This is a genomic window from Streptomyces sp. NPDC052101 (assembly GCF_040680235.1).
Lineage (GTDB): Bacteria > Actinomycetota > Actinomycetes > Streptomycetales > Streptomycetaceae > Streptomyces.
Map to the genome: position 1 here is coordinate 1 of NZ_JBFAWH010000046.1, position 42270 is coordinate 42270.

Sequence of the window (42270 nt, forward strand, 5' to 3'; positions counted from 1 at the left end):
GCACCGGATCCCACGTGGACTGGTTCACGAACTGCTGCAGGTTCTGCTCGTTGCCGTCCGGCAGCCGCGAAGCCATCGCCTGGATCGACTTACGACGACCGTCCAGCATCAGCCCCCGCAGGTAGCAGTCGCCCTTGGCCCGCTGGTCCTTCCGCTGCACCGAGGCGAACACATCGTCCACGAATAACGCCAACGTCGCCCGGAACCGGTCCACTTGAAGTACGTCCACGCACCCAACATGCTCCTCAACAGGCCCGACGTGAAGACCTAACGGAGTCCTACTAGGGCCTTGGAGCGCGGCACAGGACGGTGCCCGACTGGGGCGTCAGTTCGGGGAAGGGCCCAGCCGGTCCCAGGGTGAAGGTGATCCGGGGTCCTGGGGCAGGCGCTTGGCGCCGGCGTTGCCGTCAGGGTGCTGGTTGATCCAGGACAGGCCGCCGAGGTCGAGTTGGTGGCGGGCGCGGGTCACAGCGACGTAGGCGAGGCGGGCCTCCGCATCGTCGATGTCGCCGGGCAGCGGGTCGCCGTTCTCGTCGCACTCTTCCTGGTCGACGGGTTCGGTGAAGTCCTCGCCGATGCGGACGGAGGCCCATTCACGGCCCTTGGCCTTGTGGGCGGTGGAGACGACGATCTCGGCACCCTGCTCGACGGCGAGCCTGTCCACCGCGCTGAGGATGACGTCGACGCCGTGTTCGTCGACGAGATCGACCAGCGGCAGGAGATCCCGTCCCGAGGGGTCGTACTCGGCGTACTCCTGCAGTTCGCCCCAGGACTCGAAGAGGATCAGTTCGGGGTGGGTGCTGCGTTTGCCGGCCTTCAGGTCGCGGGCAGCCCTCGCGAGGGCCCGCAGCGACTCTCCGCCGCCGACCAGGGCGACCCGGCGGCCTTCGTCGAGCAGGCGCATGACTTCGAGCATCGCGCCGACGTTGGAGCGGCACAGGATCGCGTCCGGCTGCTCGACGCGTTCCAGACGGGTGTTGATCGCGGCCGTGCCCGCCAGGCGGATCGGGGCGTCCACGATGCCCAGCCACCGGTTGGCCTCCTCAGCGAGTGCGGGGCCGAAGCGGAACGACTGGGACAGCGCGCGTTCGGTGCCCTCGAAGCCGCTCATCACGTCCCGCGCTCCGCGCCAGCCGTAGATCGCCTGGGCGGAGTCGCCGACCATCACCAACTGGGCATGGCTCCGCTGGTCATTGAAGACCTTCTCGACCACGGGGTTGGTGTCCTGGGCCTCGTCCAAGAGCAGGAAGTCCGCGTCGATGCGCGGCTGGGTGAGGGCCCAGTGCTTGAGGTAGTGGTCGTGGTCAAAGCGCACGACACCTTCCTCGGGGTTCTGCAGGTCCTTCCATGCCTGGTTCGCGTACGGCAGGACGAGGTCGACGAGCTGGGCGTGGAGGTGTTCGGCCTCGATGCCGCGCAGACGCGGGACGTGGTGGCGCTGGATGGCGGGATCCGCGGACTGGCAGAAGCGGGTGACGGTCCGCAGCACGGTGTAGGACAGGGCCTTGTTGGTGACGTTGCGCTCGCCGATCCGCACGCGCATGTTGATGCTGACGCCCAAGGCCGCGCCGGTCTTCCACCCCGGGACGCGGGGCGCGTCCATCCGGCTCTTGAAGCGGTGCCCGACCGCGGCGTACGCGAGCGCGTGCATCGTCTTGCACAGCGTGTTGCCGGGGAACTTGCGGGAAGCCTCGGTGGCGATGGCCTTGTTGAAGGCGATGTACCGGCCCCGCCTGCCGGTGCTGGCGGCGATCATCGACAGGGTTGTCGTCTTGCCGGTTCCGGCACCGGCCTGCAGGACCAGGTGATCCCCGCGCCGGAAGGTGTCGATCGCGCCGCTCTGCTCGGCGGTGGGTGCGGGCATGATGCTCCTCAAAAGGACGAGTGCGGCTTCGTAGCGCAATCGCAAGGTGGCACACAGAGACATCCGGTGTCCGCTGATCACCGGATCCGCGCCCACTGCGCGGGGGCGGACCGGACAGCAACCTGGTTCGCGCCGCTGGCCGGCGACCAGCCCTCGCGCTGGCTGCGCTCGAAGGACACAGCCTGGGGCGGGTGTACGCACCCGGCAGCCGATGCATCTGAGAGGAAGTCAAGAGTCGTCAGGGCGCTGCGGGCGGGGGCGGAGCGGTCTGGGTCTGGTATTCGATGTGGTGCGCGTCCAGCAGTGCGGTGATGTTGCCGTGCTTGGAGTAGGGATAGGTCAGCGCCAGCAGCTGTCGAGCGCGGGTGATGGCGACGTAGCAGACGCGCAGCAGTTGGCCGCCCGCTCCTGGGAAGGCCGGCCCCGCCACGGCGGCCGCCGCGGTGGCGGCCCCGCAGCCGACCGCACCCGCGGTGCCGACACCGCGCCCCGCCCCGCCCCGTCAAACGGCTACCCCCGCGCCCTCGAAGCGCACCGTCAGGCCACGCCGCCGTCCCAGGTGGACCCGGCCGTCGCGGAAGCGGTGGAGCAGCAGACCACCGCGATGCGGGAGCTGTCCCGCCGCGCGTCCCCCGAGCCCGACAGCGTCCGGGACGATGCGCCAGGGGTCGCATATCTCTCGAGGCGTCGGACGATCTCGCGTCGGGTCTTGCCCTCCTTGATGCGGCGCGCGGGGTAGCCCTGGTGGGCGGGTCAGGACGGACGGTTCGGTGCGGCGCGGTTGTCACGGTGCCTTCGTGGCCACGCAGTGCTTCTTGATGAGGTCGTAGGAGCGCACGCGGGCGTCGATGTCGTAGACAGGTGTGGTCAGCATGAGTTCGTCTGCTCCGGTATCGGCGGCCAGTTGCGCGAGCCGTCGTACGACGGCCTCGGGCGTCCCGCACGCCTGCTGTGCGCGGAATGCGGCAAGCGCCTGGCGTTCCTCCGCCGTGAAGGGATGGGCGGCGGCATCCGCGGGCGTGGGGAAGGGAATCTCGCTCAGCCCTTTGAGCAGTCCGGCCTTGACGACGTCCATGGGCCCGGCTCGCCATGCCGCTTCCTGCTCCGTCTCAGCGCATATCGCCTCCACGCACACCACGACCCGGGGCTGCTCGCACCAGCGGGACGGGATGAACGCCGCACGGTAGCGCTCCAGCACCGTGAAGGTGTTGTCGGGCCGGATGTGGTGTGCGACGGCGATCGGCAGGCCGAGTCGCGCGGCGAGGGCGGCACCTGCGGTACTGGAGCACAGCAGCCATGGCTCCGGCAGCGGGACGAGTGCCACTTCGTCGACCAGAAAGGACAGGATCGCAGCGACGTCGTCGTGGTACTGCGCGTCCGTCGCCGGTCCGGCTCCGCGGCGCAATTCCCGCGCGGTGGCCTCGTCGAAGGTGCCAGGGCCTCGGCCGATACCCAGGTCGATGCGGTCCGGGTGCAACGCGGCCAGTGTTCCGAACTGCTCCGCCAGTGTGATGGGCGCATGGTTGGGCGCCAGTACTCCGCCCGACCCGAGCCGGATGGCTGAGGTCGAGGCCGCCGCATGAGCGATCAGCACCACGGGTGGGAACGCGCCGATCGCGGGCGAATGGTGGTGCTCGGCGTACCAGATCCGGTGATACCCCAGTAGTTCGAGCCTGCGAGCGAAGGTGGCGGTGTCACGCAGGGTCTCCACGCCACGGGTCCCTGATTCGACCACCGCGACTTCCAGCGCTGAAATCGGCACATCGATCATGCCGTCAGCATAGGGATCAGTGTGCGCCTCAGGTGCGGTGGCCCCCACCGACACAATGCTCGGGCCGGTGGGTGAGGTCTGTGCGCCAGTTGCCTCCGGTCCGCCATCGCCATACTGGTCGACCGTATCAGTCGCTACGTCCGCCTCGTCCCACTGCCCGACAGGCACGGCGCCGAAGCCGTCCGTGGACCACCTGTGATCACCGAAGCCACCAGCCAAGCAGAGGCGTCGCGGGGCGTGCCGAGAACGGAGGCGACAGGGCGAGGGACCCCCGCCTCGCTCCGACACGCTAGTAGGAACTGGTCCGGTAGCGGCTGCGAAATTCTGCCAGCAGCTCATCGGCCACTTCGGCCCCGGAATTCACCGCGGCGTGGGCATCACGGAAGTAGTTTTCGTAGCCGGCAGGGGTGTACAGGCACAGGGCGCGTACCGGGGTCGAGCCCGCATTGCGGAAGCCATACGGGGTGCCGCGGGTCGCGGCGAGCAGGTGCCCGGAGCCGACCGCTACCTCGCCGTCCCCGGTCTGGAGGGTCAACTCCCCTTCGAGGACGTGGAAGTACTCGTCGTGTCCATCGTGGACGTGCGGCCTGGCGCCGACTACTCCGGGGCCAGACCGAATTCCTCGAAGGCGAAGCGTCCGCCCGTGTGCTTGCCGTTGAGCCGGAAGAAGTGAGCGACACCGGCAACCTCTATGAGTTCACCGTCCTGAGGGCGTCGCAGCAGGGGACGAGCGGGATTCCGGGACTGGTCGTCGGTCATGAGGGCATTGTGGCCCAGGCACTGTCTGCTCAGCCGGCGGTCCGGCGGTGGATGGGGTCATCGGGCGGGTACCGACCTTCCTCCTTTGCTCTGTTCATGGCAGAGTCCGGACTGCTCGTGCTCGCCGTCACTGCGCCCCGGCAACGGCTGGTGACCAGTGGCGTGCCGCTCGACTCCTCCGCAGTCGCCACTCCGACACTCCTGCAGCACCCGTGTTCCGCCCAACTCGTAAGTGGTGCCATGCCCCAGCAGCAAGCGCAGCCGAGACGGGCGGCACCAGCGGCTCGAAGCGGTGATGGAGCAAGGATTACTGGTGCCAGGTGTGTTTGAGCATGGTGAGCACATCGGATTTGGCACCGGGGGCGCCCCAACGAGGTCGGGCGGCGTGAAAGGCAGTGGGGTGCACGGGCTCGACCGGGTATCCGGCTTCGAGCAAGCGGTCGACAACCAGCCCACAGGAACGTTCGATGATGACGGGCAGTTCAGCCGGGGCGCCGTGGCTGGACAGTCGGGCCGAGGCGGCCGAAAAGTCGTCTTCGCTAGGTGGTGGCGAGACCCGGCTGCCGGTTCCTCATTGTTCGGCTCTCGGTGGGGCATGTCCTTGACACCGGTCTGGGGCCTCGGCGTGTCGGGGGCGGCCAAACTCAAACTGGCCCGTCGAGTGCGGCACGGCAACGAGGCTGTCCCCCAACACTCACCAAGGAGTCACGACCCATGGATTGGGCCGCAGCATCGATACTTCCCCAATGAGGCATCGGACGATGTCGCGTCGGTTCTTGTCCTAGATGCTGCGGCGTTCGTAATAGTCCTGGGTGCGCGGCTGACACGCAGGCGAGTCTGCACGATCCGGTGCAGGGCGGCGTTGGCCTGCCGGTCGCCGCCACGATTGAGGCGGCGGTATTCCCGACTGCCCGAGGAACGCTCGACAGGACTAAAGCGTGCTGGTTGTCATGGGACGCACCTCCTATGAGGCGTCTCTCTGGAATCGGATGAGTCCCGGTTCCCTCGATCTATTCGCTCGTGACGAGCAGGGCGAGCAGCCCAGCGGCGATTGGCTGTCTCACTATTGGCATGGACTGACCTGCCGGAACAGCCCGCGAACCACGATGCTCCGCCTCGTCCCGAAGATCACGCTCACCAGTAGTGGCGTCGGCCGGCCATGGCGTGGCCCATGGATCCCATGATCCACAAGATGGCGCCGACCACGGTCAGGATGATGCCAATGGTCCACAGGATCGATATGCCCGTGACGAATCCGATGACGAGCAGGATGATGCCCAGGGCGATCATGGCTGCCTCCTCCTTGTAGCAAGGGCTTCCGCCGCCCGTGTCCCCCCAGGTAGCGCCGCCAACCCTCGATAGCGGTACAGGCGAAGTGGGCAGTTCAGCGGCCGCCTGATCGGGCACGACTGGGCGCCCGTGGTCAGTGGTCACCTTCGGGTCCACGGCGGCGGCTCGGCCGCGACCCGCCGACGGGCTGCGGGCGAGCCATCCGTTACGGACAGGCCTCGCCTACCCGGCATGTCCACACCAGCCCGAGGAACCGGGGTGACACGAGCCCGCGAGATGAGCACGAAGGTTTCGTGGCTGAATCGGAGCAGGAGCGCATCACGGAGCTGCGGGAAGAAGTCGATGAGCTGAAGCAGACCGTGGCCTCGCACGCCGTGGTGGACCGAGCGATCGGAATGATGGTTGCGGTCGGGCGGGTCACGCCCGAGCAGGGTTGGGAGGTCCTGAAGGACATCTCCCAGCACACCAACATCAAGCTGCGCAACGTCGCGGAACTGATCCTTATCTGGGGGAGCAAGGGGGACCTGCCCCCGGAAATCAGTGCCGAGCTGGAAAGGGCCCCCGACCGGTTCGGTCCCACCCAGGTTCCGGGCGCGCCCTCGTAATGCCGTCTGCGGACGAGGCGTGGTCCTTAGAGTGCAGCGGGAGCGCACGACTGGGATCGTAGTGTCTGAGGTAGTACGGACAGGCGCGGACTGAGGTGGTGGCCCCGTGCTGATGGCACATCCTTCTTTGTTGCGGGAACTCGTCGAGCGATGCGAGGCCCTGCGGCGGCGCATGGCGGCTGGAGGCGGTCCGGAGATCGCCCGCAATCTTGAAGACGTGACGTACACACTCTGTGTCGTCACAGGGACCCGTCAGCTGGACACGGCACTGTATGTGGCCCGTCGGCAACTAGCTGACGGGCCACGACGCCAATCTTTGCATCGATGAAGGTGGTAAGCGGTCCTCCCAGTGAGCTGGAGCCGAGCAGAGCCGGCCGAGCCATCCAGTGAGCCTGCTCTGCTCTGCCTTCCCCGTGCAACCCGGTCGGGGTCATCAGCCTCGGCGACCTGGCGACCGTGGAGGACCCGCACTCCGTGCTGGCGGAGATCAGCCGGGCGGAGCCCAATCGCTGAACCGCTCGAGGCTGACATGATCGATTCATGTCCCCGTTGCGCGTGGCAGCGGGCGCTGAAGCCGCCGAAGTCCAGGGCCGAGTCGTACGCGGCGGTCCGGCGCGATGCGCGTGCGGGGCTGTCGTACTGAGCTCTACAGCACAACTACGGGGTGGGCTTTCGGACGGTGAAGTCGGCTCCTCGGTGCGGCCGGAGCCGTGCAAGAAGCCGCCGCCTCCCGGAAACCGGCCTGACCGGGCTGGCGCACACCGGGCCGGTGAACGCATTCGAGGAGTACCTCGCGGACTGGGAGCTCGGCGACGCGTGGCGACCGGTCGTGGAGCGGCAGCCGAGCGGGTCGCCACCTGGCCTTCCACAGCCCCGCAACCAGCTGTGGCACGAGGGAGTGCTCGTCTGGGCGTGGACCGGTGCGGACGCCGCCGTCTGCCTGGGCGGCCAGTTCGACTCGGCCGGTCTGCGGTGCGGGGCACTCAACCCGCACAGCCCGGGAGACCACCTCGGCACGTGGTATGTGGTGGCGCGCCACGGCAGGGCGCTGGGGATCCTGGTGGACAAGTTCCTCGGGTGGATCGCCCGCGAGAACCCGGCACCGCCGACCCCTGCAGCGCCCCATGGCCAACGTCTTCCACGGGTCGGATACGTCAACTTCGAAACGTCCAGCCGACAACCTCACAGGTGAGAACAGGGTTGCGTGGCGGGGGGCTGGTGTCGGTCTTGTTTGACTGGTCCTGCTCTGGGGACTCGAGATAAGCGATCAAGAGACCTGACCACCGCATCATCGTGTGCAAGGAATCAGCGGAGGGCCCACGTGAGCCGACCCCTGATAGTGATCGTCGGTGCGGGATTCGCCGGCTATCAGGTCGCCCGTACCCTGTCGCGGCTTGCCCGCGGCGCGGCCGACATCATGCTGATCAATCCCAACGACTACTTCCTGTACCTCCCCCTACTGCCGCAGGTGGCGACGGGTGTCCTGGAGCCGAGGCGGGTGTCGATATCGCTGCGCGGCACGCTGCCGCGGGTTCGCCTGGTCCTCGGCGAGGTCGACAGAATCGACCTGAACGGGCGCCGCGTGTCCTTCACCGATCCCGAGGGCAGCCGCTGCGAGACGGGCTACGACCGGCTCGTGCTGGCCGTCGGCAGCGTCAACAAGCTCTTGCCGATCCCCGGCGTGGCCGAACACGCACACGGCTTCCGTGGCATGCCCAAGGCGCTGTACCTGCGCGACCACATCGCCCGGCAGATCGAACTGGCCAGCACGTCTCACGACGCGCACACCCGGACGGCCCGCCTGACGTTCGTCGTGGTCGGCGCGGGTTACACCGGCACCGAGGTGGCCGCACACGGCCAGCTGTTCACCGATGCACTCGCCCGCAGTCACGACAGGCAGGCTGACGGGGAGCGCCCCCGGTGGCTGCTGATCGACCTCGCCCCGCGCATCCTGCACGAGCTCGATCGGCGGTTGTCGGATACGGCACGGCAGGTTCTGGAGCGGCGCGGAGTCGACATACGCACGCAGACCTCGGTGAAGGAGGCCACGGGTGACGGGGTGCTGCTCTCCGACGGGGAATTCGTCCCAACTCGCTCGCTGATCTGGTGCGTCGGGGTGCGACCCGATCCGCTGGTGGAGGCCGTGGACCTGCCCACCGAGAAGGGCCGCGTGGTTGTGGACGAATACCTGACCATCCGCGGCCACCCTGAGTTCTTCGCGTGTGGCGACGCCGCCGCCGTGCCCGATCTCACCCGGCCCGGGGAGTTGACGCCCATGACAGCGCAGCATGCATGGCGGCAGGGCAAGGTGGTGGCACACAACATCGCCGCCTCCTACGGCCACGGCGAGTGCCGGCCTTACAAGCACCACGACCTGGGCTTCGCTGTTGACCTCGGCGGCATCCAGGGAGCGGCGAACCCATTGCACCTGCCGCTGTCCGGGCCGCTCGCCAATGCCGTCACGCGTGGATATCACCTGGCGGCCATGCCGGGAAACCGGATCCGGGTCGCCGCCGACTGGCTCCTCGACTTCGTACTGCCGCGCCAGGCCGTACAACTGGGGCTGGTGCGCTCCTGGGCCGTCCCACTGGACACGGCCTCGCCAGAGGCGCCGTGGGCAAGGGGGCACTCTGGTGATACGTGACGCGCAGGCGGAAACGAGAGCTTCAGTGTGACTATCCGAAACGCTCTGCTTGTTCCAGGTCCTCGCTCAGGGGGCGCAAACATCTGGAGGGGAGTCCCGGCGGCGCATGATCGGCCGGCTCAGGGGTACTCCGGGCGCCGTCGAGCCCGGTACCACCGCACCACTCCGGCGGGCAGGGAGGTGATCCGCAGTGGCCCACCGCAAGAGCCGGGACCAGGCCGCCGAAATCGCGCGCATGGGTGCCCCCGTCGATGTCGGAGAAGTGACGACCCGCTTCCTTCTGTACGGACTGCTGCCGGGCTGGTTTGTCCCGGGCGTCGCCGACTGGGCGATGCACCGGCGCACCCGGATCGAGGACACCTCGGGCACAAAGGAGTCCCTGATCCACTCCCTGATGATGACCGAGGTCGGCATCCCGATCGCCCTGACCCTGCGCTACGAGGTCAACCCGCTCCTGCTATCTGTGCAGTCCGCCGGGGCCGCCCTGCATGAGGCGACCGCCCTGTGGGACGTGCGCACGGCAGCACGCAGCGACCGCGAGATCAGGCCGCTGGAGCAGCACATCCACAGTTTTCTGGAGTCGCTGCCGTTCGGCGCGCTGACCTCGCTGATGTGTCTGCACGCCGACCAGGTGACGTCGCTGCTGCGGGGCGGAAGCGATGACCCCGACGCCTGGCGTTTCGTGCCGCGTCGGCGGCCTCTGTCACCCGGCTATCTCGTGGGCATCGCCACGGCGATCGGTACCTGCGTGCTCCTGCCGTACGGCGAGGAACTGATGCGCTGTCGACGTGCCGCCAGGGCGAGGAAGAAGCGCTCCAGGGACGAGGAGATCACGGCGGCCGTGACGCAAGGGCCGTGACGGAGGTGCGCGGTCCGACTGGGTAGGTACGCCGGACCCCTGTGGGATCGACACGGACGACTTTCACCCCGCACAGCGCAGCGAAGGACGCCTCACTGTCCAGGCGTTCCGGGTTGTCCCCCACCGTGATCAGCAAAGCGACGGCCGTGTCCGAACCGATCCCCACCACGTCGAGCAGCTGCGGGGCATGACACTTGACGAGGTGGGTCAGATGAGCGTCCACATTCCGGATCTGCTCGGAGAGCTGGCCGATCCGGTGAGCCAGCAGACCCAGCGTGATCCGAGTGGCCTGCAGCACCGCCTCGTCACCGACCTCCTCGTGACCGCTCACGTCGGTGAACCGCGCACAGGTCCGGAAGAGTTCGGCATTGCCCAGTCCGGCCAGTTCTTCCCGCAAGGCGGGGTCAGCGGTAACGAGGACGGACTTGAGCTGGTTGACGGCATGGGTGCGGGCTTTGACGGCCGACGCCTTCGCGAGCTTCCGGAGCTTCCACGCCTCACCGTTCGAAGCCGCCGCGACCCCGGTCAGGAGCAGAGTCACCAACCGCATGAGCCGGGGGGCGAACTCGGAGGCCACCTCGCCACATGGGGCTGTCCACCATGAGCACCCCGTGCGTCCGACCGGACCGGGACGGCCGGATACAGTGCGCGCGACGGCAGCCTGGTTGCTCAAGGAGGGGAAGCATGACCGACACCAGCGAAACCCGATCCGCCGACAGTGCAGCGCACGCGACTCAGCAGAGCCGACTGCACCGTCTGATGCGCTACCTCCCCCTGATCGCCCCTGTCCTGCTGTGGACCGTGCCCTGCTGGCTGCTGCTGCACACCGGCCAGCACTGGCCGCTCCCTGTCACGCTCGCCTGCACCGCCCTGTTCGCCCTCGGCCTGATCGGTATGCCGCTCGCGATGGTGCGCGGTCACGGCCGACGCCAGCAGGACTGGGCGGCGATCGTCGGAGACACCCTCCTGGGCACCATCTGGACCCTGTTCGCCTGGTCCGTCGTGCTCGGGGTCCCGTTGCGGCTCGCCCTGACCGTGACCGGCGTCGGCGACGGCCAGGACCGGGCCCGGATCGTCACCTGGGCGGTCCTCGGCGCAGCCACCGTGCTGCTCACCTGGGGGTACGCCGAGGCCCGCCGGGTACCACGGGTACGCCGCCTGGACGTGCAACTTCCGCGCATGGGGGCCGGGTTGGACGGCACGCGCGTCGTCCTCATCACCGACACCCACTACGGCCCGCTCGACCGCGCCCGCTGGTCGGCGCGGGTCTGCGAGACGGTCAACACGCTGAAGGCCGACCTGGTCTGCCACACCGGAGACATCGCGGACGGCACGGCCGCACGCCGCCGCGCCCAGGCCGCCCCACTCGGCACCGTGCAGGCCACCCGGGCCCGGGTCTACGTCACCGGCAACCACGAGTACTACAGCGAGGCCCAGGGCTGGGTCGACCTGATGGACGAGCTGGGCTGGGAGCCGCTGCGCAACCGCCATCTGCTGCTCGAACGCGGTGGCGACACCCTCGTGGTCGCCGGCGTGGATGACGTCACGGCCGAGTCCTCCGGCCTCGCCGGCCACGGCGCCGACCTCGCCGGAGCCCTGCACGGCGCCGACCCCGACTCCCCCGTCCTGCTCCTGGCCCACCAGCCCAAGTTCGTCGACCGGGCGGCAGCCGGCGGCGTCGACCTCCAGCTCTCCGGCCACACCCACGGCGGCCAGATCTGGCCCTTCCACCACCTGGTCCGCATCGACCAGCCCGCCCTCGCCGGCCTCAGCCGCCACGGCACCCGCACCCTCCTTTACACCAGCCGTGGCACCGGCTTCTGGGGCCCGCCCTTCCGCGTCTTCGCCCCGAGCGAGATCACCCTGCTCGTACTCCGCTCCCCGCAGCGGCCCCCCACGCCGTAGCGCTGGGCGGGCCGGCGGTTCCGCCTGGAGATGCTGGAGTGCGCCGGCACCCCGAAGAAGGGCTACGCATCCTGCAAGCCCTGCGCGACACCAGCGGCACCACCGCCTTCCAGGAAGAGCAGGCGGCGAAGAAGGGCATCGCGCCCCGGACGGTCCGGCCGAACGCCGCCGCGGACTCCCCCACCGGCTACGGCCGCAGCGACCTGCAGTCGGCCTACGGTCTGAACTCCGCCGCCTCCGCCAGCGGCTCCGGCAGGACCATCGCCGTCGTCGATGCCTACGACGACCCGAACGCCGAGTCGGACCTGGCCGACACCCACGACAGTCAGGCTCTGATGCCCGTGTCCGGAGCCTCCCGCCGATCCGCTCCACCGCGGGCCGCACCGACGCCGGCCGGCCAAGCAGGCGGCTGGCGCAGGCGATCCCTCCTCCCGCCAGGGCAGAGGAGACAGCGCACTCGGAGCGCGCGGCGTCCAGCGGCTGCTGCAAGCCGGCCACCATGCAGGCGAAGCCGGTGCCCCGCCAACCGGCACACCGCGTCATCCCGGAGGAATGCGAAACTCGAATTCGGGACGGTCCCACGGCACGGCGGGCGGGTTCGCGAACGCGGTCCCGGTCCGCACCGCACCGACGCGGTGGTAGAAGTCCTCGGCGGGAACGTGCGACACGACCTTGAGACGGTCGATCCCGGCGGCACGGGCCTCGGACTGCATGTGCGCGACGAGTAGCCGTCCAATACCCCGCCCTTGCACTTCGTCGGCGACGAACAGCAGGTCGAGCTCCGGTGGAGCAAGGACGAGCGAGTAGAACCCGAGGACCCGGCCTCCGTGCTCGTCGGCGCCGACGGCCACAAAGGCGCGGTGGGCCTCGATGTAATCAGGACCGACTCGGTAGCCCGCGACTGCGGCTGCGTACTTACCCTCGTAGGCGCCTGAACCACGCACGAGCCGCGTGAGCCGTTTGGCATCCCGCGCGACCGCCCTCCGTATCGTGATCGACTGGCTCATCGGGGAAGTGCGTGAACTCATTGCGAGAGTATTTCGCACCGGGGAATGCCTTCGTGCGGCGGGTCGGCTGCTCGGGCAGGCACCCGCGCTTGCCTCCGTCGAGCGCTGGCCCGCCGTATTGAGCGGCGCCGGCCGCATGGCGTTCTGCAGAACCTCCCGGCAGCGATGCCAGGCAGGGGCATGCCTGTGATCCGCGCCTGATCCGCCGACGCCGGATTCGAGGCACGGCAATTCGGAGAGCAACACCGGACAGAGTCAGTCGACCCTGTCGTAGCGCCTCCGGACGGGGCAGGTGCGACGCTCGCGGTGCTCAGACTCGGCGTGCCTTCGGTTCGCGGGTGCCCTCGACGACGATGCCGTTCCAGAATGCGACGTGGTTCTTGATGCGGCGGGCGAGCGGGGTCGGGTGGGGGTAGTACCAGGCCGCGTTCGGGGTGATCTCACCGTTGACGGTGAGTGTGTAGTAGCGGGCGATGCCCTTCCATGGGCACAGTGACCTGCTCGGGCTCTCGGTGAAGTACTCCTGCTTGAGCGACTCGGGCGGGAAGTAGTCGTTGCCCTCGACCCTCTCGGTGCGCGGTGCCTGCGCGATGACGACGCCGTTCCAGACCGCGCGCATCATGTTCTCTCGCCTTCCGTAGCTGGCTGCTGTGCGTGGCGCGGGCCGAAGCCCGCTCGTGCGTGCCGGAAACCCTTCGCAGCATCCATCGCATTCCATGCGGGGCCGGGCCGGGTACGGCACGTGTCCCCCTCCGTGGCTCATCCTCCGTGGCCAGCTGACCTGGCTCCTCTACGCACCACCCTCCGCCGGCGCACCCAGCTCCAGTCGAAGACGGGCATGTGCACGTCGAGAGCAGAGGGTCAAGGAAGCAGGCGGCGTCGCCGGCGAGATAGTAGCCGGGTCCGCAAAAGTGGTCGGAGACGTAGGAATAGTCGCTTTCGATCTTCAGATCGGAGGCGAGGTCGGCGCCTTCCAGGATCCGTGCCAGGAGAGGGCAATGGGTGAGGGCCTGCCGGTAGAGGTCTTCGATGGAATCTGAGCGCCGGCGTGCCTGGTTGAAGGAATGCCTGTCCGTCACCAACCCGACACTGAGTGTGCCGTCGTGCAGGGGAATGGCCCAGAACCATCCGTGGTCGGGCAGCGAGAAGACCCCAATGGCCCCTGGAGGGGCTTGCTGCAGCGGTGCGGCTTCTCGCCAGTAGCCCCACACGGCCACATTGCGGAACACGTCATGGAATCGGCGAGCGCGCAGTTGGCGGGAACCCAGCACACCTGCTCGGCCCGAAGCATCGATGAGGTGCCCAAAGGAAATCTCTCCGTGGCGTCCGTCATCAGTTGACCAGACGGCGGCGGTGGCCCGATCTTCCTCCAGTCCGATGCGCCGCACCGTCACACCCTCGCGGACGGCGACACCCTGGTCTCGTGCGTGTTGGAGTAGAAGGTGGTCGAACTGGGCGCGGATGACCTGGAAGCTGTGCGGTGCCGGCCTGCCCGGCTCGTCGAAGCCCAACGACCATTGCTGGTCTCCCCAGCCGTAGAACGCGCCGGTCTTCCGGACGAAGCCGTGTTGCTCCACCAGTTCCCTGGCTCCCATCATGTCCAATACCGGCAGCAGGGAAGGCAGGAGGGATTCGCCGACGTGGTACCGAGGGAAGTGTTCCCTCTCCAGGAGAGTCACCTGAAAGCCTTGCCGCGCCAGCAACGCTGCCGCTGTGGATCCCGCGGGCCCGCCGCCGACAACGAGTATCTGCGTCTGCTCCTGCATGTGTGCAGCTCCTGACGACGTGCGGACACCCTTGTCTCACCACGCTAAGTGACAGGAAGGTCACCATGAAGAGGGCGAAACAGACACAGACCTCCGCTGAGGAACCAGTCCCGGCCAATGACGGACATCCCCCGGTGCCGGCCAGGCCCCTGCCGGTGACCGTGGGGGTGGAGGAGGAGTACCTGGTAGTGGACCCGGTCTCCCGCCAGGTGAGTCCGGAAGCCGAAAAGGTCGTGGCGCACGCTGCCGTGGATCTCGGTGACCGAGTCACCACCGAACTCACGCGCTATCAGATCGAGATACGCACCGACCCCCATACGAGCTTGACCGACCTGGGCGACCAACTCCGCTCCGCACGCGCCGCCGTCTCAAGAGCCGCCGCCCGCCTGGGCTTACGCGCCATCTCGAGCGGCACCCCCGTACTCGGACAGCACACCCCACCCCCAATCTCCGACAGCGACCGATACGCGCAGAGTGTGGCCATATACGGCGCCCTGGATCACGAGCAGAGCGTGTGTGCCTGTCACGTCCATGTCGGCGTACCCGACGAGATCACCGCGCTGCAGCTCAGCAACCACATGCGTCCCTGGCTTCCCGCAATCACCGCCCTGTCCGCCAACTCCCCTTACTGGGAGGCCAGGGACACCGGATACGCCAGTTGGCGCACCCTGACATGGGGGCGGTGGCCCGTGGCGGGCCCACCGCCCTACTTCACCTCCCGCTCCGACTTCCATGACCTGGTCGACAGCCTCATCGCCTCGGGCACCGTCATGGACCGCGGCGGCCTCTACTGGGACATCCGGCCCTCTCACCACGTTCCCACCCTTGAAATCCGGATCGCCGACGCCCTGCCCACCGTCGAGGACACCGTGCTGCTCGCCGGCGCCGTCAAAGGCCTGGCAGCCGACGCCCTTACGGCCATCCGCCGCTCCCAGCCAGCCCCGCAGCCGAGGCCGGAAATACTCAAGGCCGCATGCTGGCGCGCCGCCCGCGACGGTCTGACCGGCGACACCATCCACCTGCACACCCGCCGACTCGAACCCGCCACCACACTCATCGAACGCCTCTGGAACACCGTGCACGCTGGTCTTGGCGCGGGAGACCTTGCACTCCTCAACGCCGCACAAGCACATCTCTACACCCACGGAAACGGCGCCGACCGTCAAAGAAACGCCTACCGCCAGCGACGTCACCTCCCCGACGTCGTCGACTACCTCATCAAGGCATTCGATCAAGGCTTTGGTGAATCCAGAGCCACGGGGTAGCGACAGGTGACGGTCAAGCCGGACCAGGTCGGGGAAACCGCAGCCTGAACAGCCCCACTCATGAGTCATCCATCGGGCTACGTGCCGCGGTGCCTGGACACACCGTGCCGCCCCATCTGATCAGAGCACGGGATGCACGATGACGTACAACATGGACCTGGCGGTCCGGGTGGAAGACGCCTTCACCCAACTGCCGGATGACGGCCGCATCAACGGGATGGAGACCATCGCCGCTGCTCTGGTTCGGCGGGAGGCATGGCCAGCACCGGGCGGCTGGGGCGGAGGCGTGCGTCGTGGTCCGGGCGCCCCACCGCTTCGCCCCCGTCTGACGGCGTCACATACACCGGCCCGTGCGGCCAACTGGCCGCCGCCTCCCGGAAATGGCACGCACCAGAGCGGGGACGGTGCCCTGGAACATCTCTCCTCCTGCATGAGAAGTCCGGACCGACTGGGTGCCGGTCCGGGCAGGCGTGGGACGGCCGGCCGGATCCTTGGAGAGGCAGGCGGCGACCAGCGACCGCAACTCCCCCGGCAGCGCGGAGAGATCCGCGGGCTCGTGCACCGACCGGTACATCAGCCCCATGGGCGTACCGGCGCCGAACGCGCTGCCTCCGGCCGCCGCGACGAGTACGGGCCCGAGCGCGAACACATCGGCGGCACCGCCGACTTCGTCACCTTGTGCCTACTCGGGCGCAAGGTATCCGGGAGTGCCGAAGGCCGACCCGGTGGCGGTCAGCCGGGTGGACTCCACGGCCCGCGCGATGCCGAAATCGAGGACCCTTGGACCGTCGTCAGCCATGACGATATGAATCGGCTTCAGATCCCGGTGTACGAGCCCGCATGCGTGGACAGCTTGGAGCGCCTCGGCCAGGGCCGCCCTGAGAGGCCTCAACTGCCCTTCACTCATTGGAGCCTGCGCACGGACACCCGTACGTGACACCGTCTGCTGCACCCCGGCCGATCTCCGGTCCCGCGTATCCCTCCAGCAGCGTAGACGAAGACACCGCCCCGATGTCCGGGAAGCCGGTCTCAGCCGCTGCGCCGCACCCGGGCCGCCTTGCGGGCCTCTGCGAGCTTGCGTGCCTCGCTGCTCTTGCGGGACGACCTGCCACCGGAGCCACCCTTCGCGTCCTTGGCGCTGCCCAGGCCGCGGAACGGGGCATTGTGGTTCTTGGGGCGCGATACGGCCGACCCGCCGTCGAGAGGCTCTCCGGAGGGGGCCTTGGCGCCGGTGATCCGGCTTAGCTCCGCCTCGCCGGACCGCACTTTGGTGACCTTGGGGGCGACGTCGGCCTCCGCCATGACCTGGCTCGTCTCGCGGCGCTGTCCCGACAGGACGAGTGTCACGACGGTGCCGGAGCGGCCGGCCCGGGCCGTGCGGCCCGCGCGGTGCAGATAGTCCTTCGGGTCGGTGGCCGGGTCGACGTTGACCACGAGGTCGAGGTCGTCGACGTGCAGGCCGCGTGCGGCGACGTTCGTCGCCACCAGCGCGGTGACCTGCCCGTTCTTGAACTGGGCCAGGGTCCGGGTGCGCTGCGGCTGGGACTTCCCGCTGTGCAGGGCGGCGGCGGCCACGCCGCTGGCCCGCAGATGCCGCGTGAGCTGGTCGACGCCGTGCTTGGTGTCCAGGAACAGCAGGACGCGGCCGTCCCGAGCGGCGATCTCCGTGGTCACGGCGTACCGGTCCGGACCGTGCACGACGAAGACGTGGTGCTCGATCGCCGAGACCGCGTTGGACGAAGGGTCCACCGAGTGGACGGCGGGGTCGCGCAGGTAGCGCTGCACCAGCTGGTCGACGTCGCGGTCGAGGGTGGCGGAGAAGAGCATCCGCTGCCCGTCGGGACGCACCTGGTCGAGGATCTCGGTGACCTGCGGCAGGAACCCCATGTCACACATCTGGTCGGCCTCGTCCAGGACCGCGATGCGCACCCGTCCCAGTCGGCAGCCCTTGCGCTCGACGAGGTCGTGCAGCCGACCGGGCGTGGCGACGACGATCTCGGCGCCGTCCCGCAGCACGGCGGCCTGCCGTCCGATGGACACTCCACCCACCACGGTCGCGAGCCGCAGCCGCAGCGTCTCGGCGTACGGCGTGAGCGCCTCACCGACCTGCTGCGCCAGCTCCCTGGTGGGCACCAGAACGAGCGCCAGCGGCTCTTTCGGCTGCGCACGCTGCCCGGCCGTCCGGGCGAGCATCCCCAGGCCGAAGGCGAGCGTCTTGCCGGATCCTGTGCGGCCCCGGCCCAGGACGTCCCGTCCCGCGAGCGCGTTCGGCAGCGCCGCCGCCTGGATGGGAAAGGGCACAGTCACACCGTGCTCATCGAGCGCCCGCAGAACCTCGGCCGGCAACCCCAGCTGGGCGAAGGACGCCACCGTGGGCAGCGCCGAAGAGCGGCCCGACGCCTGAGACACATCGTCCTGCCGCCGGGCATCGGCACGTGCTGATTCGCTCACAGAGAGCCTTCCTCCGAAGGGACCGTACCGAGGAAGGCGCGGCAGGGACGCGGCCGCCGGCCAGGGACACCGAACGGAGTACCGACACAGCAACGCCGCAAAAGCGTAAAGATAGCACGGGGCACGCCGCCCGGGCCTGCCGGGGCATCCGGCACACGATTCCGGAGAAGACCGACAGCCAGGCTGCTCGCCTGCGTGAGGGCTCACGAGGCGGACGACCACCGGGCTTCGACGAGGAGCGGTACAAGAAGCGCAATTCCGTTGAACGGGCCATCAAACAGGCTCAAGAACTCCCGGGCCGTTGCGACGCGGTATGACAAGCGCGGCTACGTCTTCCTGGGCACGGTGATCGCAGCGTCGCTGGTCATCTGGCTGCGGTCAGGACCGCTCGACAGCCTGAAGCTACTGGTCGGCGCGGCGGTGGAGCCACGCGCGGTACCAGGCGTGAGGCGCTTGACCCTCACGTGGCGTCATGCCGCATTGTCGGTGGCGTGGAGGAACACCTGACCGTGGGACGCGTGGCCGCACTGGCTGGCGTGAGCGTCCGCACGCTGCATCACTACGACGAGATCGGCCTCGTGCGACCGTCCGCGCGGACCGCAGCCGGGTACCGGGCCTACTCGGCGGGCGACGTGGAGCGGCTGCGGGAGGTGCTCGGCTACCGGCGGCTGGGCTTCGGATTGCGCGAGATCGCGGATCTGGTGGACGACCCGGCCACCGATGCGGTCGCGCACCTGCGCCGGCTACGCGGTCTGCTGCTGGAACAGCGCGATCGGGCTGCTGCCATGGTGACGGCCATCGACAAGGAACTGGAGGCACGAGCAATGGGGATCAGGACGACACCGGAGGATCAACTCAAAGTTTTCGGAGCGCAGTTGTACGAAGCCATCGGGTCCGCGTACCCGGCGACGCGGCGCACCGATCCGCGGATCGCCGCGAGGATCTGGGATGCGCTCGGGGACGCCCGGACGGTACTGAACGTCGGGGCCGGCACCGGCTCCTACGAGCCCCCGGACCGCGAGGTCACGGCGGTGGAACCGTCGGCGGTGATGCGGGCGCAGCGTCCCGCCGGTGCGGCGCCGTGCGTGGCCGCCAGTGCGGAGCGCCTGCCGTTCGCTGACCAGTCCTTCGACGCCGCGATGGCGGTCAGCACCGTTCATCACTGGCCGGACCCGGTTGCCGGACTGCGCGAGATGCGGCGGGTGGCCCGCCGCGTGGTGGTGTTCACGTACGACGCCAGTTCGACGGGCTGGCTTCAGCGGTTCTGGCTCACCCGCGACTATCTGCCTCAGTTCGCTGACCTTCTCGTCGGCTGGCCTTCACTGGCCGACATGACCCGCGCGATCGGGGGCCGCGCGGAGCCGATACTCATCCCGTGGGACTGCGCTGACGGCTTCTTCGAGGCCCACTGGCGCCGACCCGAGGCGTACCTGGACGAACGTGTGCGCCGCGCGGTGTCGGTATGGACCAGAGTCGGGCCGCAGGCCGAGCAGCGGGCGGTGGACAGCCTCCGCGATGACCTTTCCTCGGGCCGGTGGGCCGAAAACAACCGGGACCTCATCGCCCTCGACGCAGCAGAGCTGGGCCTGCGCCTACTCGTGGCCTGAAGCCTCGGAGCGCGCTACCTCTACCTCGGTACGGCCACCGTGTTTCTGAGCCTTCCAGATCGCCTCGACGACGAACTGCTCATTGCCGCGAGTAACCAGGAGGTCGGGCCTATAGCCACCTGTTCCCGTTTGCCGCTCAACCTCCACGCTGCAACCGGAACCGAGCAATTCTCATTCCATTTCCACTGCGTCCCGACGACCGCAGGGCTCAACCGAGTCAGCCGTTCTCACACCTTCCGGGCCCCTGTTGAAGTGGCCGACCCGAGGAAGTGCCCGTGCCCACAGGCAGGTTTGGTCTCCAAGGGGGAACAGGTGCGAGATGCGCCGCTCGCGCCGCGGGTTCACCAGCAAGCTCCACCTGACTGCCGACGGCCGCTGCCGCCGGTTGCAACACATCGCCTCCGCTCAGGCGCGCTGCGACTACGGCGCGCTTCTGGCCGAGCACGATCTCGTGCGGCGGGGTCGGCCCAGACGCCCTTGAGGGTCGGGGCGCGTTCCGGGGGGACGCAGCATTGGGTTGTCCGCGGTCATCTGTGCCACAGGACTGCTGTGCTGGCTGGGGTTCGATCGGGGTTCGATCAGGGTGGTCCCTGATAGACGATGCGCCGAGCACGGTCAAGGATGACGAGCGTGACAAGCAGAATGCGCACGCCACGCCCCGCGATGACGGGCCGGTCGCTGAACCAGAAGGTCGTGGCCTTGAAAGCCAGGGCGATCGGAACGGCGGTGCTCGTCACCGCAATGTTGACGGTATCCGCGGCGACTGCCGCCGCCGCGGATACCGTCGCTGCCGCCCGCAATCCGGCGTCGTCACTGAACTGGACGGCGTGCCCGTTTCCCGACTCACCAGCGGAACTCCAGTGTGCTTCCATCCAGGTGCCGGTGGACTATGCGCACCCACACGGATTGAAGGCAACCATAACGGTGGACCGGCTCCGGGCGAGCGGCGCGCATCCGGTCGGTAGCCTGTTCTTCGACCCTGGCGGCCCCGGCGGTTCCGGGACGCAGTTCGTGCAAGCCGAATCCCTCGGCGCGCACGTGTTCTCCGCTGCCACCCGGGAGCATTTCGATGTGATCGGCCTGGACCCGCGCGGTGTCGGACTCAGCAGTCCGGTCCGCTGCGACCCCGCGCTGCTCAATCGCCAGGTCTCGCTGTTCCCCAAGGACGAGGCCGGGTTCCGGCACTTGGTTGCGCGGAACAAAGCACTGGGCCGGAGCTGCCGTCGACTCACCGGACCACTGCTGGAGCACGTCGACACCGTCAGCGCCGCCCGCGACCTTGAGGCCCTGCGCCAAGCGCTCGGCGAGGGGAAACTCAACTACCTCGGCCTGTCCTACGGCTCCCAACTGGGCGCCACATATGCCGAACTGTTCCCGAACCGGATCCGGACCCTGGCGTTGGACGGGGCACTCGATCACTCGCTGTCGACGGTGCCCCTGTTCAAGGACGAGTCTCACGCGTACGAGGACTCCCTCAACCGCTTCTTCGACTGGTGTGCGCAGACCACGTCCTGCGCGCTGCACGGCACAGAGGTCGGGCGGCTGTTCGACACCCTGGTAGCAGCCGCCGACCACCGTCCGATCCCTGCCCCGACCTGCGCCAAGGCGGGTGACTGCCGTCCGTTTGTGACCGGCGAAGACATCCGGTTCGCCGCGCAGGGCCTGCTGCTGTTCCCGTCCCGCCGCAACGATCTCGCCCTCGCTCTCCAACAGGCCGAGGCCGGCGATGCGTCGGCGCTCTCCCAGCCCGTTGCCACCGGGCCGAGCGACGACAATGCGAACGGCAGTCAGATCGCGATCGAGTGCCTCGACTGGACGACGCCGATCCGGACGCTGCACGATCTGCAGAACCTGCGACGGCTCGGGCAGGCGGTCGCGCCTCGTCTCGGCGGCGCGTCCCAGTCGTGGACCATTCTCACCGGGTGCGTCGGCTGGCCAGCACGGGTGGCGAACCCACCGCAGCCGATCAAGGTCCAGCACGCACCGACGATCCTGATCACCAATGCCACCCACGACCCCTCAACGGCGTACCCGTGGGCCCTGCAACTGCACCACGATCTTCCCTCCAGCGTGCTGGTGACCCGCCAGGGCGATGGCCACACCAGCTACCTGGCCAAAGGCACCAGCCACACCAGGGACGCCATCGACAGCTACCTGCTCACCGGTCGAACACCGCCGCCGGACACGGTCTACGACGACTGACTCGGCTCTGGCTGGGTTGGTTCCTCGGCAACGGCATGTCGCACCGGCGGGGCTTCGTCGTGCTGTCAGGTGTCACGCGCGAATCACAGACCCCGTGGACACCTTCCAGTACAGGATCCCGAAACTGGACATACATGTCCGCATAGGACTGGATGGACAGCCCCGGACGGCTTCTACGACATGTGCCATGTGGTACCCAGTGAGGGACCCAGGACCAGGACCGGGGCGTCTTCTGGCCCGTCAGAGCGGCATTGAAGGGTGTTCATCGGTGTCTCACTCACCCGCCTGAACATGGGGGGACCTGACGAATGCCGAGTAGGAACGGCTGCGGCCGTTCCTGCCAGTCAGCAGCGGGCGTTGTGGCCGGTGGCGGGACCACCGGCAGGTGATCAACGGCAACCTGCACAGGAATCCGCCATTTCGCTGACGGACGGTCACCTGTCGCAGTAGACCGTCTGGCATGCGATATGCGGATGTGGGCGGGCTGACAGCGAAGGCATGTCAGCGCCGTGAGGCCGTGCGGGCTTTCCCGCTCACTTGCTGGGGCGGTAAGTGCTGCTCATCATGTGAGCGGGGTGAGGCCGCCGTACGAAGTGGTGCGTCGGCGTGGGCAGACTCACGGGAGGAACTGGGCGAGTGCTCCGGTGACGGCGGCGGCGAGGGGGCGGCGAAGGCGGTGGCGGCGCGCATGAGGGCGGCGGGGTACGTGGCGCCGTCGAGGCGGGCGAGTGTGTCTGCGGCCGCGGCGGCCAAATTGGCTTCGGTGCGTCCTGCTCGGCCTGACGGATCCACTCCAGCAGCAGGTATCCGCGCTGGTGGCGGACCAGGCCGGAGAGCGCCCGAGCGAGGTCACAGGCCCTGGTGATGTCCTGACAGGCGGGCCGGACCTGAAGCAGCCGCTCGTCCTGGCTCCCGGTGAGCGTCTCCCGGAGCCGCATGATCCAAGAGGTGATCTTGCGGGGGCTGGGGATGTCAGCCCGGACCGGTTCGGCGGTGCCTGCCCGCAACGCAGCGAGGTGTTTGCGGACGACCTGGCGGCTGCCCCGATAGCCGCGGGCCTGCACCTTCAGGAGCAGCCGGGTGCCGCTGACCTGGCCTTGCGCCTCCGAGAACCGGGCGTTCAAGTACGCCTTGAACGGCTCCAGGACGCCATTGGGCCGGCGGTCGCGCGCCGAGGCAAGCAACTCGTCCAGGTCGGTGTCGCGGAAGCGGCGCACAGTCTTGCGGTTGAGGTTCAGCCGACGAGCGATCGCATTGATCGGTTAGGCAGGGCGACCGCATACCCCGTCGTCACCGATGGGGATCGACGAACCGACGCGCGCTTCCCGCTCAGTCATGAAAGCGACCATCAGGTCCCCGCGAATCTCGGCTGCACGCATGCTGATGCTGTCGCCGTCGAAGCCTGGTTGCGGAGCGAGGATCTGCCGCCGTAGATCCAGCCTCACTTGGTGCATCGAGAATGTTACCGGCCGACGCCGGTCGCCGTGCTCATCAACGCTGGGTGTGACCCGGACCAGGCGGGTGGGCCGGAACGAGTTGTTGCTCAGCAAAGAAACGGCCCTCACCACAGCCGGCAATACCGGCTCCGCAGCTTCGTCGAACTTGGCAACGTCGACTTCCCGGCCTGCATCCAGCCCCTGGACCGCCCAGGAAACGAGCCGATGCCAGTCCTGCGTACACACGATCGCCTCTGCGATGGCGTCCAGGACCCTCTGTTTCTCCTCGCGTGCAGCCGCCTGTTCCTCGGCCTGCCTACGCTGCCCCTCAAGGAGCAGCTCGTGTAGGCGTCGTCGTTTGTCGATACGACCCGGGCCGTACACACCGGCAATACCATCGATGAGTGCTCCGCCGATTCCGCTGATCAAGCTGTAGAGCGTTGTTGCATCCGCCATCATCCCAATGTGGCTGTGCTCGCGGCCTGTTGAGATGCCTTTCGCTGAAAAGCGCCCATCAGAAGCCTTCAGGATCACGGGGCTCTTGCAGGCTGACTACACGCTGCCTTCGCTTCGTCGACACTGGGCCACGGGATCGACTCATGGTCGGGGCGTGGTCGGGCGGCTCTGCCCAGGGCTGAGACATACCGCACCGCGGTGCGCGATGGCCAAGGCCAGAAGCGGGTCCAGCCTGCGCAGGACTAGCCTGGGCCGCCGGCGTCGGCCGGGAGGCCCGGCTGCCTGGGACGGGTGAGCCGTCCGTCAGGAACAGGATCCGTTGCCAGCCCCGTCCGCACTGCAGGTGAGCGTCTTGGTGACGTTGAATACTTGCCCCGCAGAGTCCGTCTCGATGAGAACGACGACGATCGTGCCGCCGTTGCTGACCGTGGGCGATGTAAGCGACGAGATGAACGTGCTCTCCGGGTCCAGGGCACTGGCGATGGTTCCGCTGCCGTTCGCCGTGTCGGCCCAGGGAACGCTGCCTTGGCTGGAAGGGGGGGCTGTGGGGTTGCCGTACGTCACCGTTGCCCCGTCCGTCCACCCTGCACCGATTACCACGCCGTTGACGTCCCGCTTCAGTTGCAGCCCGATGAAGAACTGGACGGGGACCGAGACGTTGAGTAGGGACGCGGAGGGCCTCGCGCGAAACCGGGAGGTCGGGGTTCACGTGCGGGGCCGCTCACGGGGTGTGGGCCGTCAGACTCCGATCAGGGTGTACGTACCCGTACCGTCCTGCCTGCCGCTGGAGTACTGGCGTATGAACTCCCCGTCCGCGTACCGGTCGTGGCCCAACATGGAGCCGGTGTACTTGTTCTGCACACCGATCTTCGAGCTGCCGGGTACGTCGCGGTAGATGTAGAACCGCTGGAGGTCGTCCTCCGCACAGGGGGCCGTCTGCACGACCGCCTGTTCGGTGGCCGCGTTCTCCGCGGCGATGGTCGCGCACCCGCCGTTGCCCCAGTTCCACAGGGACGCCTCAAGGACCCCGTTGTTCTCCGTCACGTTGCACAGGCGCCAGTTGTCCAGGTGAGCGCTGAAGATCGTCGAGGGCCGCAGGCGGACACCATCGGCCGCCAAGAGCGGCGCGCCCCAGGACAGGGGTTTGTCAGGCACGGCGATCTTGTAGGCGCCGGGCTCGCAGTTGAGATCGGCCCGCGCGATACGCTCGGTGGCCTTGTGCGGTTTGGCGGACGTGCCGCTGGTGGGAGCCGGGCGCTGCGCGAGGCGGTCCCGCTTCTGCTTCACCGTCGGCGCCACCGCACCCGCCGGGTGCTTGGCCTTCGCGGCGGCCGAGCCGCAGTCGAGGAGTTCTTGCGCCTTGGCCATGATGCTTCCTGCGGGCACCTTGTCCTGGCAGCGCACCGCGCCTTCCTCAAGGGTGGTGTAGGTGGTGAAGCTGCCGCTGCCGGGCCCCTCGATCCACTTCAACGCCCAGCTGCCGTCGCCCTGTTGGACGCGGTTGCAGTTGAGGCTTCCGTACGTACCGGTGACCTTCTTGGTGCCCTTGTAGACGCCGTAGTAGCCGGGCTGGTTGAAGTTCCACGTGACCGTACTCGACACGCTGCTGGTGGAGGAGTAGTCGACCTGTACGTTCAGGCCCAGCATCGCGCCGACGGTGCCGAGGGTCTCGACGGCGAAACTGCTCTGGACGTTGCCGTTGAGGCCGACGGACACCGAGATGGTGGTCTGGGTGCTGGTGGTGACGCTCTGGTAGCCGGTCGTGCCCTGGGTGACGTACCAGCCCTTGAAGTGGGTGATCGTCGGAGACACTTCGCTGGTCTTGATGTACGGGTGGCGTGTACCGAGGTCGGCCGCCGTACAGGTGCCGCCAGGCGCGGGCGTCTGCGCCGTCGTGGTGGTGGGCGTTGCAGCAGCCGGGGAGACGGCAAGACTCATGGCGGCGACCGCCGTAGCGGTCACCGCCATGAGTGATCTGCCGACGCGGCTGACGGGTCCTATAGGGCGCATCGTTGTCTATTTCCCCCTCTTCGTATATGTGTCCGGTCGGGGGGTGAATGTAGTGGCCACAGGGCTGGTGGCGTGAGACCGGAACCGGCCGCAAACGATCACGGAGGGGCCGATTCCGCCCCTGGCGCAGACCGTTGCCACGCCGGTTCGATCCTCGGTGGACCCGTACGCCACCGAACAGGGGGACCACCCTTTGAAACGCGCCAGACACCTGCTCGCGGCACTAGCCGCACTCGCTCTGACCGCAGCCCTCCTCGCCCTGGGCACCTCACCGACCGCCGCCGCACCGTCGACGGCCAGCCGGGCGGCGCCCAAGGGCCACGGCACGTGCACGGCCACCGCCCCCGGCTCCGGGCCCGCACGCCACGGCCCGGCGTGGACCTGCACCCAACAGGGCCCCGTCTCCGCCCAGGACCTGGCCCGCGTCCGCGCCCACGTCACGGCCGCCCCTCGGGACGGCGCGGGGGCCCTGTGCGCCTCCTCCGAACCTGTGGATGTCGTCTCCACCCGTCACGCGTACTGCGTGCGACACAACATCGTGTACGCGCTCGTCAGCCCCGACGGCCAGGTGATCGGCACCGCCGATCTCACGGTCGTGGCCGCGTCCGAGCCGAGCCCCACAAGTACGCGGTGGCAGGAGAGCATCTCCGTCCTCGCCGGCGCGATGTCACCCACCATTCCCGCGATGAAAGTGTCCCTTCGATCGGACTGCACCCAGTGCATCGCGGGCCCGCCCGCCTGGGGCGGCGGGTACATCGAGCTGCACCAGGGCGAGGAGGACCACACCGGGACGCTGTCCTACGACTCCACCGTCCGGGGCGGCGGCCTCAGTCAGCGCACGCAGATCTCCTACCAGTCCGAGGTGGTGAGCACCGGAGCGAACCCCGTCACCAGCCCCCAGAACTGGGCGGGTCCCTCGCTGCGCTGTGACGGACAGGTCGGCCTGTACCCCGGCTGCATCGTCACGGGTCACCTGGCCCAGGTGACCATTAGCAAGTCCCTCTACGGGGCCGCCGCAGTGGCCTACGAGTGGGCGCAGAACAACCTGACCAACGGCAGGCTCGGCACCGAGAAGAAGCCGCTCACGCGTGACGCCGACGACAAGATGGCGGACAAGAGGCGCTACTACAGCTGCAAGGCTCCCCCGAAGCCCTTCGAGGGGGACCCCAGTGTCCGGGACGATTCCTGTGACGAGTTCCCCTTCGCCAAATCCCGCGAGGGCGGCACGATCGGTTCCATGTGCACGGAGATCGTCCCCCGCAACGTAGGCGGTGTGTGGAGCGTAACGGTCGTACGCGACGAGCCGGTGGCACCCTGCATCAGGGCCCATGTCCCCAAGGACGAGAACACGGGCGCGGGGGGACAGCTGGGCCGTGACGTTCAGTCCGAGCGCATCCTCGACGGCGAGGCGTACCAGGTGGTCATCACCCCCTAGTAGTGCTTCGTTACGGGCAGGCACTCGGCGAGCAGGTCGACGACGTCGCGCCAGGCTCGCTGTGCGTGCCGTGGGTTGTAGCCGACACCGAGGCGCACGGTGTGGTCGACCGGCGGGTGGTGGAAGGCGTGCAGGGCTCCGCCGTAGACCACGAGGCGCCAGTCGACGCCCGAGGCCTGCATCTCGGCGGTGAACGCGTCCCGTTGCGCGGGCGGCATGATCGGGTCTTCCGACCCCACCCCGGCCCACACCGGGCAGCGAATGCGCGCCGCCTCGCCCGGTCGGCCCGTAGTCAGTGCGTTGACTGTCCCGATCGCGCGCAGGTCGACGCCGTCGCGCCCGAGTTCCAACCCGATGGCGCCCCCGGTGCCGTAGCCGACGGCGGCGATCCGGTCGGGGTCGGTCCGCGGTTCGGCACGCAACACGTCGAGCGCCGCGTGGCCGATGCCCCGCATCCGGTCCGGGTCGGCGAGCAGCGGCATGCAACGGCCCAGCATCTCCTCGGGGTCGCCCAAATACCGCCCGCCATGGAGGTCGAAGGCCAGCGCCACGTATCCCAGCTCGGCGAGTGCATCGGCCCGGCGGCGCTCGACGTCACTGAGCCCTGGGCCCTCAGGTCCGACCAGCACCGCGGGCCGGCGGCCGACGCCAGCCGGGAGCGCGAGGTGCCCGATCATCGTCAGGCCGTCGGCCGGGTACTCGACCGTGCACGTTGTAACCGTCGTCATGAGACTGGACTGTAGTGATCGTCGAGTCCGGTCGGGCCGGGTTCTGCCGCTGGCCGAACAGCGCTGGTAGCTGATACCGGGGCCGTAACCAGCCTCGGTAACAGCTACCAGCGCCGCCCCAAGGGGGAATACCGCATCCTTCGGATAAGTGCTCTGCACCAGTTAAACAAGCATGACGCTGGAGGAGGCCGCCGACTCGTTGAATGCAATCACCAGCGTGGCTGTGCAGCAGCCCGCTCACCTCGGGCCGGCCGGTCCCGGTCTCACCAGCGCGGTGCAGCCGCTCCAGAACGGGATGCGGCGAGATGACACAGGCGGGCTTGAGCAACCCCTTCGATCATGTGAACATCGACAGCCCACATGGCCATGGCACTCATGCCCGCCCGCTCGCGAAAAGACGCCCTACGATGTCATTATTTCAATTAGCTCGGGGCTCTGGAGAACGCTCAGGGAGAACCGCCACAGCTGGCCCTCGTAGGTGCTGACGTAGATCACGCCGTTGTCGTTATCCAGCGCGACGCCAAACGGGGAGAATTCGCCCTTAGTGGATTTGACCGCCGCTCGCCGCTCGCCGCTTTGAAGGTCGACCTTGTACAGGATGTCGGCAAGATGCTCGGGGACGTATGCCGTGCCCGCGCCGTCCACCGCCATGTCGGGACTATTGTCGGCTTTGGTCACCGAGCGCTTGGTGCGGTTATCCAGGTCGATCTCGTACATGTCCCCGGTCGTCCACCAGTGGCCGGTGTACGCCTTGCGCGCCTTGCCGTCCTCGTCCAGCACCAACGCTACTCCAGAGGCCTGCAGCCCCAGGCCATCGATGATCATCTCCTTCTCTTTCTTCTTCAGATCGACCGCGAACAGCTGCCCTTTTTCAGAGTCGGTGATGTAGGCCTTGCCGTTCCTGTCCAACTCGATGCCCTGCGCCTTCACGCCGGTGACGATCGTTTTGGTGTCACCGTTGGACAGGTCCACTTGAATCAGACGATTACCGCTGTTGTCGGTGACATAGGCCTTGTTGTCCGTATCCAACGCCACACCGCGGGGCGAGCCCAACTTTTCGCTCGTCATGACCTTGCGGTTGGTGCCGGTGGTGAGATCCACCCCGTACAGCAAGCCGTCATCCCCGACGATGTACGCCTTCTGGCCTGATGGGTCGAGCGCGACGTCGTAGGCTTTTGTATTGAACTTGCTGACCAAGAAGGCGCCCTCGGCCTGGTAGCGAGCCCTTTTTAATGCACTCCCCGTTTCCTTGCCGATCGTTGGCTGATCTTCTGGCTCAATGTCAACTCCCTCCCCTCTCACATTGCTGTATGCCTCATCCTTGACCGAGGATGCCATACCGGATGCCACCTTGGGGGTTCCGTTAACCTTGAGCTGCTCCGTGGCTGCCGTCTGGAAGTTCTGAAAGAAGGGAGTGAGGAAACCTCCCATAACATCGAGCGCGCCATGCGCCGTCTGGCGCAGAAGCCACGGTTCGCGCTCACTCTCCAATTTTCGCACATAGCCCGAGGTACTTCCCGAGACAGTCTCATTCTCGTCATCCCAGGCGCCATCCCCGACACCAGGAGCATCTTCACCGATCCGGTTAGCGGTGTTTTCGGCGGAAGCGGCTTGCTCTCTGCCACCGTTGAAGATGTTACCGACGGCAGTCTTTTCGGTGGAGTCGGCTCCCTCTTCACCGCTACCGGAGGCATTGTCAACAGACATGGGCTTCTCCCTTGATCCCCTCGATGGATGCTGCGTCAGCTCTTATAAAAGGGCGCCTCCTTGTCGTCTTCGATATTGTCGCTGAGCGTTAGCTTTTCGAGTTCAAAGAGCTCGGTCTCCCCGGCGAGGACGGAGACAATTTCGGCTTCCCCTTTTTGGGAGAAGTATTTTTTGCCATCCTCGACCAATCCGATGATATCGATATCACGGACGATCACCTGGGCAAATTTCGGTGGGTCAGTTTTTCCGGTAGGATCCACAGTCTGTGCACGCTTCCGTTCATCGTCATCTTCACCGTCAAGACTCCGAATGCTCCCCAGCTCTACCGGCTCGGGGTAATACAAGGCGACACACCCAGCAAAGACGATGGGGAGTTCGTAGTCGAACCTCTTCACCTGGCGTCGTTGCGTGGCTCTGACAACCGCCCGGGTTTCAATCTGGGTACTGATCTGTGCCGTCGTTTTCGCCGAAGTGGTGAACTCGCCACCGACAGAACCTGTGATCGCAAGCATGAGTTCCGAATACAGTTCCCCGGTACCTGTGGCGGAACCCATTGCCGTTGCCGTACTCGTCGCTTGAGCCTGCGACTCGCTGTCAACGCCGATATTGTCCTTGCTGTTCTTGACAGTGGTCTTCTGATATTGCTCAATCGCCATACTTTTTTGCAGTTGCTGCTGAAGTGATGCGATGGATTTTGCCCCGAACTGGAGCTGCACCTCTCCTTGGAGATTCCATTTGATTGTGTTCGAGATCGAGAATTCGGTAGTGAAGGTTACCGTTGTCGGTTGAGGGTCGGTTCTATTGGTGAACGCATGCTGGGCGATCAGGTCGGGTGGGGGCTGTTGAATGTCACTTCGCTCTTCAATGAGCGGTAACCCCATGTTCATATAGGTGTACCACCCGCGCTGGTGTGCCGTCTTCTCCTCTTGAGGAAATTCGCCATACCTCACCTTGTTTACGGAAAACCCGATAGGGGCGATCCAGCGGTCCTCCTCAGCTTCTGACGCCTTCTTGACTTTTGCCCTTATTTTCTCCCACGCTAGAGGCCTTTCCTTCTGATCCATTTCTTCCCACTCCTTCCACTTCGCCAGAAGGGGATGGGACCTGCCCCGAATGTCGAGCTCCTTTTGGTTGTGCGTTGTCAATGGATGCCGCATAAACCTTGTGGGCTTATAGGTTTTGCCCACTGCGTTTACGCTACCGATGTCGTTCTCAACGATACTGGCTTTGGTAGGCTTGATCATCAAGGCTCCTTTGCCGCAGAACTGAATGATTTGTCAATGACTATTTTCGTCTTCGTTCTTGACGATGACCCGAGTGAATCAATTGCAGCGCGTTCACCCTGGTCCACCGAGCAATGGCCGATCCAGGACTCGCGAATAAGGTCCCACCACTTCTGTATGACCGTGTTGATGGATGCGGTCCCTTTGGGGACAGGACGAAATTACGCGTCAGTCGCCGGGTAGTGACCAAGTCAAACTGGCCATGCGGCGAAAATCGGACAGGTTCCGTTGACCACGTGCGTGATCGCTCTTTGGGCAGGCACCTGACCGGCCTGTCTGCTGTCATCCGTACACCGTTGCTTTGACCTTCGAAGCCAGGATCGCGGTCGCGGCGCTGCGGCCGACGGCGTAACTGGGCGCAGGCTGTGGCCGGATCTGCAGTTCCGGACGGTTCGCGTGACTGCGGGGTGTCAGGTAGTGGCGGGAATGCGTCACCTTGACGCACCACTTGACGGTCTGACTGTGGTGTGGGCATCGACGCCCAGGCCGCCTGTCAGAACCACCGCCTACGCTTACACAGCGGCGGTAACAGCACCGACTCGAACGAGGGCCTGATGGGCAGGAATTCTAGGCACGAGCCCCCCTCCGCCTGGCAAGCCAGAGCCAGCTCCCAGGCCCGAGTCCGAACAACTCGCGCTGCTCGGTCAGCCCGTACCTGTCAAAGTCCCCGCCCAGCCATGGCGGTCCTGGCTGAGCGATCCGCTCATTGTCACCAGATTCGTAGCGAAGCGGTACCAGCGTTCCGAACACGATTGCCTGCCACGGCTACCGGCTGTGTCTTCAACGAGCGATGGCTCCTTGCTGGTAGTTCGTTAGATCCGGCTGTAGAGATCAAGACCGTGTCCGGTGGTGACCGCGTTGATCAGGGCTTGGAGCTCGGAGGGTGGGTCCGTGTCCGTCCAGGCTCGCCACCACCGGTTGAGGGTGACGGCGGGGGTGAGTCAGGAGCGGATGGCTGGTAAGGCCCTGGGCCAGCAGGGCTGTTGGGGCTGGTGGAGTTCGGCTGGGCACCCTCTCTGTCCCCTCTTCGGGGCACGGGTCCGGCGCGGTGGCGTCCAGGGGGCCGGGTGGGCGAACCATTGGTCCCAGCAGAAGGAGAAGGCGCAGTTGACCAGGGTCTGGTGGCGGCGGATGGCGCGGTCGGAGCGGACTTGAAAGTCGGCCCAGCCAAGTTCGACCTTGATCTGCTTGTGGCTCTGCTCGATCCAGGGCCGCAGGCCGTAGAGACGGACGATCTCGGCGAGGTCGGCCGGCGGGTGCGGGCTGGTGGTGGCGTGGGGTGCGTGGGGGTGGGGCAGGTTGGTGGCCAGGTACCAGGTGGCCTTCTCCGGCAGGCTGTCCGGGTCGGTGGTGGCCACGACCAGTCGGCAGGGTCAGTCGGGTCCGTAGCCGGCCAGGCGGGCGTCGGCGGCCCACCAGGTCTCGGTGTGCCCGTCGCGGAAGTGACGCTCCACGGGTGTCCAGTCGCCGGGACGCTTGGCGTCCTGTCAGGTCAGGGTGTGGGCTGCTTCGATGGGGGGTGTGTGGCTGGTCGGCCGGAGCCCAGGTGCCGCGGTGTGGCTTGAGCGCGACCACGTAGGCCAGGCCGGCCTCGCGCAGTGCGAGGTACCAGTCGTCGCTGACCGAGTAGGCGCAGTCGGCAACCACCGCCCGGCGCCGAAGCCCGCCTCCTTCCCGCGGGCCGCGAGGGCAGCGGCCAGCTGCGGTTTGGTGCGGAAGGCCGGATCGGAGCGGCCGCGGGCGAAGTGGTGGGCGGGGGTGTAGGGAGTTGTGTGCAGTGGGTAGCCACGCGGCCGTCGGTCCATACCGTGGTCACCGTGACGATGCCGTTGTCGGTCTTGCCCAGCCGGCCCAGCCACTGCCAGCCCACGTGTGCGGTGGCTGTGCCGTCCTTGCGGTCCCCGGAGTCGTCGATCACGATGACCCCGCCGTCGTGCGGAGCCGCCGCCGGCTCCTCGCGCAGCAGCTCAAGCCGCCGGTCGTTGATCTGCTCGGCCTCCCAGGGGGACTCGGACAGGAAGAACTGCAGCCGCTGCACCCCCGGCATCCCCGCACCTGCCACCGGTTCCGCCCTGCCAGGCAGGTGATCGTCTTGTTCCGCTCCCGCGGCGCCAGTAGCCCGGTCAGGTACTCGCGAAACCCTCGCCGCTGGGCGAGGCTGAAGAAGAGGTCGTCGAACCGGGCCGCGTAGTCCTCCAACCGCCCCGGCGCGGGCGGACACGGACGGCGGGTGGTCATCTTCACTCCCCAGCAAGGCAGTTGACTCCTACCACCGGCCTACGACCAACCCGACCTGCCCTCAACCCACACCACCACCGGATTTAACGAACTACCGGTAACTGAGCAGGACGCCTTGGCTGACGCTGAATCCTTGGAGCTGAAGGCACTCTTTCGTTCCTTGAGCGGGGGGCGGGAAGGTGGCAGGGTCGGTGACCCATCGTCCCGGTTGAAGGGTCTGGAAGGTGAAGGGGCCCGCCGTGTCGCCGCAGCGCTCGAACATGTCGGTCATCGTCTGCAGCCACGTCTCCTGAAGCCCCTGCGGGGTGAGTGTGAGGTACCGCCGTCAGCGGTATCGGAGTCAGACTGGTGCAGGGTGATCTCCCCGAACATCGGATGACCTGCCTCCATCACGAAGTCCAGGCCCTGCAAGCGAACGGAATTCTCGCCACCGGTCAGGACCTTCACCACACGGGAACCGATGAAGTTCACCGGGGAGATCTTGTCGAGCAGGGGCAGGAGTTGGGTGACGTCGTTGCGGTTGCCGCCGGTCAGCGACACCGCGAGCGGGATGCCCTGGGCGTCGGTGATGACGTGGTGCTTACTGCCCGGCCGTGCGCGATCGACCGGGCTGGGACCGCTTCTGGGCGGCCCCAGCGGGCCGCCCGCACATGGGAGGAGTCGATCACCGCCCGGGACCAGTCCAGCTTCTTCGCCGACCGCAGCTTCTTCAACAGCAGCACATGCAGCTGCTCCCATACCCCGGCCTCGTTCCACGCGGCCAGCCGCCGCCAGCAGGTCATGCCCGAACCGAAGCTCAACTCCTGGGTCAGGTACTCCCACTGGATGCCGGTGTGCAGCACGAACAGGATCCCGCACAACACCTGCCGGTCCGGCACCCGCGGCCGGCCCGCCACAAGCTTCGGCCACGGCCGGGGCAGCAACGGCTCGACCAGGGCCCACAGTTCATCCGACACGATCCACGGCCGCGACTGACATTTCCCCACAACCAAACCAACGAGCGGATAAGCCAACCGTCACATGATTGACCACTTCTGTTAGGATCTTCGAGCACTCCAGCAGGACTTCGATGTTCTACCTGCTCAGAAGGTTTCGTGGTGAGGCCTGATGGGTCACCGGGTCCTGCGGCTTTCGCACCCGGCCAGTCGGCTCAAGCGCGGCTCAGGCCGCCGTGACTGGCCTCCCATCGCACGGCTCACTGCTCCAACAACCACTCCGAGGAGATTGACATGAGCACAGCCACCCTTCCGGTCCTCGCCGACACCCAGCTCGATGACCTCTTCGACCTGGACGTCCGCATCGAGCTGGACGACACCCACTCGGCCGAGGCCGCGTTCACCTCCATCACCTGCTCCTCCTGCTACCCCACCTGGTGCTGCTGAGCACGGCTGCCGACCGGCGCCCGCATTCCCGTAAGACCGACAGCGCACGGCTCGCTGCTCCAACAACCACTCCGAGGAGATTGACATGAGCACAGCCACCCTTCCGGTCCTCGCCGACACCCAGCTCGATGACCTCTTCGACCTGGACGTCCGCATCGAGCTGGACGACGCCCACTCGGCCGAGGCCGCGTTCACCTCCGTCACCTGCAGCTTCACATGTTGGTCCACCTTCCCCACTCAGTGCGGCTGCTGAGCAAGGCCGAAAGCCGGCTCCGTCAAGGGCGTACGCCCGACGGAGCCGGCAGCTGAGGGCCCATGGGCTGGCGCACCAAGGCTGTCGGCCCCAGGCTCACCCGCGCGTCCGGCCGCCACCGCGCCCGACGCGCCGACCACGCCAGGGATCGCCACCGAGGGACTGCCACCGATGCCGTTACCGCCCGCCCCCCAGCCGCTCTTCCGCACCGCCCCGGTCGCCCTGCTGCGAGCCCCGAGCCGCAGCTATCAGCACCGCGCCGCCTGGGCCGCCGCCTCTTCCACCGACCGCGCGGCCTGCGAGCAACTGCTGAGCGGTGCGGCCGGCGACGGCGTCTTCATGGACGCCCTACGGGTCGCCAGCCCCAGCCTGGCGAGCCTCGTGGCCGCGAGCACCGGCCCCACCGGGCTCGCCGGTCGCACCGACGCCCAACTGCGCCGCGCCGTGATCTCCGTGCTGCGCTACGAGATCCGGCTGCGCTCCCGTTGCACCCCGTTCGGGCGCTTCGCCGGCGTCGCCCCGGTCCGCTTCGCCCCCGCGGCCGACGGCCTGGCGGCGAAGGTGTCCTGGTCCGGCCCGGCACGCAGTCGTACCCGGGTCGATCTCGACTGGCTGCTGCGCGTGGTCCAGCAGCTCGAGCAGGACCGCGACCTGCTCCCGCACCTGAGCCTGCACGTCCATGCCGGGACCATCCCGCGCGGCGGCCGGCTGGTGACGGCCGCGCCCTCCAACCCCGGTGCCACGGCGGGCGACAGCACCCGCAGCGAGGTCTCGGTCCGGCTCACGCTGGTGGTCGCCGCCGCGCTGGAACTGGCCGCCGCCGGCACGACCGGCAAGGAGGCCGCCGCCGAGCTGGAGCGGCGCTACCCCACCGCACCACCCGGCGCGGCCGCCGCCCTGCTGGCCACGCTGGTACGCCAGGAGTTCCTGATCACGGGGCTGCGGCCGGTGCTGGACGGCGGCGACGCGCTCAGCCGGGTGATAGACGTACTGACCGCCGCGGAGCGGTCCGCCGGCCGACCGCTGCCGCTGCTGGCGGCCCTGCGCGCGATAGCCGCCGACCGCGACCGCTACGACGCCGCCACCACCCCGGGCGAGCGCGGCGCGGTGCTGGCCGCGCTGGAGGAGAGGATGCGTCAGCTGGCAGACGCCGACCGGCTGGTCCACGTCGATCTGGCGTTGGATGCCGAGGTGCGGCTGCCGCGCATGGTCGCCGAGGAGGCGGCCCGCGGGCTTGGCGTGCTGTGGCGGCTGTCCGTGCCCGGCCCGGCGCCGCTGCGCGGCTACCACCGGGACTTCCTGGAGCGCTACGGACCCGATCGGGTCGTCCCGGTGCTGGAGGTGCTGGACGACACGGTCGGCCTCGGCGCGCCGGCCGGCTACACCTGGCCGGCCTCGTCCCGCAGCGAGGACCCGGCACCGCGGCCGGCCCGCGAGCTGGAGCTGCTGCTGGGCCGACTGGCCGCCGAGGCGATGCGCGACGGGGCCCGGGAGGTGGTGCTGGACGACGACCTGGTGGCGCGACTGGCCCCCGGGGAGCCGGACCGCGAGCTGCTGCCGCGCTCCTGCGAGCTGTTCTGCACCCTGGTCGCCGCCGACGAACAGGCGCTGGCCGAGGGCGACTTCCTGCTGGTCGGCGGTGGCGGACCGGGTGCGCTGGAGGCCGGCGCCACCTACGGCCGGTTCGCCGGACTGGCCGGCTCGGTCAACGAGGAGCTGGCCGCCTTCGCCTTCCCCGAGCAGCCGGACGCGATCCACCTCGCTGTCGCCTACCAGCCGCGGCTTACCCGGGCGCTGAACGTCGCCAACAGCCCGCGCACCGCGGAGCACGAGGTGACCATCGGGCTGCCGCCGGACCCCGCCGCGACCGCCGTTCGGCTGGACGAGATCGGCGTGGCCGCCACCTTCGAACACCTGTATCTGGTGCACCTGCCGACCGGGCGCCGGCTGCTGCCGCACGCCCACCACGCGATGGACCTGCGCGGCCAGGCGCCGAACGCCGCCCGCTTCCTGCTCGAGGTCGGTCGGGACGCTCACCGCTCGTATGCGCCCTGGGACTGGGGACCGGCCACCAGCGCGCCGTTCCTGCCCCGGGTGCGCTACGGCCGGGTGGTGCTCGCCCCCGCCACCTGGCGCCTGGACGAGCTGCGCGAGCACACCGGGCTCGATCCGGCCGGCTGGGCCGAGGCGGTGCGGCACTGGCGGGAGCGCTGGCGGGCGCCGCAGCAGCTGGTGCTGACCCGTGCCGACCTCCGGCTGCCGGTTGACCTGTCCGAGTCCTGGCACCGCGAGCTGCTGCGCGACGCGCTCTCCAAGGACCCCCATCTACTCGCCGTCGAGCTGCCCGGCGGGGAGGAGCGGGCCGACGGCTGGCTGCGGGACACCGAGGACCGGGCGCACCACTGCGAACTGGCGCTGGCCTTCGTCCGGGAGCCGAGGGCCGCGGCGCTCGCCCCCGCTGCACCCCGGATCCCGGCGGTTCGCCCGGCCGGGCCGCGGCTGGCCGAGCCCGGCGGCGAGTGGCTGTACGCCAAGCTCTACCTCGCGGGCCGGCAGGCGGACTCCTTCCTGACGGAGCGACTCTCCCCGTTCCTGGCCGAACTCCCGGACTTTTGCCGCGAGTTGATCGACCGATGGTTCTTCATCCGGTACCGGGACCCGAACGACCACCTCCGGCTGCGGTTCCACGGGCCCGCCGACGGCCTGTGGCGGGAACTGCTGCCGCCGCTGCGCACCGCGGTCCGGCAGTGGACGGCCCAGGGACTCGTCGGGCGGTTCGTGCTGGACGGCTACGACCCCGAGTGGGAGCGCTACGGCGGTCCCGAGGCCCAGGCGGCCGCCGAGCGCTTCTTCGCCGCGGACAGCCGTACCGCGCTCACCTTGCTGCAGATCGCCCGGCAGGCCGACGGCGGGAGCGGTGACGTGCCGTGGGACAAGGAGACGCTGGCCGCGCTGTCGCTCGCCGCCATCGCGCACGCCTTCGGTCCGCCGCCCGCGGTGGACACGCCGACCCGCTACCAGGAGCCGGGCGCAGCCTGGCTGGCAGGCAGCGCCGCCGGCCAGCAGCCGCCCGCCGGCTTCCGGACCCACCGGGCGCAGTGGCTGCGGCTGATCGACCCGGCCGGCGGCTGGCCCGCTTTGGCCGAGCATCCGCTGGGCGACCGGCTGGCGCAGGCCCTGGCCGACCAGGCCGGACATCTGCGCGCCTACCGCGAGCAGTTGTACGCGCTCGCCGCCCGCGGCGCCGGCTGGTCGCCGCTGCCCGGGGTGCTGGCGAGCCTGCTCCACATGTCCTGCAACCGGCTGCTCGGGCCCGACCGGGAGGCCGAGCTGCGCGTACACGCCCTCGCCCGCGCCTGCGTGACCGCAAACGCCGACCGAAGGAAGCACCAGCGATGACCACAGCAGCAGTGCCCGGCCGCACCGAGCGGATCGCGGCGGTCGTCGACCGGGTGGCCGCCGCCCTCACCGACGAGCCGCGCCCGACCGGCCCCGCGGTCGCACTGGAGGGCGGTTCCGGCGTTGCCCTGCTCCTCGCCGAGCTGGCCCGCCGGGATCCGGGCCGGCTGCCCGCCGCGCACGGCCGGCTGGCGGAGGCGGCCAAGGCCCTGACCGGAACGGCCTCATTCGGCGTACATCACGGCCCGGCCGCGGTGCTGACGGCCGTTCAGGCGGCTGCCCGGGTCGGCGGTCACTATCCGGGCCTGCGCCGCACCCTGACCGCACACGTCGCGGCCGAGCAACTCGCCCGCCTCGCGGCCGAGCCCGCCGGACCAGGGGTGTCCTGGTCCAGCTACGACGCCATCACCGGCACCGCCGGCGTCGGCCGGGTGCTGCTCGGTGCGGTCACCGACGGCGACACCGAGGAGCGGGCCGCGGCCGAGCCCGCGCTGCGCGCCACCCTCGCCCACCTCGTCGCGGTCAGCCGGCCGGTGCGGGTGGACGGCCGTGAGGTGCCCGGCTGGTGGGTGCCCGGCCACCGCCAGGTGACCGAGGCGGACCGGGCCCGCTTCCCACGTGGTGACCTCAATCTCGGGACGGCGCACGGCATCGCGGGCCCGCTGGCGCTGCTCGCCCGCAGTGCCGAGCTGGGCGTGGCGGTCGACGGGCAGTCGGCCGCCCTGCGACGGATCGGCGGCTGGCTGGCCGAGCGGGCCGACCGGGACGCCTACGGGCCGTACTGGGAGCGGCGGCTCCCGCTGGACGACGAGTTGGCCCGGGCCCGCGGCGAGCGCCCCCTGCCCTCCTCGCCCCGCACGGGCGCCGCGGGGGCCGCCTGGTGCTACGGCACGGTCGGCATCGCCAACGGCCTGTTGCGCGCGGCCCGGGTGACCGGCGAGGAGACCTGGAGCCGGCTCGCGCTGGCGAGTACCCACGCGGTGCTGGCCCGCCCAGGCAGCCTGGACGGTTTGAAGGGCCCCACCGTCTGCCACGGCGAGGCGGGCTTCCTGCAGACCCTGTGGAGGCTCGGGCAACAGGCCGCCGACCAGGCGCTGCTCGACCACTGCGACCGGCTGGCCGACCGGCTCGCCGCAGCCTGGGACGAGCAGGCCGAATACGGTTACCGGCACCTGGCCGGGCCCCGCGGCGCCACCGGCCCGCAGCACGGCCGACCACCGACCGAGGACAACCCCGGGATTCTGGAGGGCGCGGCGGGCGTGGCCGCCGCACTGCTCTCGGTGCTGCCGGGCCCGGGCGGGCCGGGCAGCGAACAGCACGAGCCCGTCTGGGACCGCGTGCTGCTCCTGTCCTGATCGAGGGCCGCACCGCGCAGGCACCCCGAGACGCCTTCGCCGCTTGCCCGGCCCCCTGAGGAATCACGGAGTGATGACGGTGCGCCCGAGGGCCGGACGCCGTGCGCGATGTCCCGCCCCTGATGGCCCATCAGTCCACCGCACTCGTCAAGATGCCCCTGACCAGCGACGATAGCGATCTGCAACTGGAGTACCAACGCGCCCTGGACCCAACTTCGGTCGCTGTCCGGTCGTTTATGAGAGTGGCTGACCTTTTCAACGTAAGGTCGGTGCCGTACGCGGGATTGCCGAAGCCCTGGTTCGGGCGCCGAGGAGCCGTCGATGCTGGACCAGGGTTTGCAGCGCGCCGAGCGCCTGGCTGGTTACGGGACCGTGAGCACTCAGCTCTCCTTGCTGAGCGACCACCGGCTCGGGGAGGTCGTGGCAGCCGCTTCCCCGCTCGGGTCAGGCATCGGCGGCAGGTCGGCAGAGCTGGACGTCAAAGGAACGCGCGTCTTCGTCAAGCGGATCCCTTTGACGGACATCGAATTGCGCCTGGAGAATGTGCGGTCGACGGCGAACGTCTTCGAGCTGCCGATGTTCTACCAGTACGGGGTGGGCTCGGCCGGATTCGGTGCTTGGCGGGAGCTTGCCGTGCACACCATGACCACGAACTGGGTTCTCGGCGGCGAGTATGCGGGATTCCCCCTGATGTACCACTGGCGGGTTCTGCCTGACTCCCCTCCCGAAGGATTCACCGACGCGTTCGGGGGCCTGGAGGGGGCCGTCGCCCACTGGGAGGGATCACCCGCCGTTCGTGACCGGCTGGAGGCCATCGGCCAGTCCTCGTGCAGCCTGGTGGTCTTCCTGGAGCACCTGCCGCACACACTCGCCGGATGGCTGGCCGACCACCGCGAAACTGCCATGCGGGAAGGCGGGGACGGCTCGCCCTTCCGCTGGGTGGAGGAAGCTCTGATGGACGGAGCTGACTTCATGAGTTCTCACGGACTTGTCCACTTCGATGCTCACTTCGCCAACATCCTGACCGACGGCCGCCAGCTCTACTTCGCCGACTTCGGACTTGCGCTGAGCTCCCGCTTCGACCTTACGGCGGACGAGTCCAACTTTCTCGCGGACCACCTCGCGTACGACCGCTGCTACACCGCGAGCCACCTGCTCCAGTACCACTTGCTCGACGGCGTGCGCGGTGACACGGAACGCGAAGTCTTCCTGCACGACTGGATCGCGGGCCGGCGACCTGGCGACGTCCCACCCGAGATCACGGCCATCATCGACCGGCACGCACGCCCTGCCGTCGTCGTGGACTCCTTCTTCCGCCGCCTGATCACCGAGAGCAAGCAGACCCCGTTCCCGGCCAGGGAGATCGAGCGGCAGTCGGGCGCTGGCGCCACCACCCCGAGCTGATCTGTCGGCGACGGCTGAAGAGTGGTTCTGGATCACTTTCAGTGCCGGGGCCACGGAGGGTCACCGAAACCGCAATCATGAACGGCCTTGCGCGGTGAGGAGGACCCGTTTCCGTAGCAGGTGGAAGTTGGCGCGGCCGCACATCTGGCGCTTCAGCATCTTGATCTTGTTGTTGTGGCCTTCGACGGCGCCGGAGCTTTAGCGCAGGCTGAGGCCGGCGACGACAGCATCGAGGTCCTGGCCGAGGCCGGTGGCGAAGGTGTGCAGGGCGGGGAGGTCGTCGGCCTGAACGCACGTGATCCGCTGGCTCAGCGCGGCCCTGACGGTTGTTCATGAGCTCGGCGAACGCCCAGACGTGGTGCGCGGGCCAGCGGGCCAGCGGGCCAGCGGGCCAGCGGGCCAGCGGGCCAGCGGGCCAGCGGGCCAGCGGGCCAGCGGGCCAGCGGGCCAGGATCTCCTTTAGCCGCCGGGCCTGGTCGTCGGCGAGACGGTCGGGGTGGCGGGTGAGCCAGCCGGCCACCTCGCGCACGGACGGAGTCTTGCAGGGTGGATCGAGGGGAAAGGCATCGCGGAGCCGGTTCGCGTACTTCTTCACGACGCTCTCGCCGCCCGAGTATCCGCGCTCGCTGCGTGAGCGAGGCGGCGGACGGTGTTGCGGGCCAGCCCCAGCTCACGGCCGATCGCTCCCAGCCCAACCCTCTTGTCGAGAAGGGCATGGATGGCGGCGTGCTGTTCCTGGATCCGATCGGAGAGCCGACCGGCTGTCCGCGGTCCCGCTGGGGAGACCGGTTCGAGCTCCAGCCTCTCCATGGCCGCAGTGGCCTGGACCGCGGCTGAGTCGTGCGGTTCGCGAAGCAGAGCGCGATGCTGGACGACGGTCTTCTCGACGGCCTCGGCAAGGTTCGACCAGATGGTACTGGTGGGCCGTCGGCGAGGCGCCTGCTGAGCAGGCCCTTTTCCTACGGCCCCCAGCCCGAACGACGCATGCGACTTGTCACCGCACGTCGCTCTCCAGTGATTACTCCGACCTGCTGATCGCGCTGGTCATGCCGGGGCGTGCGCCGGCGGGCGAGTGTCCCGGCTTCCGGTGCCGGCGCCCGGCTATTACGCCGTAATAGCGTCGCGCCACAGGCAGTCGGAAGTGAAGATCACTTGGCCTCCAGCGTAGGGGCCAGGCACAGCGCGAACA

General features: G+C 68.3%; 34 protein-coding genes and 10 pseudogenes. 18 read left to right on the forward strand and 26 right to left on the reverse strand.

Features of this window, described 5'->3' with window-relative positions; translation table 11 throughout:
- The 8 genes and pseudogenes from AB0L75_RS39555 to AB0L75_RS39590 all read right to left on the reverse strand — a co-directional run.
- Positions 1-229, reverse strand: a 229-nt coding sequence (locus tag AB0L75_RS39555) for a transposase (RefSeq protein ID WP_365191072.1), incomplete at its 3' end; no start/stop codon positions are given.
- A 96-nt stretch (positions 230-325) separates the two neighbouring features.
- Positions 326-1864, reverse strand: a complete 1539-nt coding sequence (locus AB0L75_RS39560; RefSeq protein WP_365191074.1) for a UvrD-helicase domain-containing protein — start codon at positions 1862-1864, stop codon at positions 326-328.
- A gap of 238 nt (positions 1865-2102) precedes the next feature.
- Positions 2103-2294, reverse strand: coding sequence for a hypothetical protein (locus tag AB0L75_RS39565; protein ID WP_365191076.1), 192 nt, complete (start codon positions 2292-2294; stop codon positions 2103-2105).
- 354 nt (positions 2295-2648) lie between these two features.
- Positions 2649-3635 (reverse strand): MsnO8 family LLM class oxidoreductase, encoded by a 987-nt coding sequence (locus tag AB0L75_RS39570; protein ID WP_365191117.1) that lies wholly within the window; start codon positions 3633-3635, stop codon positions 2649-2651.
- A gap of 289 nt (positions 3636-3924) precedes the next feature.
- Positions 3925-4254, reverse strand: a complete 330-nt coding sequence (locus AB0L75_RS39575; RefSeq protein WP_365191119.1) for a cupin domain-containing protein — start codon at positions 4252-4254, stop codon at positions 3925-3927.
- Entirely contained in the window at positions 4233-4394 is a 162-nt protein-coding gene (locus AB0L75_RS39580) for a hypothetical protein (RefSeq protein ID WP_365191078.1), read from the reverse strand. The genes AB0L75_RS39575 and AB0L75_RS39580 overlap by 22 nt, the downstream gene beginning before the upstream one ends.
- Positions 4395-5184: 790 nt before the next feature.
- Positions 5185-5288: pseudogene (locus AB0L75_RS39585) on the reverse strand (IS110 family transposase); the annotation flags it as partial.
- 240 nt (positions 5289-5528) lie between these two features.
- Positions 5529-5684 carry a DUF6131 family protein gene (locus tag AB0L75_RS39590; protein WP_365191079.1) on the reverse strand — a complete coding sequence of 52 codons (156 nt, stop codon included), beginning with the start codon at positions 5682-5684 and terminating at the stop codon, positions 5529-5531.
- 293 nt (positions 5685-5977) lie between these two features.
- On the opposite strand from AB0L75_RS39590, the gene AB0L75_RS39595 reads away from it, so the two are divergent.
- From AB0L75_RS39595 to AB0L75_RS39620, 6 genes and pseudogenes are all read left to right on the forward strand, one after another.
- Complete coding sequence (locus AB0L75_RS39595) at positions 5978-6289, forward strand: ANTAR domain-containing protein (RefSeq protein WP_365191081.1); 312 nt, start codon at positions 5978-5980, stop codon at positions 6287-6289.
- A 112-nt stretch (positions 6290-6401) separates the two neighbouring features.
- Complete coding sequence (locus AB0L75_RS39600; RefSeq protein WP_365191121.1) at positions 6402-6617, forward strand: DUF5133 domain-containing protein; 216 nt, start codon at positions 6402-6404, stop codon at positions 6615-6617.
- 92 nt (positions 6618-6709) lie between these two features.
- Positions 6710-6802: pseudogene (locus tag AB0L75_RS39605) on the forward strand (CBS domain-containing protein); the annotation flags it as partial.
- A 256-nt stretch (positions 6803-7058) separates the two neighbouring features.
- Entirely contained in the window at positions 7059-7481 is a 423-nt protein-coding gene (locus tag AB0L75_RS39610) for a hypothetical protein (RefSeq protein WP_365191083.1), read from the forward strand.
- Positions 7482-7610: 129 nt separating this feature from the next.
- Positions 7611-8933, forward strand: a complete 1323-nt coding sequence (locus tag AB0L75_RS39615; RefSeq protein WP_365191084.1) for an NAD(P)/FAD-dependent oxidoreductase — start codon at positions 7611-7613, stop codon at positions 8931-8933.
- 235 nt (positions 8934-9168) lie between these two features.
- On the forward strand, positions 9169-9792 hold the full coding sequence (locus tag AB0L75_RS39620) for a diguanylate cyclase (RefSeq protein ID WP_365191122.1): 624 nt from the start codon (positions 9169-9171) through the stop codon (positions 9790-9792).
- On the opposite strand, the gene AB0L75_RS39625 is transcribed toward AB0L75_RS39620, so the two are convergent.
- Positions 9764-10333, reverse strand: a complete 570-nt coding sequence (locus AB0L75_RS39625; RefSeq protein ID WP_365191085.1) for a transposase — start codon at positions 10331-10333, stop codon at positions 9764-9766. The genes AB0L75_RS39620 and AB0L75_RS39625 overlap by 29 nt on opposite strands.
- Before the next feature lie 143 nt (positions 10334-10476).
- Between AB0L75_RS39625 and AB0L75_RS39630 the strand changes: the two genes are divergently transcribed.
- A complete protein-coding gene (locus AB0L75_RS39630; protein WP_365191087.1) occupies positions 10477-11697 on the forward strand; it encodes a metallophosphoesterase in 1221 nt (406 codons plus the stop codon).
- Positions 11698-11834: 137 nt separating this feature from the next.
- Positions 11835-12008 (forward strand): annotated as a pseudogene (locus tag AB0L75_RS39635) (peptidase S8); the annotation flags it as partial.
- 228 nt (positions 12009-12236) lie between these two features.
- Here the strand turns inward: AB0L75_RS39635 and AB0L75_RS39640 are convergent.
- The 3 genes and pseudogenes from AB0L75_RS39640 to AB0L75_RS39650 form a co-directional block, all read right to left on the reverse strand.
- Positions 12237-12725: a GNAT family N-acetyltransferase gene (locus AB0L75_RS39640; RefSeq protein ID WP_365191123.1), complete on the reverse strand. Its 489-nt coding sequence runs from the start codon at positions 12723-12725 to the stop codon at positions 12237-12239.
- A gap of 289 nt (positions 12726-13014) precedes the next feature.
- Positions 13015-13326, reverse strand: coding sequence for a DUF427 domain-containing protein (locus tag AB0L75_RS39645; RefSeq protein ID WP_365191088.1), 312 nt, complete (start codon positions 13324-13326; stop codon positions 13015-13017).
- A gap of 235 nt (positions 13327-13561) precedes the next feature.
- A pseudogene (locus AB0L75_RS39650) lies at positions 13562-14470 on the reverse strand (NAD(P)/FAD-dependent oxidoreductase); the annotation flags it as partial.
- A gap of 134 nt (positions 14471-14604) precedes the next feature.
- On the opposite strand from AB0L75_RS39650, the gene AB0L75_RS39655 reads away from it, so the two are divergent.
- Positions 14605-15735 (forward strand): glutamate--cysteine ligase, encoded by a 1131-nt coding sequence (locus AB0L75_RS39655; protein ID WP_365191090.1) that lies wholly within the window; start codon positions 14605-14607, stop codon positions 15733-15735.
- A 463-nt stretch (positions 15736-16198) separates the two neighbouring features.
- Here AB0L75_RS39655 and AB0L75_RS39660 read toward each other — a convergent pair.
- Together AB0L75_RS39660 and AB0L75_RS39665 are read right to left on the reverse strand one after the other, a co-directional pair.
- Positions 16199-16660, reverse strand: a pseudogene (locus AB0L75_RS39660) (protein kinase); the annotation flags it as partial.
- Positions 16661-16764: 104 nt separating this feature from the next.
- Complete coding sequence (locus AB0L75_RS39665) at positions 16765-18144, reverse strand: DEAD/DEAH box helicase (protein ID WP_365191125.1); 1380 nt, start codon at positions 18142-18144, stop codon at positions 16765-16767.
- A 203-nt stretch (positions 18145-18347) separates the two neighbouring features.
- Here AB0L75_RS39665 and AB0L75_RS39670 point away from each other — a divergent pair.
- The 3 genes and pseudogenes from AB0L75_RS39670 to AB0L75_RS39680 all read left to right on the forward strand — a co-directional run.
- A pseudogene (locus AB0L75_RS39670) lies at positions 18348-18561 on the forward strand (IS5/IS1182 family transposase); the annotation flags it as partial.
- Between the two features lie 116 nt (positions 18562-18677).
- Complete coding sequence (locus AB0L75_RS39675) at positions 18678-19793, forward strand: MerR family transcriptional regulator (protein ID WP_365191091.1); 1116 nt, start codon at positions 18678-18680, stop codon at positions 19791-19793.
- A 630-nt stretch (positions 19794-20423) separates the two neighbouring features.
- Positions 20424-21995 carry an alpha/beta hydrolase gene (locus tag AB0L75_RS39680; RefSeq protein WP_365191093.1) on the forward strand — a complete coding sequence of 524 codons (1572 nt, stop codon included), beginning with the start codon at positions 20424-20426 and terminating at the stop codon, positions 21993-21995.
- Between the two features lie 533 nt (positions 21996-22528).
- Here the strand turns inward: AB0L75_RS39680 and AB0L75_RS39685 are convergent.
- The 4 genes from AB0L75_RS39685 to AB0L75_RS39700 form a co-directional block, all read right to left on the reverse strand.
- A complete protein-coding gene (locus AB0L75_RS39685) occupies positions 22529-23212 on the reverse strand; it encodes a hypothetical protein (RefSeq protein WP_365191095.1) in 684 nt (227 codons plus the stop codon).
- Positions 23213-23257: 45 nt separating this feature from the next.
- On the reverse strand, positions 23258-23965 hold the full coding sequence (locus AB0L75_RS39690; RefSeq protein WP_365191096.1) for a hypothetical protein: 708 nt from the start codon (positions 23963-23965) through the stop codon (positions 23258-23260).
- A 225-nt stretch (positions 23966-24190) separates the two neighbouring features.
- Positions 24191-24451 carry a hypothetical protein gene (locus AB0L75_RS39695; protein WP_365191098.1) on the reverse strand — a complete coding sequence of 87 codons (261 nt, stop codon included), beginning with the start codon at positions 24449-24451 and terminating at the stop codon, positions 24191-24193.
- Positions 24452-24625: 174 nt separating this feature from the next.
- Positions 24626-25855, reverse strand: a complete 1230-nt coding sequence (locus AB0L75_RS39700) for a hypothetical protein (protein WP_365191099.1) — start codon at positions 25853-25855, stop codon at positions 24626-24628.
- Between the two features lie 235 nt (positions 25856-26090).
- Between AB0L75_RS39700 and AB0L75_RS39705 the strand changes: the two genes are divergently transcribed.
- Positions 26091-27332 carry a hypothetical protein gene (locus tag AB0L75_RS39705; RefSeq protein ID WP_365191101.1) on the forward strand — a complete coding sequence of 414 codons (1242 nt, stop codon included), beginning with the start codon at positions 26091-26093 and terminating at the stop codon, positions 27330-27332.
- On the opposite strand, the gene AB0L75_RS39710 is transcribed toward AB0L75_RS39705, so the two are convergent.
- The 7 genes and pseudogenes from AB0L75_RS39710 to AB0L75_RS39740 form a co-directional block, all read right to left on the reverse strand.
- Complete coding sequence (locus AB0L75_RS39710) at positions 27329-28060, reverse strand: dienelactone hydrolase family protein (protein ID WP_365191103.1); 732 nt, start codon at positions 28058-28060, stop codon at positions 27329-27331. The genes AB0L75_RS39705 and AB0L75_RS39710 overlap by 4 nt on opposite strands.
- Before the next feature lie 402 nt (positions 28061-28462).
- Positions 28463-29767 (reverse strand): hypothetical protein, encoded by a 1305-nt coding sequence (locus AB0L75_RS39715; RefSeq protein WP_365191104.1) that lies wholly within the window; start codon positions 29765-29767, stop codon positions 28463-28465.
- Positions 29768-29802: 35 nt separating this feature from the next.
- The gene (locus tag AB0L75_RS39720) at positions 29803-31011 is read right to left on the reverse strand and encodes a gluconolaconase (RefSeq protein WP_365191106.1); all 1209 of its coding nucleotides are present in this window, start codon (positions 31009-31011) and stop codon (positions 29803-29805) included.
- Positions 31012-31991: 980 nt separating this feature from the next.
- On the reverse strand, positions 31992-32408 hold the full coding sequence (locus AB0L75_RS39725) for a hypothetical protein (RefSeq protein WP_365191108.1): 417 nt from the start codon (positions 32406-32408) through the stop codon (positions 31992-31994).
- Between the two features lie 196 nt (positions 32409-32604).
- Positions 32605-32697: pseudogene (locus AB0L75_RS39730) on the reverse strand (hypothetical protein); the annotation flags it as partial.
- Between the two features lie 193 nt (positions 32698-32890).
- Positions 32891-33097, reverse strand: a pseudogene (locus AB0L75_RS39735) (transposase); the annotation flags it as partial.
- 659 nt (positions 33098-33756) lie between these two features.
- Positions 33757-34274, reverse strand: a pseudogene (locus AB0L75_RS39740) (IS5 family transposase); the annotation flags it as partial.
- Between the two features lie 243 nt (positions 34275-34517).
- On the opposite strand from AB0L75_RS39740, the gene AB0L75_RS39745 reads away from it, so the two are divergent.
- From AB0L75_RS39745 to AB0L75_RS39765, 5 genes are all read left to right on the forward strand, one after another.
- Entirely contained in the window at positions 34518-34670 is a 153-nt protein-coding gene (locus tag AB0L75_RS39745) for an FDLD family class I lanthipeptide (RefSeq protein WP_365191109.1), read from the forward strand.
- A gap of 85 nt (positions 34671-34755) precedes the next feature.
- Positions 34756-34923, forward strand: a complete 168-nt coding sequence (locus AB0L75_RS39750; RefSeq protein ID WP_365191110.1) for an FDLD family class I lanthipeptide — start codon at positions 34756-34758, stop codon at positions 34921-34923.
- Positions 34924-35094: 171 nt separating this feature from the next.
- Positions 35095-38322 carry a lantibiotic dehydratase gene (locus AB0L75_RS39755; RefSeq protein ID WP_365191112.1) on the forward strand — a complete coding sequence of 1076 codons (3228 nt, stop codon included), beginning with the start codon at positions 35095-35097 and terminating at the stop codon, positions 38320-38322.
- A complete protein-coding gene (locus tag AB0L75_RS39760; protein WP_365191114.1) occupies positions 38319-39677 on the forward strand; it encodes a lanthionine synthetase C family protein in 1359 nt (452 codons plus the stop codon). The genes AB0L75_RS39755 and AB0L75_RS39760 overlap by 4 nt, the downstream gene beginning before the upstream one ends.
- Positions 39678-39998: 321 nt before the next feature.
- Positions 39999-41081 carry a protein kinase family protein gene (locus AB0L75_RS39765; protein ID WP_365191115.1) on the forward strand — a complete coding sequence of 361 codons (1083 nt, stop codon included), beginning with the start codon at positions 39999-40001 and terminating at the stop codon, positions 41079-41081.
- A 75-nt stretch (positions 41082-41156) separates the two neighbouring features.
- Here the strand turns inward: AB0L75_RS39765 and AB0L75_RS39770 are convergent.
- Positions 41157-41294: pseudogene (locus AB0L75_RS39770) on the reverse strand (transposase); the annotation flags it as partial.
- Between the last annotated feature and the right edge of the window lie 976 nt (positions 41295-42270).

Bases quoted from the DNA above. Each gene is read 5' to 3' on its own strand.
- AB0L75_RS39560 (WP_365191074.1), bottom strand. From the start codon at position 1,864: ATGCCCGCACCCACCGCCGAGCAGAGCGGCGCGATCGACACCTTCCGG.
- AB0L75_RS39570 (WP_365191117.1), bottom strand. From the start codon at position 3,635: ATGATCGATGTGCCGATTTCAGCGCTGGAAGTCGCGGTGGTCGAATCA.
- AB0L75_RS39580 (WP_365191078.1), bottom strand. From the start codon at position 4,394: ATGACCGACGACCAGTCCCGGAATCCCGCTCGTCCCCTGCTGCGACGC.
- AB0L75_RS39590 (WP_365191079.1), bottom strand. From the start codon at position 5,684: ATGATCGCCCTGGGCATCATCCTGCTCGTCATCGGATTCGTCACGGGC.
- AB0L75_RS39600 (WP_365191121.1), top strand. From the start codon at position 6,402: ATGGCACATCCTTCTTTGTTGCGGGAACTCGTCGAGCGATGCGAGGCC.
- AB0L75_RS39620 (WP_365191122.1), top strand. From the start codon at position 9,169: ATGGGTGCCCCCGTCGATGTCGGAGAAGTGACGACCCGCTTCCTTCTG.
- AB0L75_RS39630 (WP_365191087.1), top strand. From the start codon at position 10,477: ATGACCGACACCAGCGAAACCCGATCCGCCGACAGTGCAGCGCACGCG.
- AB0L75_RS39640 (WP_365191123.1), bottom strand. From the start codon at position 12,725: ATGAGTTCACGCACTTCCCCGATGAGCCAGTCGATCACGATACGGAGG.
- AB0L75_RS39645 (WP_365191088.1), bottom strand. From the start codon at position 13,326: ATGATGCGCGCGGTCTGGAACGGCGTCGTCATCGCGCAGGCACCGCGC.
- AB0L75_RS39700 (WP_365191099.1), bottom strand. From the start codon at position 25,855: ATGGCGGTGACCGCTACGGCGGTCGCCGCCATGAGTCTTGCCGTCTCC.
- AB0L75_RS39710 (WP_365191103.1), bottom strand. From the start codon at position 28,060: ATGACGACGGTTACAACGTGCACGGTCGAGTACCCGGCCGACGGCCTG.
- AB0L75_RS39715 (WP_365191104.1), bottom strand. From the start codon at position 29,767: ATGTCTGTTGACAATGCCTCCGGTAGCGGTGAAGAGGGAGCCGACTCC.
- AB0L75_RS39720 (WP_365191106.1), bottom strand. From the start codon at position 31,011: ATGATCAAGCCTACCAAAGCCAGTATCGTTGAGAACGACATCGGTAGC.
- AB0L75_RS39745 (WP_365191109.1), top strand. From the start codon at position 34,518: ATGAGCACAGCCACCCTTCCGGTCCTCGCCGACACCCAGCTCGATGAC.
- AB0L75_RS39750 (WP_365191110.1), top strand. From the start codon at position 34,756: ATGAGCACAGCCACCCTTCCGGTCCTCGCCGACACCCAGCTCGATGAC.
- AB0L75_RS39755 (WP_365191112.1), top strand. From the start codon at position 35,095: ATGCCGTTACCGCCCGCCCCCCAGCCGCTCTTCCGCACCGCCCCGGTC.
- AB0L75_RS39760 (WP_365191114.1), top strand. From the start codon at position 38,319: ATGACCACAGCAGCAGTGCCCGGCCGCACCGAGCGGATCGCGGCGGTC.
- AB0L75_RS39765 (WP_365191115.1), top strand. From the start codon at position 39,999: ATGCTGGACCAGGGTTTGCAGCGCGCCGAGCGCCTGGCTGGTTACGGG.